50 protein-coding genes (1 of these 50 only partly in view) are annotated in these 57,671 nt (G+C 33.9%); 39 read left to right on the forward strand and 11 right to left on the reverse strand.

What is annotated here, in order from left to right; translation table 11 throughout:
- Window positions 1-103: 103 nt before the first annotated feature.
- The 5 genes from clpB (at window position 104) to DM397_RS07170 (ending at window position 6,516) form a co-directional block, all read left to right on the forward strand.
- Window positions 104-2,701: an ATP-dependent chaperone ClpB gene (gene clpB / locus DM397_RS07145; RefSeq protein ID WP_111376873.1), complete on the forward strand. Its 2,598-nt coding sequence runs from the start codon at window positions 104-106 to the stop codon at window positions 2,699-2,701.
- Window positions 2,702-3,099: 398 nt separating this feature from the next.
- Window positions 3,100-3,984: a DUF808 domain-containing protein gene (locus tag DM397_RS07150; protein WP_111376874.1), complete on the forward strand. Its 885-nt coding sequence runs from the start codon at window positions 3,100-3,102 to the stop codon at window positions 3,982-3,984.
- Between the two features lie 342 nt (window positions 3,985-4,326).
- Entirely contained in the window at window positions 4,327-4,746 is a 420-nt protein-coding gene (locus tag DM397_RS07160; RefSeq protein ID WP_111376876.1) for a hypothetical protein, read from the forward strand.
- Window positions 4,747-5,069: 323 nt separating this feature from the next.
- Window positions 5,070-5,543 carry a DUF6169 family protein gene (locus DM397_RS07165; protein ID WP_111376877.1) on the forward strand — a complete coding sequence of 158 codons (474 nt, stop codon included), beginning with the start codon at window positions 5,070-5,072 and terminating at the stop codon, window positions 5,541-5,543.
- An 82-nt stretch (window positions 5,544-5,625) separates the two neighbouring features.
- Window positions 5,626-6,516 carry a carbon-nitrogen hydrolase gene (locus tag DM397_RS07170; RefSeq protein WP_111376878.1) on the forward strand — a complete coding sequence of 297 codons (891 nt, stop codon included), beginning with the start codon at window positions 5,626-5,628 and terminating at the stop codon, window positions 6,514-6,516.
- A gap of 338 nt (window positions 6,517-6,854) precedes the next feature.
- On the opposite strand, the gene DM397_RS07175 is transcribed toward DM397_RS07170, so the two are convergent.
- Both DM397_RS07175 and DM397_RS07180 read right to left on the reverse strand, forming a co-directional pair.
- Entirely contained in the window at window positions 6,855-8,114 is a 1,260-nt protein-coding gene (locus tag DM397_RS07175) for an OmpA family protein (protein WP_111376879.1), read from the reverse strand.
- 201 nt (window positions 8,115-8,315) lie between these two features.
- A complete protein-coding gene (locus DM397_RS07180) occupies window positions 8,316-9,836 on the reverse strand; it encodes a choice-of-anchor I family protein (RefSeq protein WP_111376880.1) in 1,521 nt (506 codons plus the stop codon).
- A gap of 183 nt (window positions 9,837-10,019) precedes the next feature.
- Here DM397_RS07180 and DM397_RS07185 point away from each other — a divergent pair, with 183 nt between their 5' ends.
- Window positions 10,020-11,060 (forward strand): agmatine deiminase family protein, encoded by a 1,041-nt coding sequence (locus DM397_RS07185; RefSeq protein WP_111369672.1) that lies wholly within the window; start codon window positions 10,020-10,022, stop codon window positions 11,058-11,060.
- Window positions 11,061-11,274: 214 nt separating this feature from the next.
- A complete protein-coding gene (locus DM397_RS07190; protein ID WP_111376881.1) occupies window positions 11,275-12,456 on the forward strand; it encodes an endonuclease/exonuclease/phosphatase family protein in 1,182 nt (393 codons plus the stop codon).
- Window positions 12,457-12,559: 103 nt separating this feature from the next.
- On the opposite strand, the gene fahA is transcribed toward DM397_RS07190, so the two are convergent.
- A complete protein-coding gene (fahA, locus tag DM397_RS07195; RefSeq protein WP_111376882.1) occupies window positions 12,560-13,843 on the reverse strand; it encodes a fumarylacetoacetase in 1,284 nt (427 codons plus the stop codon).
- Window positions 13,844-13,952: 109 nt separating this feature from the next.
- On the opposite strand from fahA, the gene glyA reads away from it, so the two are divergent.
- The 4 genes from glyA to DM397_RS07215 all read left to right on the forward strand — a co-directional run bounded on the left by glyA (window position 13,953) and on the right by DM397_RS07215 (window position 17,734).
- Window positions 13,953-15,227, forward strand: a complete 1,275-nt coding sequence (gene glyA / locus DM397_RS07200; protein WP_111376883.1) for a serine hydroxymethyltransferase — start codon at window positions 13,953-13,955, stop codon at window positions 15,225-15,227.
- A gap of 135 nt (window positions 15,228-15,362) precedes the next feature.
- Window positions 15,363-15,956, forward strand: a complete 594-nt coding sequence (gene miaE / locus DM397_RS07205; protein ID WP_111376884.1) for a tRNA-(ms[2]io[6]A)-hydroxylase — start codon at window positions 15,363-15,365, stop codon at window positions 15,954-15,956.
- Between the two features lie 219 nt (window positions 15,957-16,175).
- Window positions 16,176-17,216: a GMP reductase gene (locus tag DM397_RS07210; protein ID WP_111376885.1), complete on the forward strand. Its 1,041-nt coding sequence runs from the start codon at window positions 16,176-16,178 to the stop codon at window positions 17,214-17,216.
- 20 nt (window positions 17,217-17,236) lie between these two features.
- Window positions 17,237-17,734 (forward strand): GNAT family N-acetyltransferase, encoded by a 498-nt coding sequence (locus DM397_RS07215; RefSeq protein WP_111376886.1) that lies wholly within the window; start codon window positions 17,237-17,239, stop codon window positions 17,732-17,734.
- Between the two features lie 131 nt (window positions 17,735-17,865).
- On the opposite strand, the gene DM397_RS07220 is transcribed toward DM397_RS07215, so the two are convergent.
- Window positions 17,866-18,444: a pentapeptide repeat-containing protein gene (locus DM397_RS07220; RefSeq protein ID WP_111376887.1), complete on the reverse strand. Its 579-nt coding sequence runs from the start codon at window positions 18,442-18,444 to the stop codon at window positions 17,866-17,868.
- A 157-nt stretch (window positions 18,445-18,601) separates the two neighbouring features.
- On the opposite strand from DM397_RS07220, the gene aspA reads away from it, so the two are divergent.
- The 7 genes from aspA to DM397_RS07255 all read left to right on the forward strand — a co-directional run bounded on the left by aspA (window position 18,602) and on the right by DM397_RS07255 (window position 26,275).
- Window positions 18,602-20,011, forward strand: coding sequence for an aspartate ammonia-lyase (aspA, locus tag DM397_RS07225; RefSeq protein ID WP_111376888.1), 1,410 nt, complete (start codon window positions 18,602-18,604; stop codon window positions 20,009-20,011).
- 155 nt (window positions 20,012-20,166) lie between these two features.
- Window positions 20,167-21,453, forward strand: coding sequence for a BamA/TamA family outer membrane protein (locus DM397_RS07230; protein ID WP_111376889.1), 1,287 nt, complete (start codon window positions 20,167-20,169; stop codon window positions 21,451-21,453).
- A gap of 127 nt (window positions 21,454-21,580) precedes the next feature.
- Entirely contained in the window at window positions 21,581-22,198 is a 618-nt protein-coding gene (locus tag DM397_RS07235; RefSeq protein ID WP_111376890.1) for an outer membrane beta-barrel protein, read from the forward strand.
- Window positions 22,199-22,346: 148 nt separating this feature from the next.
- Window positions 22,347-23,021: a response regulator transcription factor gene (locus tag DM397_RS07240; protein WP_111369662.1), complete on the forward strand. Its 675-nt coding sequence runs from the start codon at window positions 22,347-22,349 to the stop codon at window positions 23,019-23,021.
- Window position 23,022: 1 nt separating this feature from the next.
- Window positions 23,023-24,405 carry a HAMP domain-containing sensor histidine kinase gene (locus tag DM397_RS07245; protein WP_111376891.1) on the forward strand — a complete coding sequence of 461 codons (1,383 nt, stop codon included), beginning with the start codon at window positions 23,023-23,025 and terminating at the stop codon, window positions 24,403-24,405.
- 83 nt (window positions 24,406-24,488) lie between these two features.
- Window positions 24,489-25,211 (forward strand): adenine nucleotide alpha hydrolase family protein, encoded by a 723-nt coding sequence (locus tag DM397_RS07250; RefSeq protein WP_111376892.1) that lies wholly within the window; start codon window positions 24,489-24,491, stop codon window positions 25,209-25,211.
- 116 nt (window positions 25,212-25,327) lie between these two features.
- Window positions 25,328-26,275: a bestrophin family protein gene (locus DM397_RS07255; protein ID WP_111376893.1), complete on the forward strand. Its 948-nt coding sequence runs from the start codon at window positions 25,328-25,330 to the stop codon at window positions 26,273-26,275.
- Between the two features lie 206 nt (window positions 26,276-26,481).
- Here DM397_RS07255 and DM397_RS07260 read toward each other — a convergent pair whose 3' ends face one another.
- The gene (locus DM397_RS07260; RefSeq protein WP_111376952.1) at window positions 26,482-27,903 is read right to left on the reverse strand and encodes an aminotransferase-like domain-containing protein; all 1,422 of its coding nucleotides are present in this window, start codon (window positions 27,901-27,903) and stop codon (window positions 26,482-26,484) included.
- 111 nt (window positions 27,904-28,014) lie between these two features.
- Between DM397_RS07260 and DM397_RS07265 the strand changes: the two genes are divergently transcribed.
- From DM397_RS07265 to DM397_RS07280, 4 genes are all read left to right on the forward strand, one after another.
- Window positions 28,015-28,929, forward strand: coding sequence for an EamA family transporter (locus DM397_RS07265; protein ID WP_111376953.1), 915 nt, complete (start codon window positions 28,015-28,017; stop codon window positions 28,927-28,929).
- A gap of 217 nt (window positions 28,930-29,146) precedes the next feature.
- On the forward strand, window positions 29,147-29,722 hold the full coding sequence (locus DM397_RS07270; RefSeq protein WP_111376894.1) for a Crp/Fnr family transcriptional regulator: 576 nt from the start codon (window positions 29,147-29,149) through the stop codon (window positions 29,720-29,722).
- Window positions 29,723-29,783: 61 nt separating this feature from the next.
- Entirely contained in the window at window positions 29,784-30,572 is a 789-nt protein-coding gene (locus DM397_RS07275; protein WP_111376895.1) for an SDR family NAD(P)-dependent oxidoreductase, read from the forward strand.
- Window positions 30,573-30,667: 95 nt separating this feature from the next.
- On the forward strand, window positions 30,668-32,926 hold the full coding sequence (locus DM397_RS07280) for an acyl-CoA dehydrogenase family protein (RefSeq protein WP_111376896.1): 2,259 nt from the start codon (window positions 30,668-30,670) through the stop codon (window positions 32,924-32,926).
- Window positions 32,927-33,047: 121 nt separating this feature from the next.
- Here DM397_RS07280 and DM397_RS07285 read toward each other — a convergent pair whose 3' ends face one another.
- Complete coding sequence (locus DM397_RS07285) at window positions 33,048-33,392, reverse strand: 5-carboxymethyl-2-hydroxymuconate Delta-isomerase (RefSeq protein ID WP_111376897.1); 345 nt, start codon at window positions 33,390-33,392, stop codon at window positions 33,048-33,050.
- Between the two features lie 111 nt (window positions 33,393-33,503).
- On the opposite strand from DM397_RS07285, the gene DM397_RS07290 reads away from it, so the two are divergent.
- The 4 genes from DM397_RS07290 to DM397_RS07305 all read left to right on the forward strand — a co-directional run bounded on the left by DM397_RS07290 (window position 33,504) and on the right by DM397_RS07305 (window position 39,578).
- Entirely contained in the window at window positions 33,504-35,147 is a 1,644-nt protein-coding gene (locus tag DM397_RS07290) for a DUF6377 domain-containing protein (protein WP_111376898.1), read from the forward strand.
- A gap of 203 nt (window positions 35,148-35,350) precedes the next feature.
- Window positions 35,351-37,567 (forward strand): glycoside hydrolase family 3 C-terminal domain-containing protein, encoded by a 2,217-nt coding sequence (locus tag DM397_RS07295; protein ID WP_111376899.1) that lies wholly within the window; start codon window positions 35,351-35,353, stop codon window positions 37,565-37,567.
- Between the two features lie 152 nt (window positions 37,568-37,719).
- Window positions 37,720-38,367 (forward strand): DUF1349 domain-containing protein, encoded by a 648-nt coding sequence (locus tag DM397_RS07300; RefSeq protein ID WP_111376954.1) that lies wholly within the window; start codon window positions 37,720-37,722, stop codon window positions 38,365-38,367.
- A 77-nt stretch (window positions 38,368-38,444) separates the two neighbouring features.
- Window positions 38,445-39,578: an acyltransferase family protein gene (locus DM397_RS07305; RefSeq protein WP_111376900.1), complete on the forward strand. Its 1,134-nt coding sequence runs from the start codon at window positions 38,445-38,447 to the stop codon at window positions 39,576-39,578.
- Between the two features lie 1,074 nt (window positions 39,579-40,652).
- On the opposite strand, the gene DM397_RS07310 is transcribed toward DM397_RS07305, so the two are convergent.
- Together DM397_RS07310 and DM397_RS07315 are read right to left on the reverse strand one after the other, a co-directional pair.
- Window positions 40,653-41,759, reverse strand: coding sequence for an NADH:flavin oxidoreductase (locus DM397_RS07310; protein WP_111376901.1), 1,107 nt, complete (start codon window positions 41,757-41,759; stop codon window positions 40,653-40,655).
- Window positions 41,760-41,766: 7 nt separating this feature from the next.
- Window positions 41,767-42,069, reverse strand: a complete 303-nt coding sequence (locus tag DM397_RS07315; protein WP_091496855.1) for an ArsR/SmtB family transcription factor — start codon at window positions 42,067-42,069, stop codon at window positions 41,767-41,769.
- 383 nt (window positions 42,070-42,452) lie between these two features.
- Between DM397_RS07315 and DM397_RS07320 the strand changes: the two genes are divergently transcribed.
- A complete protein-coding gene (locus tag DM397_RS07320; protein WP_111376902.1) occupies window positions 42,453-42,947 on the forward strand; it encodes a TlpA family protein disulfide reductase in 495 nt (164 codons plus the stop codon).
- Window positions 42,948-43,210: 263 nt separating this feature from the next.
- Here DM397_RS07320 and DM397_RS07325 read toward each other — a convergent pair whose 3' ends face one another.
- Window positions 43,211-43,591 (reverse strand): hypothetical protein, encoded by a 381-nt coding sequence (locus DM397_RS07325; RefSeq protein ID WP_111376903.1) that lies wholly within the window; start codon window positions 43,589-43,591, stop codon window positions 43,211-43,213.
- A 214-nt stretch (window positions 43,592-43,805) separates the two neighbouring features.
- Between DM397_RS07325 and galA the strand changes: the two genes are divergently transcribed.
- The 5 genes from galA to DM397_RS07355 all read left to right on the forward strand — a co-directional run bounded on the left by galA (window position 43,806) and on the right by DM397_RS07355 (window position 50,818).
- A complete protein-coding gene (gene galA / locus DM397_RS07330) occupies window positions 43,806-46,625 on the forward strand; it encodes a beta-galactosidase GalA (RefSeq protein WP_111376955.1) in 2,820 nt (939 codons plus the stop codon).
- A gap of 221 nt (window positions 46,626-46,846) precedes the next feature.
- The gene (locus tag DM397_RS07340; RefSeq protein ID WP_111376905.1) at window positions 46,847-47,716 is read left to right on the forward strand and encodes a helix-turn-helix domain-containing protein; all 870 of its coding nucleotides are present in this window, start codon (window positions 46,847-46,849) and stop codon (window positions 47,714-47,716) included.
- A 310-nt stretch (window positions 47,717-48,026) separates the two neighbouring features.
- Window positions 48,027-48,425 (forward strand): cupin domain-containing protein, encoded by a 399-nt coding sequence (locus DM397_RS07345; RefSeq protein ID WP_111376906.1) that lies wholly within the window; start codon window positions 48,027-48,029, stop codon window positions 48,423-48,425.
- A gap of 235 nt (window positions 48,426-48,660) precedes the next feature.
- Entirely contained in the window at window positions 48,661-49,713 is a 1,053-nt protein-coding gene (locus DM397_RS07350; protein WP_111376907.1) for an NAD(P)-dependent alcohol dehydrogenase, read from the forward strand.
- A gap of 121 nt (window positions 49,714-49,834) precedes the next feature.
- Window positions 49,835-50,818, forward strand: a complete 984-nt coding sequence (locus DM397_RS07355; RefSeq protein ID WP_111376908.1) for an aldo/keto reductase — start codon at window positions 49,835-49,837, stop codon at window positions 50,816-50,818.
- Window positions 50,819-51,045: 227 nt separating this feature from the next.
- On the opposite strand, the gene DM397_RS07360 is transcribed toward DM397_RS07355, so the two are convergent.
- Entirely contained in the window at window positions 51,046-51,633 is a 588-nt protein-coding gene (locus DM397_RS07360) for a DUF4142 domain-containing protein (protein WP_111376909.1), read from the reverse strand.
- A gap of 154 nt (window positions 51,634-51,787) precedes the next feature.
- Here DM397_RS07360 and DM397_RS07365 point away from each other — a divergent pair, with 154 nt between their 5' ends.
- The 3 genes from DM397_RS07365 to DM397_RS07380 all read left to right on the forward strand — a co-directional run bounded on the left by DM397_RS07365 (window position 51,788) and on the right by DM397_RS07380 (window position 53,161).
- The gene (locus DM397_RS07365) at window positions 51,788-52,228 is read left to right on the forward strand and encodes a hypothetical protein (RefSeq protein ID WP_111376910.1); all 441 of its coding nucleotides are present in this window, start codon (window positions 51,788-51,790) and stop codon (window positions 52,226-52,228) included.
- A gap of 274 nt (window positions 52,229-52,502) precedes the next feature.
- Window positions 52,503-52,742, forward strand: coding sequence for a DUF7218 family protein (locus DM397_RS07370; protein WP_111376911.1), 240 nt, complete (start codon window positions 52,503-52,505; stop codon window positions 52,740-52,742).
- A gap of 257 nt (window positions 52,743-52,999) precedes the next feature.
- Window positions 53,000-53,161 carry a DUF1328 domain-containing protein gene (locus DM397_RS07380; protein ID WP_111376912.1) on the forward strand — a complete coding sequence of 54 codons (162 nt, stop codon included), beginning with the start codon at window positions 53,000-53,002 and terminating at the stop codon, window positions 53,159-53,161.
- A 182-nt stretch (window positions 53,162-53,343) separates the two neighbouring features.
- Here DM397_RS07380 and DM397_RS07385 read toward each other — a convergent pair whose 3' ends face one another.
- Complete coding sequence (locus tag DM397_RS07385; protein WP_111376913.1) at window positions 53,344-53,841, reverse strand: hypothetical protein; 498 nt, start codon at window positions 53,839-53,841, stop codon at window positions 53,344-53,346.
- Between the two features lie 427 nt (window positions 53,842-54,268).
- Here DM397_RS07385 and DM397_RS07395 point away from each other — a divergent pair, with 427 nt between their 5' ends.
- The 4 genes from DM397_RS07395 to DM397_RS07410 form a co-directional block, all read left to right on the forward strand.
- Window positions 54,269-54,700 carry a response regulator gene (locus DM397_RS07395; RefSeq protein ID WP_111376914.1) on the forward strand — a complete coding sequence of 144 codons (432 nt, stop codon included), beginning with the start codon at window positions 54,269-54,271 and terminating at the stop codon, window positions 54,698-54,700.
- Window positions 54,701-54,996: 296 nt separating this feature from the next.
- Window positions 54,997-55,338, forward strand: coding sequence for a hypothetical protein (locus tag DM397_RS07400; RefSeq protein ID WP_111376915.1), 342 nt, complete (start codon window positions 54,997-54,999; stop codon window positions 55,336-55,338).
- A gap of 355 nt (window positions 55,339-55,693) precedes the next feature.
- Window positions 55,694-56,518: a hypothetical protein gene (locus DM397_RS07405; RefSeq protein ID WP_111376916.1), complete on the forward strand. Its 825-nt coding sequence runs from the start codon at window positions 55,694-55,696 to the stop codon at window positions 56,516-56,518.
- Window positions 56,519-56,916: 398 nt separating this feature from the next.
- A protein-coding gene (locus tag DM397_RS07410) for a hybrid sensor histidine kinase/response regulator (RefSeq protein ID WP_111376917.1) crosses the window boundary here: on the forward strand, window positions 56,917-57,671 show its 5' portion. Its footprint extends 460 nt past the window's final position; 755 of the gene's 1,215 nt are visible here — the first part of the coding sequence; it begins with the start codon at window positions 56,917-56,919; its stop codon lies beyond the right edge, outside the window.

The raw sequence follows: 57,671 nt of genomic DNA on the forward strand, positions 1-57,671 counted from the left end.
GAATGCAAAGTTAAATTATTTGAGTTAAAAAAGTACCTCAATAAATCGTAACTTTAATCTTATAAATTGTCAAACAAATAAAATCAATCAAAATCGTAAAAATATGAATATAAATAAGTTTACTATTAAATCGCAAGAAGCCATTCAGTTGTCGCAACAATTAGCGCAGCGAAATGGCCAGCAGCAAATTGAAAATGAACACATTTTCAAAGCCATTTTTGAAGTTGACGAAAACGTAGCGCCATTTATTTTGAAAAAATTGAATGTAAATGTGCCTTTGTTTTTACAAATTTTAGACAGTACAATTCAGAGTTTTCCAAAAGTTTCTGGAGGAGATGTTATGCTTTCCAGAGATGCTAATAAAGCTTTGAATGAAGCTGAAATCATTGCACAAAAAATGAACGACGAATACGTTTCGATCGAGCATTTAATTTTAGCCATTTTTGACTCAAAAAGTAAAGTTTCTCAGATTTTAAAAGATCAAGGAGTTACGGGAAAAGGTCTGAAAGCTGCCATTGAAGAATTAAGAAAAGGTGAACGAGTAACTTCGGCTTCAGCGGAAGAAACCTATAATTCGCTTAATAAATTCGCTAAAAACTTAAACGAACTAGCACGTACAGGAAAACTAGATCCAGTAATTGGTCGTGATGAAGAAATTCGTCGTGTATTGCAGATTCTGACTCGTAGAACAAAAAACAACCCAATGCTTATTGGTGAACCTGGAGTTGGTAAAACGGCAATTGCAGAAGGTTTAGCGCACAGAATTGTGGACGGAGACGTTCCAGAAAACTTAAAAGATAAAATCGTTTTCTCATTAGATATGGGAGCTTTGATTGCCGGAGCGAAATATAAAGGAGAATTTGAAGAACGTTTGAAATCGGTTGTAAAAGAAGTTACAGCTGCAGAAGGTGATATCGTTTTGTTTATTGATGAGATTCATACGCTTGTAGGAGCGGGTGGAGGTGAAGGCGCAATGGATGCGGCTAATATCTTGAAACCAGCTTTGGCTCGTGGTGAGTTAAGAGCAATTGGAGCTACAACTTTAGATGAATATCAAAAATATTTTGAGAAAGATAAAGCGCTTGAAAGACGTTTCCAAAAAGTATTAATCGACGAACCAGATACAGAAAGCGCGATTTCGATTCTTCGTGGAATTAAAGAGAAATACGAAACGCACCATAAAGTTCAGATTAAAGACGAAGCGATTATCGCGGCTGTAGAACTTTCACAGCGTTACATTACCAATCGTTTCTTACCAGATAAAGCGATCGACTTAATGGACGAAGCAGCTTCTAAACTGCGTATGGAAATCAATTCAAAACCTGAAGAGTTAGATGTTTTGGATCGTAAAATCATGCAGTTGGAAATCGAAATCGAAGCCATCAAACGTGAAAAAGAAGAAAGCAAGCTGAAAATTTTAGGAATGGAATTGGCCAACCTGAAAGAAGAGCGAAACGAAATCTACGCAAAATGGAAACAGGAAAAAGATATTGTTGACGGAATTCAGGCTGTAAAACATGAAATAGAAGACTTTAAATACGAAGCGGAACGTGCAGAACGTGAAGGCGATTACGGAAAAGTAGCAGAAATCCGTTACGGAAAAATAAAAGAAGCGCAGGAACGTCAGGAAACTTTGCAAAAACAATTGCTAGAATTCCAATCTGGAAATTCTTTGATCAAAGAAGAAGTTACTAGAGAAGATATCGCAGAAGTTGTAGCAAAATGGACTGGAATTCCAGTTACCAAAATGCTTCAGACAGAAAGAGAAAAACTATTGCATTTGGAAGACGAATTACACAAACGAGTAGTAGGTCAGGAAGAAGCGATAGAAGCGGTGAGTGACGCCGTTCGTAGAAGCCGTGCAGGTTTACAGGATATGAAAAAACCTGTTGGGTCATTCTTATTCTTAGGAACAACCGGAGTTGGTAAAACAGAGCTGGCAAAAGCTTTGGCTGAATATCTTTTTGATGATGAAAATGCTATGACTCGTATCGATATGAGTGAATACCAAGAGCGTCACAGTGTGAGCCGTTTAGTTGGTGCGCCTCCAGGATATGTAGGTTATGATGAAGGAGGTCAGTTAACAGAAGCTGTTCGAAGAAAACCTTATTCTGTTGTATTGTTAGACGAGATCGAAAAAGCGCATCCAGATACTTTCAATATTTTATTGCAAGTTCTAGATGAAGGACGTTTAACAGACAACAAAGGTCGTTTGGCCGATTTTAGAAATACGATTATTATTATGACCTCAAATATGGGTAGTAATATTATTCAGGAGAAATTTGAAAACCTAAAAGGAAGTGTTGAAGCTGCAACAGAAGCTGCTAAAAACGAAGTTTTAGGGTTATTAAAACAAACTGTTCGTCCTGAGTTTATCAACCGTATCGATGAGATTGTAATGTTTACACCGCTTACGGTAGAGAACATCTCGAGAATCGTAAACTTACAGTTGAAGAGTGTTACCAAAATGCTGGCTCTGCAAGGCATTACTATGGATGCAACTCCAGAAGCTATTGCGTATTTGGCTGACAAAGGTTACGATCCACATTTTGGCGCAAGACCTGTAAAACGTGTGGTTCAGAGAGAAGTTTTAAATCAATTGTCAAAAGAAATTTTGGCAGGAAATATTACAACAGACAGCATCATTTTGTTAGATGCTTTCGATGGCAAACTGGTTTTTAGAAACCAGACAGTTAAATAATTATTTTTTTAGTTAATCTTGAAAAAGCATCAGTGTTAAAAGCTGATGCTTTTTTTTTGCTCAAAATTCTGAAACTTTTCGCCTAATTCGTATAACAAGATATTTTCAAAAAAGAATCAATTTTAAATAAATAAAAATCAGCAAATTATTAATTTAAAAATCTCAAAATCATGAACAATATTTTCAGAGGATTATTAGCAGGATATGGAGCTAAGAAGTTAGGTGGAGGCTGTTTCGGAACTATTATAGTTTTTATTATTCTGTGGGTTCTTTTAGGACAATGCAGTTAGATTTCATCTACAGAAAAATACGAATAAAAAGAAAAATTTTGATGCTCTAATATTGGGCAGATTAAGTCAAAATGTCTAGATTCGCATCACTAAAAATAAATTTTAAAAATGGCTTCAGGTTTTTTTGTTCTATTAGATGATATCGCAGCAATTATGGATGATGTTGCAGTAATGAGTAAAGTTGCTGCAAAGAAAACTGCTGGAATTCTTGGTGACGATTTAGCTGTAAATGCAGAAAAAGCTTCTGGGTTTGCATCCTCACGAGAATTGCCTGTTTTATGGGCAATTAGTAAAGGTTCTTTACTCAATAAAATTATTATTCTACCAATTGCATTTTTGCTAAGTGCTTTTTTACCAATTGCAATCATAATAATTTTAGTGCTTGGGGGATTATTTTTAGCTTATGAAGGAGCTGAAAAAATTTATGAATTTGTTTTTCCACATAAACACGATGAGTCAGAAGGGATTACAGACGAAGCTCTTACCGAAGAGCAAATTCTAGAGCTTGAAAAAGGAAAAATAAAATCAGCAATCGTAACCGACTTTATATTATCTGTAGAAATCGTAATTATTGCGTTAGGAACAGTTATAGAAGAACCGTTAATACAACAAATTGTTGTAACGTCTATAATTGCATTGGTTGCAACAATAGGAGTTTACGGAATTGTAGCTCTGATTGTCAGAATGGATGAAGCGGGGTATAAGCTTATAAAATTTAGTAAAAGCGAAAAAAGTCCATCAAGATTTATTGGAAATTTATTAGTTAAAGCACTTCCATTGGTTATAAAAGGCTTGACGGTAGTTGGAACAATTGCATTGCTTTTAGTTGCAGGCGGAATATTTGTACATTATATTCCATTTTTTCACCATTTGTCAGAAGAAATTAAAATCCCTTCAATTATCAAAGAATTTACAGTTGGATTAGCTTTAGGACTAGTAGTTTTACTGTTTGTGAATCTTTTCAAAAAGATTTTTAAAAAGAAAACGGCTTAAATACAACTTCAATCAATATACTTTAAAAACATCAGTTTAAGACTGGTGTTTTTTTGTTTTAGAAGCATATCAATTCGTTTCCAAAAGCACATTTAGTCCCGCTCTCCGTTAAATCTTTTTCCTGCTAAAGGAGCAGGAAAAAGGATATCACTTCGATCGGGGCTAGCGAGAAATTTTTTATTTTCATAAGAAATAAAAGTAATTTTTAAATATTTTTTTATAAAATAAATTGTTGATTTATAGTTGTTTAATAAATAGTTGAAACTTTTTAACATTTTTTATAAGCAACCTTTATAACCAAGGCACATCTTCATAGTAATTAACAATTAATTATTATTTTATATGAAAAGTTTTAGATTAAAAACAGTTTTAGTAGTATTATTTTTATCAATTGGATTTGTTTCATGCAGTAACGACGATGATAAAGATCAAACACCAGCTCCAACTCCAACTACAAAGGCAGCTCTAGTTACAGAAATTAAAGGACCAGCGACAGGAAAAGTAAATGATGAACTAAGCTACGATGTGACTTATACAGTTGATAATGCTTGTGCAGAATTTGATAAAATTTCAGAAGTAACAATTGGATCTGTAAAAGGTTTGCAAGTAATTGCAAAATATCCGTCAGAAGTTTGTACGTTGCAAGTGCCTGAACCAAAGAAAACAGTTTATAAATTTAAAGCAACTGCAAAAGGAACTTTCGAAATTAAATTCAAAAAATCAGAAACTGAATTCTTAACTCAGAAAGTTGTAATCGAATAACAACTATTTTTAGTTGATATTTTTTTAGGTTGAAAAACCATTTTGCAAAGGTTTAATTTTAAGCTAATGTAAAGTGGTTTTTTAAATTTTGATTAAATTGTAAGAATTTTTAATTCTGAAAAACAATGCTAATTAAATTGATTTGAAATAGATGTGGTTTTTTTTCTTACATTTGTATTTGAAATCAAAAACAATCATGGAAAAAACAATAATCATAAAGCCAGATGCTAAGACAATTTCTGTTCTTAAAAAAATGGTTGATTTAAAAGAAGAACATCGAAAAGAAGTTATAGCAAGATTAAAGAAAAAATAGTATTTCTTTTATGTATCAATATATTCAAGAAGAGGGTTTATACCCTCTTTTTTATTTTACAACAAAACATGGATTAGAATATTTTGTCAGTTTTCATAAAATGGATTTTGATAGTATTTTTTTTGAAAAATTATATTCAGTGGATTTTTATGAAGCTAATAATCAAAAGTTCTTTAATGATCCTTTAATAGAAATTACGATAACTAATATCATCAATAATTATTTTAAAGATAACCCAGATATAATATTGAATTATGTTTGTGACAGTGTTGACTTTAAGCAAGATTTCAGACAAAAATTATTTGATAAATGGTATAAAAACACTTCGAATAATGAATTTTCTAAAGTTAATTTTCAGTATAAGCTTGAACATGAAAAGATGATTTATCATTTGAGTTTTATTTTTAAAACAGAATTTTATAATCTACAAGAGATTGTTGAAGAAGTTAACTCACTATTAAAAGAGTTTTCGAATTTTAAATAAATGTTGTTGATTTGAAGAAGGTTTTTCTTCGTTTTGCCATTCCTTTAAAAAGTATTATTTTTGCACTCTTAAATTTTATGTCATGGCGAAAAGAAAGTATAAAATATCGGTTATTCAGTTAAATCTGAATGATGTTGCCGAAAATAATCTTAAAAAATGTATCAGCTGGGTAAGAGATGCTGCAAGTCAAGGAGCAGAAGTTATCTTATTGCCTGAATTATATAGCAGTCATTATTTTTGTCAAAGTGAAGATGTAGAGAATTTTGCATTAGCAGAACCACTTTACAGTACTTCATTTATTGCATTCAGCGAATTGGCAAAAGAATTAGGAGTTGTAATTATTGTTCCTTTCTTTGAGAAAAGAATGGCAGGGATTTATCATAACAGTGCTTATATCATTGACACTGATGGAACTGAAGCAGGTTTATACCGTAAAATGCATATTCCAGACGATCCTCATTTCTATGAAAAATTCTATTTCACACCAGGTGATTTAGGTTTCCAGGCAATCGAAACAAAAAAAGGAACTGTTGGAACATTAATCTGCTGGGATCAATGGTATCCAGAAGCGGCTCGTATTACAGCGCTTAAAGGAGCAGAGGTTTTATTTTATCCAACAGCAATTGGATGGCATCCTAAAGAAAAAGAGCAATATGGAGAAAATCAATACGGAGCTTGGATGAACGTAATGAAAGGCCATGCGGTTGCAAATGGAGTTTTCGTTGCAGCAGCGAACAGAATCGGTTTAGAAAAATACCTTGAAGGAACAGAAGGAATTCAATTCTGGGGAGCTTCTTTCATCGCTGGACCACAAGGAGAAATTTTAGCTCAGGCTTCACACGATAAAGAAGAAATCTTAATTGCTGAGGTTGATTTAGATTTACAAGAAAATGTTCGCCAAAACTGGCCATTCTTCAGAGATAGAAGAATTGATGCTTTTGGAGATATTACAAAAAGAGCGATTGATAAATAATTTGATTAAAATTATATTAGAAAGAGCTATCTGAAAAGATAGCTCTTTTTTTTATAAGCTTCGGAGAAGCGAAATATCTATAGAAAAGAACAGACGTATACAAAATAAAGCTCCGGAGGAGCGACATATTCAGTCGGAAAAATATGTCGCTCCTCCGGAGCTTCTTTTATTTGTCTTATAGAAAATTCTATAAATATTTCGCTTCTCCGAAGCTTTATTCAAATTGTAAATTAATTTGAAATCATTTCATTTAAAAATTTGTCAATAATTCTATTTTATAACAAAAAAGAGCTGTTCATTGAACAGCTCTTTTTCTCATTTTTAGCTTTATATATAGATTACTTCACTTGGAAAGTAACTCGTCTCACGATCTGGCGTGCCTCTTTAGAACTTTTGTTAACAGAAGTATCTTCTCCATTAGCAATAACATTCAATCTTGAAGCATCTATTCCAGCATTAACTGCTACTTTTTTCACAGCTTCAGCTCGTTTTCTTGATAATTCAGTGTTGTAGTTTGAATTTCCAATTTCATCAGCATAACCAATAATATCGGCCGATTTTCCTGGGTTGTTTTTTAAGTATTTCACTAAGAAATCTACACCAGATAAAGAAGCGTTTGTTGGTTTAGACGAATTGAAATCGAAGTAAACATTTACATAACCGCCATTGATTAATTCTTCAACAGTATTGTTTGTAGCAGTTCCGGCACCTTTCTTTTCGTAAGTTTTGTCTAGATAGCTTTCTAACTCATCTGGAACACCATTTTGATTCGTATCAATAGATTGCCCTTTTGTGTTAACGGCAACTCCTGCGATAGAATTTGGTTCTAAATCGTATAAATCAGCAACCCCATCTTTGTCTGAATCGATAAGACCGGTTTCGATTAAGTCCACTCTTTTTTCCAATTCACCAATTCTATCTTCTTCACCAACCCAGTCAGCATGTTTCTGATTTTTACCAAGATAGAAAGTTAAACCTACTGAAGCATTTAATAAAATACCATCAAAAGAACCTGTGGTTGTATTGCCCATTCCGTCAAAATTCCAGTTTTGTCTTCCGTTAACAATTCCGGTAAGGTCACCTGTCAACGCTACTCTGTCGCTTAATCTAATCTGTCCAGTTAAACCAGCAATTCCATGCGCCATGTAATCCTGACCTCCAAATCCGGTTTCGGTGCTAATTTGAGAAACCCCGAAACCCCCATGAGCTAAAAGTCCAATTGTGTTTGTCCAAGTTTCAAAATTTAAGGCACGTCCAACATTGATAACCCCTTGTAAACTTGCTCTAACATAACGGCTTTCAAAATCTGGAGTGTCTTTTTTCTCTTTAAATTGATCGTACCCAACATCTAATTTTACCCCAAACTTTGGACTAAACATATATCTTACTCCCAGATCTCCGTGAAAAAAGTTTAATGATTCTGTAGTATAACCTGGAGTCATAGTTCTGGTTGGTTTGTTAACCCCGCCATTCAGTTCAATCGACCATTTGTTGAATTCTTGATCTACGCTAGGTTTGGTAGAAGTGGTAGCCATATTTTGAGCGCCTGCAGCAAATGATAGTAATAATAAGGATACTGATACTAATTTCTTTTTCATGATATCAAAAATTAAGTTGTTTTTATTTTAAACTCTTGAACAAAATTAGAGGTCGAATCTTAGAATGTGTTGTATATACTCTTACATAATTCCCATCTTTTGGCTTTTAATTATGTAAATCCGTTAAAATTAGTCTAATAGAAAGCAAAAAAAAGGACAAAATTCACATTTTGTCCTTTTTGCTATCCTAAAAAAGAGTTATTATTTTAAATCAGGCTGATAAATTTTAACAGATCCATCTCCTTCGCTACTTACTACCAATAAGCTTCTTTTTGTTGGGCTTTTTGAAGCCGGAATAAAAAGAATGCCTTCTGGAGCATCTCCTGTTTTTACAGTTTGCAAATATTGCGGTGAAGTCGGGTTTGTAGCATCGTAAACCATAAAAGCATCTGATCTTTCTAAACCAACAAACAAAATATTTTGGCTTCCCATTTTAGCTGCAACTACAGCTTCTGGCTCAGAACCTTTATCGTCACTTCTTTTATCGTCGTATGTGCCTAACTCGTTTGTTTTTTTATCAACATCATTTTTGCTGTCAAAAACGATTTTTCCTGTATTTCCGTTCCAGATAGAAAAAGATCTTCCTCCAAAACTTACCATTTGGTCTAAATCTCCATCTCCGTCAGTGTCTCCCAAGTCTGCAACAAGATTCAATCTTCCTAAGTTCGTGTCTAATTTTAAAGTAGCTGCATCTGGAAAAGCTGTTGCATCAAGCGTCATGTTTTTCATACGCTTCACATCAGTATAAGCAGTGTATTCTCTTGCGTCACCTTCATTAGCAGTAACAAAATAAGGTGTATTATTTAGGGTAAAATGGCTAATTGCATCTGGCATGTAAAGACCTTTTACTTTCCAAGGGTTAAAAGCGATTTTGCTGTCGCTATCGCTTACATCAATTGCGTTTTCAGTAGTGTTGTAATCTTTTAGTCCTAAAGGATAAATAGCAGTGATAGTTTTTGAAGTTAAGTCAACTTTTGCAACACCATTATTTTCTTGTAATGTAACCCAAGCTGTTTTAGAATCGTCAGAAATTGTAATGTATTCAGGTTCGATATCTTGAGCAAAACTAGTTTTAGCAAATTTTGAAATTCTGAAACCATCTTTTACTAATGCCGCAGCCTGACCAGCAAATGAAGTAAAATCTAAAGTTGTTACATTATAAGAGCTTGTTTCAATAATAGAAATAGTTCCGTTTGGATCTTGTGTATAATCTGCATTTGGCTCGCCTTCATTAGCAGTCATAATAAATTTCCCGTCTGGAGAAAAAGTAATCATATCTGGTAACGCACCAACAGTTACTTGTTTGATTAAGCTGTAATCTGAAGTATTAAAAATAACAACTTTTCCGTTTCCTTGTTTGTTTACAGTAGATTCTAAAGCAACAGCCAATTTTCCGTCAAAAACAGAAACGCTATTTGCGGCACCTTCGTAAGAAACTAAATCAATTTTTCCGATTTTTAGCGGTTTTGTCGGGTCACTAATATCAATAACATCAATCTGATTAACGCCACTATTGTTTACAGTAAAAAGTCTTTTTGTTTTTTCGCAGTAAGCAGAAATCTCAGCAGCAGCTTCTCCACCAATTGTAATAGAACCTATTTCTTTAAAAGTTCCTGGATTTTCATTTACAACAACTTCTGGTTCAGTGTTTGAATTTTCATCATTGTTACAGCTCGCCAATATAGATAGAGCAGCTAATAATGAGAGAGATAAATTTTTCATGTGTTAGTTTTTAGTTTTGGCAAAAGTAATTCTGAGCTCTTTGTTAAATATTAAGGCTGTATTATTTAATCTTTAACTTAAATTTTGCAGGATAATTTTTGTGAAATTATCAGGAATTTTAATCAAATGTTTTATAATCCTAACGAATGCTTATCTTTGCACTTTCTAAATTAGAACCTATTTATGTCAACAAATAATAGAAGATTTCCAGCAGAATGGGAAAAACAGCAAGGAATTGTATTGTGTTTTCCGCACAATGGTAACGACTGGCCAGGAAAATACGAAGCTGTTCAATGGGCTTTTGTAGAGTTTATAAAAAAAGTAGCCACTTTTGAAACTGTTTTTTTAGTTGTCGCCGACGAAAAACTGAAAGAAAAAGTTGCTGATATGCTTGAAAGAGCTCGTGTTAATCTTAAAAACGTTTCTTACATCATTCATAAAACCAATAGAAGCTGGATGCGTGACTCTGGACCAATTATTGTGAAAAATGGTTCGAAAAGAGAAGCTTTGAATTTCAATTTCAACGGTTGGGCAAAATATAAAAACTATCAATTAGACAAATTCGTTCCAGGTAAAGTAGCTGATTTTATTGATGTTCCGTTAACTCAGGTAATGTACAAAGGAAAACCAGTAATTGTTGAAGGTGGAGCAATTGATGTAAACGGAAAAGGTACTTTATTGACTTCTGAAGAATGCTTGATGCACCCAACAATTCAGGTTCGTAACGCTGGTTTTACAAAAGAAGATTACGAAGCAGTTTTTAAAGAATATCTCGGAGTTACAAACGTAATCTGGCTTGGAGACGGAATTGAAGGAGACGACACTCACGGACATATTGATGATTTATGCCGATTTGTAAATGAAGATACGATTGTAACGATTGTAGAAACAGATAAAAACGATTCAAACTACAAACCTTTACAGGATAATTTGAAACGTCTTCAAAACGCAAAATTAGAAAACGGAAAATCTCCTGTGATTGTAGCATTGCCAATGCCAAAACGCGTAGATTTCGAAGACTTAAGATTGCCGGCAAGTTATGCTAATTTCTTGATTTTGAATAATTGCGTTTTAGTGCCGACTTTTAATGATAGTAATGATCGTGTTGCTTTAAATATCTTGGCAGAATGTTTTCCAGACAGAGAAGTAATTGGTATTAGCTGTATCGATTTTATCTGGGGATTCGGAACTTTGCATTGTTTAAGTCAGCAGATTCCTGCATAAAAATAGTAGTTACAGATTATAAAATAATCGTTTTGATTTTTTAAATCTGTGATAAAATGATCAGATATACAGAGACTTTCTTATATTATTTGAGCTGTCACCAAAAGTGGCAGCTTTTTTTTGTTGTATATTTAACAGATAGATTTGCCGTGTGTCCCAACATCCTTCTTATATTCGTATGTTCAATAATGCAGAAATGCAGATTTAATTTTATATGAAGAAAATATTTTTTATCCTTTCCGTGCTTTCTTCCGGAGCTCTTTTTTCGCAGTCTAATTCACAAAAAAATGAACTTACATTTGCGACCTACAATGTAAGTATGGAATCTGATAACTATTCGCCAAAAGGGGCAATGGGAAAATCGGAGCAAATATTGATTTATCAGCTTAATTCAGGGCATAATACTCAAATTAGAAATATTGCGCAGATTATTCAGACCGTTAGGCCAGACGTTATTCTTTTGAACGAATTTGATTATATTAAAGACCCTGAACTTGGTATAAAGGCGTTTATAAAAAATTATTTGAATGTGAGCCAAGGCGGAGCTACGGCGATCGATTATCCTTACTTTTATTATTCAACAGTGAATACTGGCCAGCCAAGCCCTTATGATTTGAACAATGATGGAAAGTTGGATAATTTTGGAAATGACGCATGGGCGTTTGGTTTGTATCCTGGACAATATGGGATGATGCTTTTGTCTAAATATCCTATTGATGTTAATGCGGTTCGCACTTTTCAACATTTTAAATGGAAAGATATGCCAGGAGCATTGCTTACGAAAAAAGCAGATGGAACGGATTGGTATAGCAAGAAAGCATGGAAGGAATTTCCATTATCTTCAAAATCTCACTGGGATGTTCCTGTGCAGATTGGTAATGAAACAGTTCATGTTTTAGTCAGCCATCCAACTCCTCCTACTTTTGATGGTGCTGAAGATCGTAACGGTAAGAGAAATCATGATGAAATCCGATTCTGGAAAGACTATATTTCAGACAATTCGGCTTCGTATATTTATGATGATAAAGGCGTTAAAGGTGGTTTGTCTCCAAATTCTCGCTTTGTCATCATGGGTGATCAAAACGCTTCGCCAGTTGAAGGAGATGCTATGAGGGAAGGTATAAAATCCTTAATAGAAAGTCCTAAAATTAATAGCGATTTTACGCCTGCTAGTAAAGGCGGCGCTGAATTTAGTCCTAAAAATCCTTTTGGAATTAATCATACTGCCTTTTGGAGAATGCGCGCTGATTATGTATTGCCGTCTAGACTTGGGTTTAAGTTTGTCAACAGCGGTGTGTTTTGGCCTGCAAAAGGTGAGCCTATGTCAGGATTAGTTGAAAAACGCGAATCAAGTTCTGATCATCGTTTGGTTTGGGTAAAGGTAATTTTGGAATAAATAACTTTTTCTTTCAATTTTTAGAGAAAAATATAGAATATAAAAAAACCTTGGCAATAACCAAGGTTTTTATTTTCTATATCTCTTCAGACTGATCTGCTCTTCATTGTCTAGTAAAAGGAGGTAATAACTGGCTTGAAACTTCTCCAAAACCAATTCTTACTTCGTTATTTTCACAGAAACCGCGAATAATTACAGTGTCATTATCTTCAATAAATTTACGTTCGCTTCCATCATTTAGCTTAAGCGGATTTTTTCCTCCCCAAGTTAATTCTAGCATAGAGCCAAAACTATCAGGAGTTGGACCAGAAATAGTTCCAGAACCCATCATGTCGCCAGAATTTACACGGCATCCGTTTGAGGTATGGTGTGTCAATTGCTGAGCCATTGACCAGTACATATACTTAAAGTTAGATCTTGAAATCACAGTTTCTTCTTGATCTTCAGGTTGTAAAGAAACTTCTAAATGAATATCAAAAGCTTTTTTACCTTTTGTCTGTAAATATGGAAGAGGTGATGGATCTTGTTTAGGGCCTTTAGTTCTAAAAGGTTCCAAAGCATCCATAGTGACAATCCAAGGCGAAATTGAAGTAGCGAAGTTTTTAGCTAAAAATGGCCCAAGAGGTACATATTCCCATTTCTGCATATCGCGCGCACTCCAGTCATTTAGTAAAACCATTCCGAAAATATAGTCTTCAGCTTCATAAGTTGAAATATTTTCGCCCATTACATTCACATCTGTCGTGATAAAAGCAGTTTCTAATTCGAAATCTACTAAACGCGAAGCTCCAAAAACAGGCGTGTCATGACCAGCAGGCAAAGTTTGTCCCATTGGTCGGTGAACCGGAATTCCAGATGGCACAATTGTAGAACTTCTTCCGTGATATCCAACTGGAATATGAAGCCAGTTTGGCAATAAAGCATTTTCTGGATCGCGGAACATTTTTCCTACGTTAGTAGCATGCTCTCTACTTGAATAAAAATCAGTATAATCACCAATTAAAACTGGCAATTGCATTTCTACGTCTTCGATCTTAAATATAACAATATCGCGATGTTTTGTTGAATCTCTTAACTGCGGATTGGTCTCGTCGAAAATCTCAGCGATGCGATTTCGAACCAAACGCCATGTTTTTTTTCCGTCAGAAATAAAATCATTTAGCGTATCCTGCATAAACATATCATCGGTTAATTCTATTCCTTCAAAATAGTTTAATTGCTGCAAAGCCCCTAAATCTATGGCATAATCGCCAATTCTTGTTCCTACAGTAACGACATTTTCTTTGGTAAGAAATACACCGAAAGGAATATTCTGAATAGGGAAGTCGCTATTTTGTGGCACTTCTAACCATGATTTTCTACTGGTATCGTTGGCGGTTATTGGCATGTCTAATGTTAATTGTTTGTTGAAAAATTACATGTCAAATATATCATAATCTAGCTGTTTGGCAAACGTTTTTTTGTATTTTTGCGTGAAATTAACGAAAAACAAAAAAATGCAACGCGACGAACAAATTTTTGATCTTATCCAAGAGGAGAAAGAAAGACAAATTCACGGATTAGAGCTTATTGCTTCAGAGAATTTTGTAAGTGATGAAGTAATGGCAGCAGCAGGGTCTGTTTTAACTAATAAATATGCAGAGGGGTACCCTGGCAAAAGATACTACGGAGGTTGCGAAGTAGTTGATGTTATTGAGCAGATTGCTATTGACAGAGCTAAAGAATTATTTGGAGCTGAATATGCAAACGTACAGCCTCACTCAGGTTCTCAGGCAAATACATCTGTTTACCATGCTTGTTTAAATCCTGGTGATACTATTTTAGGTTTCGATTTATCTCACGGAGGTCACTTAACTCACGGTTCTCCAGTAAACTTCTCAGGACGTTTGTATCGTCCAGTATTCTACGGTGTAGATGCTGAAACTGGTCGTTTAGATTATGATAAAATTCAAGAAATTGCAACTAAAGAACAGCCAAAATTAATCATCGCTGGAGCTTCTGCTTATTCTCGTGACATGGATTTTGCTCGTTTCAGACAAATTGCTGACAGCGTAGGAGCAATCTTATTTGCTGATATTTCTCACCCAGCTGGTCTTATTGCAAAAGGATTAATGAACGATCCAATTCCACATTGCCATATTGTTTCTACAACAACTCATAAAACATTAAGAGGACCACGTGGAGGTCTTATTTTAATGGGGAAAGATTTCCCAAATCCACAAGGATTAACTACTCCAAAAGGAGAAATCAGAATGATGTCTTCATTATTAGACTTAGCTGTTTTCCCAGGAAACCAAGGAGGGCCTTTAATGCACATTATCGCTGCTAAAGCGGTTGCTTTTGGAGAAGCATTAAAAGATGATTTCTTTACTTATGCAATGCAATTAAAGAAAAATGCAAATGCAATGGCTGATGCTTTCGTAAAAAGAGGTTACAACATTATCTCTGGCGGAACTGATAACCACATGATGCTTATTGATTTAAGAAATAAAGGTATTTCTGGTAAAGAAGCTGAAAATGCATTAGTAAAAGCTGAAATTACAGTAAACAAAAACATGGTTCCTTTTGACGATAAATCTCCATTTATCACTTCTGGAATCCGTGTTGGAACAGCTGCAATCACAACTCGTGGTTTAGTTGAAAAAGATATGGAAACTATTGTAGCGCTTATCGATAAAGTTTTATCTAACCATACAGATGAAGCTGTTATAGAAGAAGTTGCTGAACAAGTAAACGATATGATGAGCGAAAGACCGATTTTTGCGTATTAATTAGTTTAAAGTTTAAGGTTTCAAGTTTAAAGTTTTGTAATGCGTGAATAAGCGCATTATGAAACTTTAAACTTTTTTCGTTTAGAAATAAACTTGAAACCTGAAACAAAATAAACCTGAAACAAATTAAAAGACATGGGCGTATTAAGATTACAATTGCCAACCGACCCAAGATGGGTAAATATTGTTGAGAAAAACATCGAAGAAATCTTAACAGATCACGCTTGGTGCGAGCAGAAAGCAGCAACAAATGCGATTACAATTATTACAAACAATCCAGAACATCAGGATTTAGTTCAAGATTTATTGGCTTTAGTAAAAGAAGAAGTAGATCATTTTGAGCAAGTGCATAATATCATCATCAAAAGAGGACTAAAATTAGGACGCGAGCGCAAAGATGAATATGTAAACGAACTATATCAATACATGAAAAGAAGCGGAGATGGAAGCCGTGTTTCTGGTCTTGTAGAAAGACTTCTTTTCTCGGCAATGATTGAAGCTAGAAGCTGCGAACGTTTTAAAGTGCTTTCAGAAAATATTCAAGACGAAGAATTGGCGGTTTTTTATAGAGAATTAATGGAAAGCGAAGCAGGACATTACACCACTTTCATTACTTATGCTCGTAAATACGGAGTTGGAATTGATGTTGAAAAACGTTGGAGAGAATGGTTAGAATTTGAAGAATCTATCATTACCAATTACGGAAAAAACGAAACTATTCACGGGTAGCTTTTTTAGTGTTCAGTTGCGACCGCAGTTTTTGATTTTTTTCTTTGTAAAACTTTGTGAATCTTTGTGAAATTCTAAAAAAAATCCGTTTTAATCAGCGTTTTCGCGATAGCGAATCAGTTTAATCCGCGTTACAATTTATGCGTTTAGATTTAATCTAAAATCTACAATCTAAATTCTAAAATTCCTTACATTTGAGAGTAACCAAAATCTCGAACTATGAGAATAGAAATGGACCTAAAATTAGGCTTTAAAGACGTAATGTTTAGACCTAAAAGATCAACGCTCAAAAGCAGATCTGAAGTTTCCTTAGAACAAAATTTCAAGTTTTTACACAGTACTGCAAATTGGACAGGAATCCCGATTATGGCCGCTAATATGGATACTGTGGGAACTTTTGAAACAGCAAAGGTTTTGGCAAAAGAAAAGCTTTTTACAGCTATTCATAAACATTACACTTTAGAAGAGTGGAATAATTTCTTAAAAAATGTAGCTCCAGATTTCTATGATTATATTGCCGTAAGTACAGGAACTGGAAAGGAAGATTTTGACAAAATTGAAAAAGTAATAACTGCAAACCCGTCATTGAAATTTATCTGTATTGATGTTGCCAACGGTTACTCTGAGCATTTTGTGCAGTTTTTAAAGAAAACCCGAAAACAATATCCTGATAAAATCATTATTGCAGGAAACGTGGTTACAGGAGAAATGACTGAAGAACTTTTGTTAGCAGGAGCTGATATTGTAAAAGTCGGAATTGGACCTGGTTCTGTATGTACAACTCGAGTAAAAACTGGCGTAGGTTATCCGCAATTATCGGCTATTATCGAATGTGCGGATGCAGCTCACGGTTTAGGCGGGCATATTATAAGCGATGGCGGTTGTACAACTCCAGGTGATGTAGCAAAAGCTTTTGGCGCTGGAGCCGATTTTGTAATGTTGGGAGGAATGCTCGCAGGACATACAGAAAGCGGCGGTGAATTAATCGAAGTAAAAGGCGAAAAATTCAAACAATTTTACGGGATGAGTTCAAAAACTGCAATGGACAAACATTCTGGAGGCGTTGCAGAATACAGAGCAAGTGAAGGAAAAACAGTTCAAGTCCCGTTTAAAGGAGATGTGATTCACACTGTTTTAGATATTTTAGGCGGAATTAGAAGCACTTGCACTTATGTTGGCGCTTCAAGATTAAAAGAATTGACTAAACGAACAACTTTCATCCGCGTAAGCGAGCAGGAAAATCAAATTTTTACAAAATAAAATACACTTCAAAATACATCATGATTAGCATTTCAGAAGCAGGGTTAGGTGATATCACTACAATTCAGAAAATTACAAACATCACTTGGCCGATTACCTACGGTGAAATTTTATCTCAATCGCAGTTAGACTATATGTTAGGCTTGTTTTATTCTAATGAGGCTCTGGCAAAGCAAATTGAGAATAAAGAGCAATTATTCTATCTTATTCTAGATTCAGAATCTACAATCGGCTTTATCGGAATTGAGCATCATTATAAAAATGAAGCCATTACGAAAATTCATAAAATCTACTTGTTGCCAGAAACACAAGGAAAGGGATATGGAAAAAAAGTGTTTGATTTTATAGAAAGACTGGCTTTAGAAAACAATTCAAAACAATTATCATTGAACGTAAATCGATTTAATTCAGCATTAGATTTTTATAAAAAAATAGGTTTTGAAATTAAAGAAACCGTTGATATAGAAATTGGAAATGGGTATTTGATGGAGGATTATGTGATGGGGAAGGAAATCTAAAACAGCATTTTTGTCATCCTGAGGAACGAAGGATCACACTCGGGATTCGACAAAGATTGGCGATATACTTTACGAAATATTAGTGTGATCCTTCGTTCCTCAGGATGACAAACTGTGAGTTTTTTGTTTGATTAACTCACAACAATATCATGCATAAACAATAAGCCTTTCACTTCCTTCAAAGAAAAAACAGCTTTCTTCAGTTTAGTTTTAGAAGGATCGATTGTATAATTATAACTCGTTTTAAAATCGGCTTTATTAGCAATAGCTTTATTGAATTCTGAACGATATAAGTCGCAATTATCGAAAATTACGCTTGTTAAATCTGCGGCCATAAAATCTACTGCAATCAAACTGCAATTGGTAAACGGAGTTCCTTTTAGTTTTAAAGTATAAAACTTAGAAAAATCAAGGATGCAATCATTAAAATGAACTTCAAAAATTAGTTTATCGCACATAGCAAAATTTACTTCTTTAATTTCGCATCGATTAAAAGTAACGGTTCTCAATGCCACATAATTGATTTTTGCTTCGCTGAAAATACAGTCATTAAAAACACAATCAATAAAAGTAACGGCTAGAAAAGTGCAGGCAGAAAAATTACAATTGTTAAAAACGCAAGATTCAAAGTCCTTAAAATTCAGATCATCTTTAGCGTAAACAATTGTATTGTACTCTTTATCAAGAAAATATTCGCTTTCTTTTTTCAACCTTTTTTTATAATTATTTGAAGGTGAAAAGGTAATAATTTACGATAAAATAATGGGAACAAATTATAAATGATTTTGATTTCATTCACATTTTTAATGCATAAAATGCTGTAGCTTTACACTTATTTTTTAAGTCAAAACATATTAATTTTATTATATGGAACCAACAAGAAAAGAACATGATTTTCTGGGAGAATTAGAAATTCCTAATCATTTATACTACGGAATCCAGACTTTTAGAGCGGTAGAAAACTTTAATATCACAGGAATTCCGATTTCAAAAGAACCTTTATTTATCAAAGCTTTAGGATATGTAAAAAAGGCGGCGGCTTTAGCTAATAAAGACTGCGGCGCAATTGATTCTAAAATCGCCGAAGCAATCTGTTACGGAAGTGATCAGGTTATTGCTGGTAAATTTGATCAGGAGTTTGTGAGCGATTTAATTCAAGGTGGAGCGGGAACTTCTGTAAACATGAATGCAAACGAAGTTATTGCTAATATTGGTTTGGAATATTTAGGTCATAAAAAAGGCGAATACAATTTTCTTCATCCAAACAATCACGTAAACTGTTCTCAGTCAACAAACGATGCTTATCCATCGGCTTTTAGAATTGCTTTGTATTTGAAAATGGAAAGCTTTATTAAAACTTTTGCTGGTTTAGAAGTCGCTTTTGCTAAAAAAGGAGAGGAGTTCAAAGAAGTCCTGAAAATGGGAAGAACGCAATTGCAAGACGCGGTTCCAATGACTTTGGGACAGGAATTTAAAGCTTATGCCACAACAATTGGAGAAGATATTCAACGTTTAAAAAATGCTCAGGAATTGCTGTTAGAAATCAATATGGGAGCAACAGCCATTGGAACAAAAGTAAATGCTCCAGAAGGATATCCGGAAATTTGTGTAAAATATCTAGCAGATGAGGTTGGAATTCCGCTAACGCTTTCACCAGATTTAATCGAGGCAACGGTTGATACAGGAGCTTATGTCCAGATTATGGGAACTTTAAAACGTTCTGCGGTTAAGATTTCTAAAATCTGTAATGATTTACGTTTATTAAGTTCTGGACCAAGAACAGGTTTTAATGAAATCAATCTTCCGGCGCGTCAGCCTGGTTCATCTATTATGCCAGGGAAAGTAAATCCGGTAATTCCGGAAGTGGTAAATCAGACCTGCTTTTATGTGATTGGTCAGGATTTAACGGTTACAATGGCTGCAGAAGCTGGACAATTGCAATTGAATGTAATGGAACCTGTTATTGCTTTTGCTATGTTTACTTCATTGGATTATCTTTCAAATGCTATTCAGACTTTAATCGATAAATGTATTAACGGAATCACGGCAAATGTGGATCACTGTTATAATATGGTCATGAACAGCATCGGAATTGTAACGCAATTGAATCCAATTTTAGGATATGAAGAAAGTGCGAGTATAGCAGGCGAGGCTTTAAAAACAGGTAAAAGCGTCCATCAGATTGCAGTTTTAGAAAGAAAATTAATTACTCAGGAAAAGTGGGACGAAATTTATTCTTTAGAAAACTTAATTCACCCAAAGTTTATAACGAAGTAACATTTGGATAATATATCAAAGCCGTCAAATATTTTTTGACGGCTTTTTTTGTTAAAATATTTTAAACTTATTCGGTTTTAATGTTTAACATGTTGAAAATAAGACTTATATTTACAATGAGATTGTAATCTTATTTCTAAAACCAAACGTTGTAAATGGTGATTTTTTTTGAAAATAAAGCCGTTCAGTACAAGTATAAAATCTTAGGATTATTACTCTTTATTTCCTTTAATTTATTTGCTCAAGAAGAGAATCAAAATCCCGAAAATCAAAATCCAAAAATTTGCCCTCCTAAAACAATATTAGAAATCTTCAAAAAAAAGGATTCTGTTTATGTTGTTAAACCCATAAAAAATAGCTTTTTCTTGATTATTCCCGCGATAGGTTCCCAGCCAGCAACAGGTTTCTTTTATGGTGCTGTGGCGCAATATACTTTTAAAGGAAAAGAAGCAGCCGATAAATATTCAATAGCAAATGTTGGAATAACGTATACCACAAAAAAACAATGGCTGGTAAATGTCAAGAATAATATTTTGCTCAAAAACAACAAGATATTCTTGAGTGGAGATTACCGCTTGTATATTTTTTCGCAACCCAATTATGGTTTAGGAACAAATATTATTCCGCCTCGTCGTGAACAAGATGCAGGTTTCAGCATTGATTCTATTGCTGAACCAATGGATTACAATTACTTTAAATTTCATCAGTCGGTTTCCTTTCAAGTTCGCCCAAATTTTTATGTTGGAGGAGGTCTAAATATCGATTGGTATTCGAGTATTGTCGATAAAGAACTTGATGTTGCAAATGGAAAACTTACTTATCATTATAATTATAATCAAAAATATGGATTCGATGAATCAGAATATTTTTTAAACGGTGTGAGTCTTAATTTGGTTTATGATTCTAGAGATAATCAAGTAAATGCAACACATGGATGGTTTGCAAATATAAATTACCGTTTTAACCCAGAAATATTTGACAATCAGGAAGTAAGTAATGTTTTGTATGCCGAATACCGAAATTTTATTCCAGTTTCGCAAAAAGATAAACGATACATTTTAGCACTTTGGACTTACGGACAGTTTGTGACCAAAGGAAAAGTTCCGTATTTGAATTTACCTGCAATTGGCTGGGATCAGCGCAGTCGAAGCGGAGAAGGATATACGCAGGGATTATTTAGAGGTACAAATTTGGTTTATTTGGCAAGCGAATTTAGATTTCCAATAACCTGCAATCAGATGCTGAGTGGTACCGTTTTTACAAATTTTGTAACCACAAGCAATCCAGATACTAATACCAAGCTTTTTGAATATGTACAGCCAGCCTTTGGTTTCGGCCTTCGTGTTTTAATCGATAAAGCAACAAGAACCAATCTTATTGCAGATTATGCTTGGGGTAATAATTCTAAAGGATTTTATTTGAATGCTGGAGAGACTTTTTAATTTGTAAGTTTTTGTTTTTTAAATAGTTGGTTTTCTGTTTTTAAGTTTTTTCTTTCTAAAGTAGTCCGTTTATAAAAAGGAAAAGAGTAAATTTGATAATCCATTTAACAATCAAAAACCAAAGTTTATGAAAAAGTACAGTTTATTATTAGTAGTATTTCTGTCGGTGATAGGAATGCGGGCTCAGGACGCGAGGTCATTTTCGCTAAATTTATATGGAGGTTATAATTTTTCTGATAATCTTGATTATGATGGCTACACTGCAACAGTTGAAGATAGCTTTCAGTGCGGAGCAGGATTCGAGTATTTCTTCACAACAAACAACTCGGTAGAACTAAAGTATTTAAGAGCAGATACGAAAATGCCATTTTATGGTCCGCTTGGAAATCAACTTAATGCTGGTGATGACAAGGGAGCATTAAATTACATTCTTTTAGGTTACACTTATTATTTTGATACAGGATCTAATCTTTTGCCTTATTTAGGTGCCGGAGCTGGGGTAGGAATTATTGAGACGCCACAGAGTGGTAATGGAACTTATTTTGCATGGGACATAAAGGGAGGTGTAAAAATCAAAACAGCTTCTACGGTTTCGGTAAATATTAACGCTTATCTTGAGTCAATGTCTGCTGCTGTTGGGAATAGTTATTATTGGACATATTGGGGTCCTGTAGGAGTTGAAGACTACGTTTCTACATTTCAGTTTGGTCTAGGTGCAACATTGAGTTTTAATTTCAAAAATTAAAAAATAAAAGTTTAACTCTAAAATAATATTAAAAGCAGACGATACGGTCTGCTTTTTTTATGTTCACAATAAAATCATAATTTGTAAAGTTGTTTAAAATTATTTTAAATAGTATTCTTATTTTTGTTGTATATACAAACTTCTTAATATGAAATTACTGATAGTCGAAGACGAGCCAAATCTATTATCGATATTACGAAAAGGTTTTGCAGAAAATAATAATGAAGTAAGCGTAGCTATGGATGGTAAGACGGCCATGGAAATGATTCATAATTATACCTTCGATGTGGTAATTTTAGACGTAATGCTTCCTGATGTCAACGGAATTGAAATCTGCAGAAGACTTCGTGCGGCAAAAAACTTCGTGCCAATTTTACTTTTAACGGCTCTTGGAACTTCAGAAAACATTGTAACCGGACTTAATTCTGGTGCCGATGATTATTTGGTTAAACCTTTTAAATTTGGCGAATTAGATGCCAGAGTAAATGCTTTATACAGAAGATCACAGCAGGAAACAGAGAAAATAGACACTATCACAATTGCTGATTTAGAAATAAACGGACGTGCCAAAACCGTTAAAAGAGATGGAGAAAACATTGTTTTAACTGCCAAAGAATTTAAGCTTTTATATTATTTGGCTAAAAATACGGGACGTATCGTTTCGCGCGATCAGATTTTAGACAATGTTTGGGATATCAATTTTGATATGAATACCAATGTGGTCGATGTATATATTACCTATTTAAGAAGAAAGATAGACAAGCCTTTTTCAACCAAACTGATTCACACCATGAAAGGTTTGGGTTATGTAATAAAACCATAATATGGATATTAGGAAAAAAATCACTTTCAATTATGTTGCTCTTTCTACCTTTAGTACATTGCTATTGTGTATCATCGTGTTTTTCTTGTTCAGAGAAAACAATCGTTACCACTTTTTAAAGCGTTTAGATGACAGGGCAAAAATTGTAGCTTCAATACATTTTCAAAAAGATCCAGAGAAAATTAAATATTATAAAAATCTTCAAAAAAATGGTCTTGAAGAATTGATTGAAGAAGAAGAGTATGTGCTCAAAATAAATAGTCACAATAGTTTTGATTACAATACGAACCTAAACCTGCCGAATACTTTTTATACTAATATTTTAAGTACAGGAAAAGACTCTTACGAAAAAGATAATAAGTATTATTTAGGACAGATTTTTCAAGAAAACAATCAAAAATATATTGTAATTGTTGGTGCAAGAGACCGCAAAGGAAAAGACACAACGGTTTATATTGTCAAAATCATGCTTTTTGGCGGAATCGGATTTGTGATTCTAGCTTTTCTTTTAGGTCGATATTTAGCAAAACGTGTTATTAATCCCGTAGCAAGAATTACAAAAGAAGTAAAAAGAATCAGTGCTTCTAATTTGCACAATCGCCTTCCCGAAGTTAAAAACTCTGATGAAATATCAGATTTAACCAATACGTTCAATAATATGTTGGATCGATTGGAAACTTCTTTTGAGATTCAGGCAAACTTTATTAACAATGCTTCTCACGAGCTAAAAACGCCAATTACAACCATTATTGCCGAATCTGAGATTATGTTATTAAAAGAAAGAGAAAAGCATGAGTATGTAGAATCTCTGCAAAATATATACAGTCAAGCTTCAAGATTAGGAAACTTGACAGAAAGTCTTCTTAAATTGACGCAGACAGGATATGACGGACAAAAACAAGTCTCGGATATTGCACGCATGGACGAATTGTTATTGGATGTAAAATCAGATTTAGATAAAATTTATCCTGATAACCGCGTAAGCATTAAACTGAATTTTGCTCCAGAAGATTCTAATCTATTATTGTTGCCATGTAACAAACCGCTTTTAGAATTGGCAATCAATAATATTATAACAAACGGAGTAAAGTATTCGGATAACAACGAAGTCTTTGTAAATCTTACGGCCAATAAAGAAATGATCAAAATTGCGATCAATGATATTGGAATCGGAATTCCGCCAGAAGATATCCCGCATTTATACGAACCTTTCTTTAGAGGTAAAATCGCTGCTAAATACATTGGATATGGTTTAGGATTGCCTTTGGCTTCTAAAATCATTAGAATGCATGATGGGGAACTTCAAGTGCAATCGGAACAAAACAAAGGAACAATCGTTACGATCATCTTCAAAAAAGGCAACATTAAAAAATCTAATGTTTAATTTTAGAAAATTCTAATTTTAGATTAATAACGGTCTAATTTGCCGAGAGTTATTTTGTAGGTATAAACTAAAAGAATATACTTATGAAAAATTTTCTTATACCTACAACTTTAAAGGATGATACTATTTCGGCTGTTAAATCTGCGGTAAATCAGTCTAAGAATACTGAATCGGAAATTATTTTAGTATTAGTTTCAGAAGCTCCTGATACGTTTTCTTCATCTGGTTTTTTAAGAGAAATGAAGTCTGGACTTACCAAAAGTCAGGAAGAAGTTCTGGAAACTTGCCGTTATATTATAGAACACACTTCAAATATTAAACTAAAAGTCCATAACCAATACGGACTTTCAGCACCAATTTTCAAACGTCTTATAGAAGCGTTTTCTGTAAAGCTTATTATTCTCACACATTCTTATAAGCAGGAAACCAAAAGAATTCATCAATATTTGGTGCAATTGGCAGGAAATCAAAAATGTCCAATTCTGCATTTAAGTACAGAGATTAATAAAGAGGTTTTCCATAAAGCATTGTATGTCGAAAATTCTAGTATGAACATTCATGTAAAAGATGTTCAAGATTTCTTGAGCGCCAATTTCTCTTTTGAGATTGTAAGTCAGACTGCCAGTTTTGATGATAACTACGAAAAAGTTGCTCCATTCTTATCAGAAGCCATTTCAAAACATAATATTGATATGCTGGTAGAAACTAGAAAAGGCGAAAAAATCAAATTTAAAAAAGCTAAAAAAGAAAATGTCAACGAAAAGCTAGGACTTCCAGTTCTTTCATTGTACGAAGAGATGGTTTGAGACTAAGGTTCTGAGATTCTGAGGTTCTAAGGTACTAAGTTTTTTAATTTTTAGCCTTAGGATCTCAGAACCTTAGCCCCTTAGCCCCTTAAAAATATTAATTTAAAACCGAAAATATGTTATTAAAGAAAAGAATACCAATGAAGTACGTTCTCGGGAAAATTAAAGTAGAAATTGTATTGGTATTAGCTTATACCATACTATTTGAAATTTTTCATCATTATTTCATCAATCTTCCTGTAGATATTCCAATTGCGATTCCAACTATGATTGGAACGATTATTTCCTTACTATTAGCTTTTAAGTCTAATCAGGCTTACGATAGATGGTGGGAAGCCAGAATAGTTTGGGGAGCTGTTGTAAACGATTCGAGAACCTTGATTCGTCAAGTTTTAACCTTTTACAATGATCCTGATTATTCGGTTGAAGCCAGTGAATTCAAAGAGAATTTTGCTAAAAGACAGATTGCTTGGTGTTATAGTTTAGGAGAATCGCTTAGAAAAAGAGATGCCATAAAACCGCTTGAAGGTTTAATTAGCGAAGAAGAAATCAAATACATCAAAAATCATCAAAACGTTCCGAATGCCATTTTGATGCTTCATGCTAGAGATTTGAGAGCTGCTAAAAACGAAAAGAAAATCAATATGTATCAGCAGGTCGAAATAGATAATACTTTGTCAAGATTATGTGATGAAATGGGAAAATGTGAAAGAATTAAAAACACGATTTTTCCAACAACATACAGTATGTACATCAGATTAACGTTGTGTTTGTTCATTTTTGTATTGCCTTTCGGATTAACAAGCGTTTTGAGCTGGTTTGCAATTCCGTTGATTACGGCAATTGGTGCTGCTTTCTTTTTAATCGAAAGAATGGCGATTCATTTGCAAGATCCGTTTGAAAACCGGCCAACAGATACTCCGGTTACGGCAATTGCAAATACAATTGAAAAAAATATCAAGCAAATGCTGAACGAATATCAAAGTGAATTTGATATCCTGAAAGAATTTGAATTAAATGACGAACCTAAGAAAGTCGAGAAAGACGCTTATTTTGTCTTATAACTATTTAATTTTGGTCTTCTTTTAATTGTTGGCTGGACAGTGTGTAGTTGCGCTGTCCAGTTTTTTGTTTTAAATGAGAATTGCTCGAAAAGATATTAAATATAGCCAGCGGTTTCAACCGCTGGAACGCAAAGAATATCAAATCTTGCTGTGTGTCCCCGTGGTTGAAACCACGGGCTATGTTAATTTGATGAAGGGTAGAATATTTATAATTGCTTCGCCAGCCTTCCCAACGTCTGAATAGCAGTCCTCAATTCATTAGACCAAGGCAATCCAAAACTCAATCGCATGCAATTTGAAAATTGGTTTTGAAACGAGAAAATTCTTCCAGGAGCAATACTAATATTATGTTTTAGCGCTAAATGATAAAAGGCAGCCGTATCAATTTTTTTATCCAATTCTACCCAAAGAAAAAATCCGCCTTGGGGTTGACTCACTTTGGTTCCCGCTGGGAAAGATTCTAAAACGGTATTGATGTAATTGGTGCAGTTTCGGTTCAGAATCTGACGAATTTTTCTCAGATGGTTTTCATAACGGCCGTTTTTTAGAAAATCTCCAACGACTTCGTGTGTAATAGTTGAATTAGAGATCGTATGGTACAATTTGGTTCTCAGAACTTCTTTTTTAAACTTCCCAGGAGAAACCCAACCCACGCGATAGCCTGGCGCTAGACTTTTAGAAACCGAACTGCAGCATAAAACAATACCGCTTTCATCATACGTTTTGCAGTTTGTTGGACGGCTTGCGCCAAAATACAAATCGCCGTGAATATCATCTTCAATTAAAGGAACATTATAGAAATCCATTAAACGGACGATTTCCTTTTTATGTTCGTTTGGTAGCATACTTCCTGACGGATTACTGAAATTACTCATCAAAACACAAGCTTTTACTTTATTCGTAGAAAGTGTTTTTTTGACCGCTTCCAATTCGATTCCTGTCGTCATATTGGTAGGAAGTTCCATTACGTACAAACCCAATGATCTCGCCAATTGCAGAATTCCAAAGTAAACAGGACTTTCTGTAATAATGGTGTCTCCCGGCTTAGTCAGCGTTAATAAACAATCTGAAATGGCCGAAATACAGCCAGGAGTGGTGATAATATCATCTTCAGTAAGAGAACCGCCCCAAGTAAACGACCAGCGCGCAATTTCTTTTCTTAAATTACTATTTCCTTCAATTTCCTCGTAACTCGTTCCGCTGTTTGGTAATTGGCGCATGGCTTGAACCATTCCTTTATTCAGTTTCGCAATCGGAAGCAATTCATTGGACGGAAAACCGAGCGAAAGCATCGTAATGTCTTTTTTGCGCATATCGCCATAAACCAAATCCACTAAATCTTCTCGTTCAATATTTTCAAGAGTTAAAAGCGGTGTGCTTGCCGATGGTTCCGGAATTGTTCTGGCCGAAATATTACTTACATAATAGCCTGATTGTGGTCTAGATTCGATCAAAGAACGGCTTTCGACTTCATAATATGCTTTACTGACCGTACTCATGCTGTAACCCGTTTCAGCACAAACTTCTCGTATAGAGGGTAGTTTGTCGCCTACATTTAAAAGCCCAGATTTGATCTGTTTTTCGATGAGGTCAGCAAATTGAAGATATAAATAATTCGAATTTTTCATTGTAAAAATAAAAACTGTTATGCTGCAATTTACAAAAACTGTATCTGTATTGCTGTTTAATTTTTTAGAAATTTGCTTCATCAAAAGAAAATAAATCCAAAAGCGAATTTTGTGAAAACAACAAAGTATTACGTAGCAGCAATTTCAGCCTTTATTACATGGGGGCTTTTTAGCTTAGTTTTAAAACCGATACATGATTATCCGTCATTAGATATTCTGTTTTTTCGTGTTTTTAGCTGTGGTATTTTAATGCTTTTGATTGCTTTTTTATTTAAAAGAAAACAAATAAGAGAAACCATTGATATTTTTAAAGCTTTGCCAAAATCAGAAAAAAGAAAATCAATTCTTTTGAATATTGGCGGAAGCGCATTTTTGATGGCCAATTGGTTTACATTCATTTATGTAGTAAATCATATCAGCGTAAAAGCCGCTTCTTTGGCTTATCTTGTTTGCCCAATCCTGACTACATTATTAGCTTATTTTATACTAAACGAAAAACTGCTAAAAACGCAATGGCTTTCTGTAGGATTAAGCATTTCGGGATGTTTATTGCTTTCATATAGCGATATCATGGATATGTTTTTCAGTATTATTATAGGTCTGACTTATGCTGCTTATTTAGTAAGCCAGCGCGCCAATAGAGGTTTTGACAAGTTTATTGTTTTGACTTTTCATATCACATTGGCAGCATTGTTTTTATTACCGTTTTATCCGGTTTTTGGGGGACCGGTACCAACGGAATTTAAGTTTTATTTCTGCATTGAAACCATTGCAATTGTATTTACTATAATTCCGTTATTTCTCAATTTATATGCACTTTCAGGAATCAACTCTTCAACAGTTGGAATGTTATTAAACATTAATCCGATGATTGCATTTGGTTTGGCAGCCTTCTTTTTCAAAGAAAATATCACGCCTTTGCAGATTACAGCATACGGTATCATTTTTACCGCAGTGTTAGTTTTTAATTCGCATCATATTTTTGCCATAAAGCAAAAAATGACCTCAATATCCAAGGGTTCTTAATTCTTAGTTTTCATATTTTTTATTGGTTTAAAATCGAAAATTGTCAGAATCTTAACAGGATGTTTAAACAGGAATGAGTATATTTCATTCCTGTTTTTTTATGCGATAAAGCGTAAAAAGGATAGCCACGAATTCACGAATTATTTAATCTAATTTTTTTAAAATAATTCGTGAATTCGTGGCTATAAAAAACTAATACAAACCAAACCTTTTTGTAATGAAAAAGAACAGACTTCTAGATTTAGTCCGTGAAATTACCACTATTGATGATTCAGATTTTCAAATCATAGAAAACCTTTTTGAATCTGTTCACTGCGAAAAAGGAGAGCTGTTAGAAGTTGAAAACAAATCGATTAAATATCTCTATTTCATCAATTCTGGTTTTATTAGAATTTTTTATAACGAAGATGGAAATCAGATTACCACTCATATTAATTGCCCGTCTGGTTTTATTACTTCTTTCAATAGCTTTATAAACGGAACAATTTCAACGGATAACATAGAATGTATTACTTCTTGTGAAGTGCTGAGAATTACCAAAAACAATCTGGATGTTTTATGTCAGAAAAGCCAAAAATGGGCTGATTTTGCAAGAATTACTTATGAACAGTCTGTAATTTATAACGAACAGCGAACAAAAGATATTATCAATTTATCTGCTGAGGAACGTTATCTGAAATTACTTAAATATAATCCTGACCTTATTAAAAATGTTCCGCTTCAATATATTGCTTCTTTTATTGGAATAAAACCTGAAAGTTTAAGCCGAATCAGGAAAAAACTTATTTCCTAACATAGGTCAAGTAGATTGGTTTAGTTATTAATGAATTTTGCCTATCATTAATACTAAAGAAATGAAAACAATAAAAAACAAAACAGCACTGGTTACAGGTGCTTCATCTGGAATTGGAGAAGCTTTTGCTTGTGAATTGGCTAAACAAGGCGTAAATCTTATTTTAACTGCAAGATCAAAAGATAAATTAGATCTCTTAGCTGAAAAAATCACTGCAGCATATCAAGTTAAAGTAAACGTTTTTGAGGGCGACCTTATTAAAAAAGAAACGCCTCAAGAATTATATGATAACATAAAACAAGCAGGTTTATCTGTTGATTTACTAGTGAATAATGCTGGTTTTGGAAAATGGACCAATTTTCTTGATGAAACAATGCAAGATTACGAAGATATGGTAGAAATCAACATTAATGCTCTCGTTAAACTATCTTATTTGGTGCTCCCAGATATGTTAAAGAAAAAAGATTGTGGTATTATTAACGTAGCTTCAACAGGAGCATTACAGCCATGTCCATACGTTGCGACATATTGTGCCAGTAAATCTTTTGTTCTTAATTTTTCGGAAGCCTTATATGGAGAATACAATCATAAAGGCGTTACCATTACCGCACTTTGTCCAGGCAATACCACAACAGGTTTTCAGGCAGTTGCAAAGGCCAATACAAAAGGAATGGCAGCCGATACTCCAGAAACAGTTGCGAAACAGGGAATACAGGCTTTACTTAAAAATAAAAGTTTTAAAATCGTTGGAAGAACGAACTATGCACAATCTTTTTTGCCAAGATTCCTCCCTAGAAAAACTATGATAAAAGTAGTGAGCGGTATGATGAATAGTAAAGTAAATGGCTGATTTTTTTAGCTTTGGTTAGATTTATTAAGAGAACCTTAACTTACTTTAAGCCATAAATTTCTTTAATTTAACAAAAGTTAATTTTAAGATTCGTTATGCAAAATACCAAACTTCAAGCCTTTACTCCGTTATTTTATTTAGTGTGGTCAGATGATTTACTGACACAGAAAGAGTTTACAACTTTAAAAGAGTTTATAAATTCCTTAACTGTTTTATCTCAAGAAGAAAAAGAATATTTACTTTCGAAGGTAGATATTTCAAATCCGCCTTCGCGAAATGAACTCACACAATGGAAATTAGATATTGAAAAAAGTATTCAGGATAAATCTTCTATAAAATCGATTTTTGATATTGCTAAAGCGCTTTCAGGCAGTGATTTGGATTTGACGCTAATCGAATCAGATTTCAAAAAACTAGAAAATGATTTGGGAATTTTAGGTGAAGAAGCGCTTCAAAACTTTAAAACCAAATCAGGTTCTTTTACTGCAGATTCTCATACGAATGCTAGTTTTGATATTCAGAAAATTACTCAACTTTTAGACGGAAAAGAAGCCGCGATAATCAAAAGAGTAAAATCGGTTATCTCTAGACCCGAATTTGCTTATGAAACTTCTACCGATATTAATGTTTTTAGACAAACCGTTTACAAATGGTGCAAAATTTTAGCCGATGAAAATTTAGGAAGCATGGCTTATCCCAAAGAATACGGGGGAGGAGGGAATGTAGAAGACTATTTTGCGATTATGGAAACGCTGAGTTACCACGATTTAAGTTTGGTAATTAAATTTGGAGTACAATTTGGATTGTGGGGAATGAGCGTTCAATCTTTAGGAACTGAAAAACATTATGCTAAATATTTAAAAGATATTGGTTCGATGAAACTTCCTGGCTGTTTTGCCATGACCGAAACACATCACGGATCGAACGTAAAAGGTCTAGAAACAACAGCAACTTACAATCATAACGATCAGACTTTTACTATTCATACGCCAAATAAAAATGCTCAAAAAGAATATATTGGCAACGCAGCTGTTCATGGACAAATGGCGACGGTTTTTGCTAAATTAATTATTGACGATCATGATTATGGCGTAAATGCTTTTGTGGTTCCGTTACGCGATCCAAACGGAAATGTATTAAACGGAGTAACAATTGGCGATTGCGGTCATAAAATGGGATTAAATGGCGTAGATAACGGAACAATAAGTTTTGATAATGTGGTGATTCCGAAAGACAATATGCTGGATCGCTTTGCTTCAGTAAATGATAAAGGCGAATTTGAAAGCCCGATTCCGAGTGATAATAGACGATTTTTTACGATGTTAGGAACTTTGGTTGGAGGAAGAATCGGAATTCCGCGTTCGGCTTTAGCGGCGGCAAAATCTGGATTGACAATTGCCATTCGCTATAGCGATCAAAGAAGACAATTTGGGCCAGAAGGTGGATCTGAAGTTCCGATCTTAAATTACAGAATGCATCAGCGTAGATTGTTACCGCATTTAGCAAAAACTTATGCTGTCCATTTTGCACTTCAATATTTGACGAATAGATTTTTGAACAGAACCGAAGCTGAAATGCAAGAAATTGAGGCGTTAGCGGCAGGAATGAAATCATATTCTACTTGGAGCACCAGAGATATTTTGCAGGAATGCCGTGAAGCGTGTGGAGGTAAAGGATATTTGTCTGAAAACCGAATCGATGCGCTTAAAAATGATACTGAAATCTATACTACTTTTGAGGGCGATAATACGGTTTTGATGCAATTGGTAGCTAAAAACCGTTTAGCAGAATTCAGAAAATCGTTTGGAGAAATGGGTTCGTTGGGAATCATTAATTATGTATATGAAAATGCTAAAACGGCCATTGCAGAAAAAAATCCAATCGCAACTAGAAGAACTGATGATGAGCATTTATTGGATGGAGAATTTCATCTTCAGGCATTTGTTCACAGAGAAAAAACAATTTTGGCTTCAGCAGCGAGACGCATCAAGAAATTAATTGACGGCGGACTAGAGCCTTATGATGCATTTAATGTCGTTCAGCACCAAATGATTGATGTTGCACAGGCATATTTAGAAAGAATAGTTCTAGAACAATTTCAGCTTGCAATAAAAGCAGTTGAAGATGAACCATCAAAAGCAATTTTGACAAAACTGAATCAGTTGTACGCACTTTCAACGATTGAAAAAAATAAAGCTTGGTATTTGGAAGACGGTTATATGGAAGCGGTTAAAACCAAAGCAGTCCGTAAAATTGTAAATCAGCTTTGCTGGGATATTCGTCCCGATGCTGTGGCTTTAGTAAATGCTTTTGATATTCCAGAAAGCTGTTTAGCAGCGCCAATTGCTGTTTGATTTTAAACCATTTAAGTAATATAAGTTTAAAAAAAAGCTTTGTCAAAGTTTAAAATTTTGACAAAGCTTTTTTTATGCCATCAATACTTAAGGTATAAAATTGATGATAACATAAAAGCTTTTATATCATTGTTTTATTAAAATAGTTTGACTTTTCAAATTCCTGAATATTAATAGAAATCACAGAAACTTCTGGAAGCAGAGCATTCAATTTTGTAACAATTACTTTTGATAGATTGCTCTTTTGGTCGTCATTTCTACCTTCCATAATGTAGCCGAAAACATGAATAAAATCATTTAGGGTATTTCCGTTGTTATAATACGTAAAAGGATTAATGCGCACTTTGATTTCAGAACCTGGAAAAAGATTAGTAGATAAAGCGGCATCAAAAACTCCTTGCATAATTTCGTCTGCAGCTAGTCGGCGGAGTACATTTTCTGAGCAATCAATTATAAAGTGTGGCATAATTTTTAAGTTTTATCGGGTTTGTTGTAACAAAAATATAAAAAAGCTTACTTGTAATATTTTAGAATACACACTTTATTATATTTGTATATCTTATTTTATTTTGTCAGTTTGAAAAATCTATTCCTTTCCGTTTTTATAGTTCTTATCAGCTTTCCTCTTTTTGCATCGGAGAGCACAGATGTTATTTTAAAAGAACTAAACGAAGCAATCAAAAACAAACAGCATTACGTAAAGATTAAAGAAGAACGAATTGCGAATTTCAAGAAAATTAAATCTGATAATCTTACCAAAGAGCAGGAGTATAATTACAATAAAACACTGTATTTAGAATATCAGAAACTAAATTCCGATTCGGCAATTCAATACGTAAAAAAGAATATCAAAATTGCAGAAGAACTTCAGAATAAAGAACTTTTTAATTTAGCCCAACTGCAACTCGTAACGCTTTATTCCTCTTCGGGAAAATACCGTGAATCGGAAGCGATTTTGAAAAGCATTAATAAAAAAAATCTAGCGGCTTCGCTACTTCCAAATTATTATTTTTCCTATCGTGAGTTTTTTGAACATTACGCCGCAAATAGTTACAGTCCAGAATATAGAAGTCAGATAGGCAAATATCGAGATTCGTTATTGGGGGTTCTAAATCCGAATACTTTAGATTACCAGATTAACAGGATTCAGCAAGACATTTTCAATAAAAAGTTTGATGGACCAAGAAAACAGTTGTTGACTTTACTGGGAAAGACAAAAGAAGATAATCCTCAATATGCAATGATTACTTATCTGCTGGGGAAAATTGCAGAAGCAACACACGATTTAGAATCAAGAAAGAAATACTACGCGCTTTCGGCGACTTCGGACATTAAAAATGCCAATAAAGACAATGCTTCATTACAGGAACTGGCTCTGGTTTTTTACGAAATAGGAGATGTCGATATGGCTTATAAACTCACACAGTCAGCTATTGAAGACGCTTTGTATTGCAATGTCCAGTTTCGTACGCTTTTGATGTCAGAAGTATATTCGATTATCAATACCGTGTATTTAGAGCGTGAAGCGCAAAGAAAAAGCGAATTACAGATTTATTTGCTTTGCATCAGTCTACTTTCTCTGTTTTTGATCGTCGCGGTTATTTATGTGTATATACAGATGAAAAAGGTTTCGAGAATTCGATCAGAACTTTATGAAACCAGTCAGAAATTAGCGGAATTAAACAAAGATATTACCGAAACGAACAGCCAACTGCAGGAAAGTAACCTGCAATTGTCTGAATCTAATTTGGTTAAAGAAGAATATATTGCGCATTTCTTCAATCTTTGTTCGACTTATATCAATAAGCTAGAGAATTATCGTATTATTTTAAACAAGAAAGCAACAGCAAAACAATTTGATGAAATTTATAAAATTCTAAAGTCAACTACTTTGGTTGATAATGAGTTAGAAGAATTATACAAGAACTTCGATATTATCTTTTTGAACTTATATCCAACATTTGTCAAAGATTTCAATGCCTTATTAATTCCAGAAGAACAGATTGTTCTCAAGCAAAATGAATTGCTTAATACTGAGCTTCGAATTTTTGCTTTAATCAGACTCGGAATTACAGACAGTGTTAAAATAGCGGCATTTTTACGTTATTCTTTAAGCACAATTTACAACTATCGCACAAGAGCTCGAAATAAGGCTGCAGTTTCGCGAAATGATTTCGAAGAAATGGTCATGAAAATCGGTTCGAAGGCTTTGAAAGTATAAATATTCGTTTTAAATCTACTACTTTTTTTAGTGTTTTTTAAAATTTAAAAACCTGTAAACCAATATTTTAATTTTTTAATTCACTACTTTTTTCTATCTAAAAATGTAACTTGTACGATAACGTTTTAGTTTTACAATATGATAAAAAAGTTTTCTCAAAAAGACTTTCCATATTATAAACTAATGCTTTAATAATTACTGTTATGTTAAAAAACGTTAAAACAATTGTTGTTTTACTTTTACTAAGTTCTGTAGGAATGAATGCCCAGAACAAAGTTCCAGTTTATCTAGACGATAAAAAACCGATTGAAGAGCGTGTGGAAGATGCGCTTAAACGAATGACTACCGAAGAGAAAATTGCCATGATTCATGCGCAGTCTAAATTTAGTTCTCCAGGTGTTAAACGTCTTGGAATTCCAGAAAACTGGATGACCGATGGACCACACGGAATTCGTGCAGAGGTAAAATGGGACGAATGGGATCAGGCTGGATGGACAAATGATTCTTGTATTGCTTTCCCAGCGCTTACTGCACTTTCATCGACATGGAACAAAGAATTGGCTTCTTTATATGGTAAATCTATTGGAGAAGAAGCACGTTACCGTAATAAAAACGTATTATTAGGGCCAGGTGTAAACATTTACAGAAGTCCATTAAACGGTCGTAACTTTGAATATATGGGAGAAGATCCGTTTTTAGCTTCAAAAATGGTTGTTCCTTATATTAAAGGAGTTCAGTCAAATGGAGTTGCTGCCTGCGTTAAGCACTTTGCTTTAAACAATCAGGAAACTAAACGTAATTCTGTTGACGTAATTGTTGACGATCGTGCATTGTACGAAATTTATCTTCCTGCTTTTAAAGCGGCAGTTCAAGAAGGTGATGTTTGGTCAATTATGGGAGCATACAATAAATACAAAGGTCAGCAATGCTGCCATAACGAATACTTGTTAAACGATATTCTTCGCGGAGAATGGGGCTTCAAAGGAGTTGTAGTTTCTGATTGGGGTGGTGTAAACGATACTAAACAAGCTATACATAATGGATTGGATATGGAATTTGGTTCTTGGACAAATGGTTTGTCTTGGGGAACAAGCAATGCTTATGACAACTATTATTTAGCAAAACCATACTCTGAAATGATCAGAAAAGGAGAAGTTGGAACTAAAGAATTAGACGAAAAAGTACGTCGTATTCTACGTTTATCTTTCTTGACAACAATGGATAGAAATCGTCCTTTTGGATCTTTTGGAACAGAAGAACATGCTATTGCAGGACGCAAAATTGCTGAAGAAGGAATTGTTTTATTGCAAAACAACAACAATATTCTGCCAATCAATCTTTCTAAAACTAAAAAGATTGCTGTAATTGGAGAAAATGCTATCAAAATGATGACTGTTGGTGGAGGAAGTTCTTCACTTAAAGCTAGATATGAAATCACTCCATTAGAAGGTTTGAAGAAAAGAATCGGAAATCAAGCTGAAATTGTATACGCAAGAGGTTATGTTGGAGATCCGACAAGTAACTATAATGGAGTTATAGCCAAAGTAAGCTTAGAAGATAAACGCTCTCCAGCTGAGTTAACTGCAGAAGCTTTAAAAGTGGCTAAAGATGCAGATATTGTTCTGTTCATTGGTGGATTGAACAAAAGCCCAAATCAAGATGATGAAGGACATGATCGTAATGAATTGAATTTATCTTATGGTCAGGATAAATTAATCAGTGATTTAGCGAAAGTAAACAAAAACATTGTTTTCGTAAATATTTCTGGAAATGCAATTGCAATGCCTTGGATTAAAGAAGTTCCTGGAATTGTTCAGGGATGGTTTTTAGGAACTGAAGCAGGAAATGCTTTAGCAAATGTGTTGGTTGGAGATGTGAATCCGTCAGGAAAATTATCTTTCACTTTCCCAGTAAAATTATCTGATAACGGAGCTCATGCTTTAGGCGAATTCCCAGGTGGTGATTCAGTAAAATACAATGAGGGAATTTTTGTAGGTTACCGTTGGGCTGATAAAAACAAAATCAAACCTTTGTTCTCTTTCGGACACGGTTTAAGCTACACGACTTTTGCTTACGGAAAAGTAACAGCAGATAAAAAACAAATAAACGCTGGAGATAAAATCACATTCTCAGTAAACGTAAAAAACACAGGAAACAGAGAAGGTTCTGAAGTAGTGCAATTGTACATTGCAGATTTAAAATCTTCATTGCCACGTCCAGTAAAAGAATTAAAAGGTTTTGAGAAAGTAGTTCTTAAAGCTGGAGAAGAAAAAACAGTTACGTTTACAGTTGATAAATCGGCTTTAAGTTTCTTCGATGATAAAAAACACGACTGGGTTGCTGAACCTGGCGATTTTGAAGCGATAATTGGTGCTTCTTCAACCGATATAAAATCTAAAGTGAATTTTTCACTTAAATAAGTTTTTTATTTCTAAAAATTGGTTGGTTTGTAAAGCTGCAAGTGTAAAAATTTGCAGCTTTGCTTTTGGTTAAAAATTCACCATTAAGACATTAAGAAACATAAAGAGAAACTTAATTTTCTTAATATCTTAATGGTTTAAAAAAAATGGATATGAAAAAAATGACACTTGCAATATTGACTTTATTTTTTGCGAAGAATATTTCAGCACAAAGTCTAAATAAAATGCAATGGTTTAATGAACCTGAAAAATGGGAAATTAAAAACAATGCTTTAATTATGAATGTTACTGCCAATAGTGATTATTGGAGAATTTCGCATTATGGTTTTACAGTCGATGATGCGCCTTTTTACTACGCAACTTACGGTGGCGAATTTGAAGCAAAAGTAAAATTGACTGGAAATTATATCGCTCGTTTTGACCAGATGGGATTAATGATTCGTATCGACGAAAAGAATTATATTAAAACAGGAGTAGAATTCGTTGACGGAAAGTTTAATATCAGTACTGTCGTAACACACGATAAAAGTGATTGGAGTGTGACAACTCTAGAAAAAGTGCCTCCTTTTATCTGGATAAAAGCCATACGACGATTAGATGCTGTTGAAATATTTTATTCTTTTGATGATAAAAATTATATCATGACCAGAAATGCGCCTTTGCAAGATAACACGCCAGTTATGGTTGGTTTAATGGCTGCTTCTCCAGACGGAAAAGGTTTTGAAGCTAAATTTGAAAACTTCACCGTAAAACACTTGCCAGATCAAAGAAGATTAGAATGGCTTAAAAATCACCAATAGATTAAATTTCAATTTTTAAATTCCAAATTCCAAAAACTTAAACTTTAAATCATAACTTAACCTTAAACCAAACACAAATGAGTTCAATTTCATCTGATATTAAACCAAAAAAACATTACGAAATACTTGATGGTCTGCGCGGCGTTGCCGCCATTTTAGTAGTTGCGTTTCATATTTTTGAAGCTTTTGCTGGTGGAAATCGTTTTAAACAAATTATAAATCACGGATATCTTGCCGTAGATTTCTTTTTCCTTTTGTCTGGATTTGTTGTGGCTTACGCGTACGACGATCGTTGGGGAAAAATGGGACAATGGGAGTTTTACAAACGCCGATTAATCCGTTTACAGCCTATGGTAATCATGGGGATGATTATTGGTGCTATCTTTTACTATTTCCAAGCCTCAGATATATTGTTTCCAATGATTGGGGGTATGGAAGTTTGGAAAGTTATTCTAACAATGGTCATCGGATTTACATTGTTGCCAATTCCTCCTTCATTAGAAATTAGAGGTTGGGGAGAAATGCATCCTTTAAACGGCCCGGCATGGTCGCTTTTTTTCGAATATATTGCAAACATCTTGTACGCCGTTATCTTCCGTAAATTTTCGAATAAAGTAATGTCAGTTTTTGTGCTGCTATTTGCCGGACTGTTATTTCATTATACTGTTTTTGGGCCAAAAGGTGACGTTATCGGCGGATGGTCATTCAATGTAGAGCAGATGTATGTTGGTTTTACCCGTTTATTATACCCATTTTTTGCTGGAGTTTTATTATGCCGTTTAGGAAAATTAATCCATGTAAAAAATGCTTTCTGGATTTGCAGTATTTTAATCACTATTGTTTTGGCATTGCCGAGATTTGGAGATGAAAACAGTCTTTGGATCAATGGTCTGTACGAATCAATCTGTATTATTTTTATTTTCCCAATAATTGTGGCAATTGGAGCAGGAGGAGAGATTAAAAATGAATTTTCATTAAAAATCTGTAAGCTATTAGGAGATATCTCTTATCCAATTTATATCACACATTATCCTCTAATTTATTGGTTTACAGCGTGGGTTGTAGACAACAAAGTGACAATGGCAAACGGCTATCTGGAAGGAATCGGAGTTTTAATCGTAAGTATAGTTCTAGCTTTTGTATGTTTAAAATTATACGATGAGCCAGTTAGAAAATGGCTGATGAAGAAATTTCAAAAAAGGTCTAAATAAGGAGCAAAGTAACAAAGTGACAAAGGTGCAAAGTTTTTATGCTTTGTCCCTTTATGCCTCTGCAACTCTGAACCTAAAAAAATGAATTTCTAAATTTTGTTAGTTATAGATATTCAAAAAGGGATAAACTTGATAGTTTATCCCTTTCCTTTTTTTAGATTGTTTTCACTGAAAACTTAATTTCAAACTGCTATCATTCCGTAGGAATGTTTCATCGGTAGAAAAAGAATAATGATTAAAAATTTTACGTTCCGTAGGAACGTTTGAATTAGACATTGTTTTTAACGGTTTGAAATATCAAACGTTCCTATGGAACGTAAAAACGGCATAAAAATATTATTTTTCTACCGATGAAATGTTCCTACGGAACAAGCAATTTATGTCGAAAGAATAATTTTTCATTAGGTAATCATTCCGTAGGAATGTTTGGTCGGTAGAACAATGCCCATATATGATTACGTTCCGTAGGAACGTTTGAATTAGACATTGTATTTGACGGTATGAAATGTCAAACGTTCCTACGGAGCGTAAAAACGGCATAAAAATATTATTTTTCTACCGATGAAATGTTCCTACGGAACAAGCAATTTATGTCGAAAAAATAATTTTTCATTAGGTAATCATTCCGTAGGAATGTTTGGTCGGTGGAACAATGCCCGTATATGATTACGTTCCGTAGGAACGTTTGAATTAGGCATTGTATTTGACGGTATGAAATGTCAAACGTTCCTACGGAACGTAAAAAATGGGATGGAATTATTATTTTCCACCGACGAAATGTTCCTACGGAACAAAAATATAAAGAAAATGCGGCTGTCTCGAAATCGAAACAGCCACTTTTTTTCGGATAGAAATAAAGACAATCAAAGGAAAAACTCTGTCCCTTTGTAGCTCTGGAACTCTGAACCTAAAAAAAAAAAATGAATTTCTAAATTTTGTTAGTTATAGATATTCAAAAAGGGATGAAGTTTTAAACTTCATCCCTTTCGTATTTAAGTACAGTTCGATTTTCAGTAAGAAGCAGTGAAAAAAACTCAGCATCTTAGAATCTCAGAACCTTAGCATCTTTAAAACTTATTCTAAAACCAATTGTCCTAAAGCTTCTTTACTGAAACCTTTCAACTCATCCGTTTTTCCAGCTTTGATTTTAGCCACCCAATTCGGATCTGATAAAAGAGGTCTTCCAACTGCAACCAAATCAAAATCGCCTCTGTCGAAACGTCTGTTTAATTCTTCCAAAGAAGTTGGTTGAGAGCTTTCACCTGCAAATGCGCCAAAGAAATCACCAGAAAGTCCAACAGAACCTACGGTAATAGTAGGAGCGCCAGTTACTTTTTTAGCCCATCCAGCAAAGTTCAAATCAGAACCTTCAAATTCTGGTTCCCAGAAACGACGTTGCGAAGCGTGAATAATATCAACACCAGCATCAACAAGAGGAGTAAGCCAAGCTTCTAATTCCTGTGGATTTTTTGCCAATTTATAGTTGTAATCAGAAGGTTTGAATTGAGAAAAACGCATAATTACAGTAAAGTCATTTCCAACTTGCTTTCTCACTTCTTTTATCACTTCAATAGCAAAACGATTACGTTCAGGAAGTGTTTTTCCTCCATAGATATCTTCACGTAAATTTGTTTCAGCTCTAAAGAATTGGTCAATTAAATAACCGTGTGCACCGTGAATTTCAACAGTGTCAAATCCTAATCTTTTAGCATCTGCGGCAGCTTTTCCAAAAGCAAGAATAGTATCTTCAATATCTTTTTCAGTCATGGCAACGCCATTTCTAAAATCAGGACGGTTTAATCCAGATGGACCTTCAAACGGAACAGGAGGAACCCATCCAGAATGATGATTGTCCATAATTCCCATATGCCAGATTTGCGGCCCCATTTTTCCGCCAGCAACATGAACTTCATCAATCACTTTTTTCCATCCATTTAGAGCTAAATCGCCATAAAAATGAGGAACATTAGCATCATTAGAAGATGATTTTCTGTCAATAACAGTTCCTTCAGACAGAATTAATCCAACTTCGCCTTCAGCTCTTTTTTGGTAGTAAGCTGCGACTTCATCAGTCGGGACTCCGTTAGGAGAAAAAGAGCGCGTCATTGGCGCCATTACGATTCGGTTTTTCAGATTTAACGATTTTAGGTTAAATTCAGAAAATAGGTTGTTTGTACTCATAGTAATTTTACAAATTAGATTGAATTAATTTACTAAGTGCTTCAAAGGCACCTTCGTTACGTTTATAATAAGTCCATTGTCCAACACGTTTGGCTTCAATAAAACCAGCGCGCTGCAAAATAGACAGGTATTCAGATACTGTAGATTGTGTCAAACCAGCTTTGGCTTGAATCTGTCCAACGCAGACACCATGCTCAAATCCGGCATGTTCAAGCTGTCCCGGAAAGTTAATTTCGGGTTCTTTTAGCCATTCCAGCATTTGTAATCTGGATTTATTGGATAATGCTTTAAAAATTTCTATCGTTTCCATACTGCAAATATATCGACTTTTCCCGATATATGGATTTAAAGAAAAATATTTAGGATAATTTTGTGATATAGGAGGGAATGAAGAAGCAAAAAATGATAGAAGATTTAAGAAAGAAATTTATATTTGCTAATGTATTAATCTCGCAAAGTCGCGGAGTCGCAAAGTTATTTTTGAAAGACCTTCAGCTTTAACTGGAGGTATTCAGAAGGTTATAAAAAAGGCTTTAGCAAAATCTACAGATTTTTGGCTAAAGCCTTCGTGAACTTATATTTTGTATATCTACAGCTAAAGCTGGAGGTAATTCAATTGCAAAATTAAAAACTTTGCGACTCCGCGGCTTCGCGAGATTAAAACAGCCCTGTATTTATCAAATAAACTTAACTATGAAAAAAACTGTACTCATTCTAGCATTTTTATGCTGTGTAATCACCAATTCTAAAGCTCAAGTTGTAGGCGTAGATGTTGGAGATATTGCTCCCGAAATTGATCTTCCGGATACTAAAGGAGAGAAAGTTGCACTTTCTTCTTTAAGAGGAACTTTAGTTTTGGTAGACTTTTGGGCTTCTTGGTGTGGGCCTTGTATTAAAGAACAACCGTTGCTAGTCAAAATGCACAATGCTTATCCAGACAAATTATCGATTTACGGAGTTTCTATGGATACTAAAAAGCCATTATGGACAGGAGCAATCGCAAAAGCAAAATTGCCTTGGACAAATGTTAGTGACTTAAAATACTGGCAGTCTCCAGTTATTGGAGATTATATGCTGCAATCTATTCCGTTGAACTTTTTAATTGACAAAAACGGAATTATTTTAGCAAAAAACATTCACGGGCAAGCTTTAGAAGCTAAAATTAAAGAGCTTTTAGAGGTGCAATAGATTTTCCTTAACCGCAAAGAGCGCAAAGGTTTACGCAATCCCGATGACTATCGGGAGCAAAGTTTTTTACTTGAAAAATAAAACTCTCGCAAAGTCGCAGAGTCGCAAAGTTTATTATTCTTAGCGACTCTGCGACTTTGCGAGATTCTTTAAAAATGTAGCATGCTTAGCGTAAACCTTTGCGCTCTTTGCGGTTAAAAAAACAAAAGTCCAGCCAATAAGGCCAGACTTTTAATTTTTAATTCCAGATTTTAATTCTTTTCTTAAGACTCTTTGATCACTTTCTTTACACCCCCAAAACTAGTTTTCAGCATTTCTCTGATCTGAAACTGTGTTTTGTTCTGCGATGCGCTTTTCCAATCTTTGAGATCAAAAATATGAATTTGATCTGCGTAAGGATTAGTTAAGAATGAAATTCGTGAAATGGTATATTTATAATATTTCAGTTCGTGAGAAACATGTCGATTTGGAACAACAATTAGTATATTTTCCCAATTCAAAAAGTCTTTCGGAACATCTTTTCTTTCTAACAATCCTAAAGATTCAAAAAAAGCGACAATCTTTTGATCATTAAGTTTACTAATCTTATGATCGAGGTTCTTAAAAGTTGTCTGGAGTCTATTTTCGTTAATAATAGTACTCATGATGGTAATTGCTTTTTTGTGATTTTAATATAAAATTACATCAAAAGAAAATCATTTTCGAATCTGAAGCCATTAGATTCATTCTAAATTTTGAAAGTCCATTTTTGAAGCATTTGTTATGAATGAGTTATCAGATTTTGATAAAATACTATTAATGTTTCTTCTCTAAATGCTTTATTTTTATCGCTATTTGATTTTACTAACTACCAAACCTATGAAAACCAATTTCCTCCTACGAACAATTTTTTGTCTTTTATTTCTATGTTCAATTCCTGCTTTTGCACAAAACAAATCAGGAAGAGAACTTATTTTAATTGATAAAGACTGGCGATTTTCATTTGGACATTTATACGATACCAAAAAAGATTTTGGCCATGCAGAAGGTTATTTCTCCTATCTGACTAAAACGGGATTTGCTGATGGGCCAGCGGCTTCTGGATTTGATGATCGTGCTTGGAGAAAATTAGATTTACCGCATGATTGGGCAGTTGAACAGCCTTTTAGCGAAAGCGCAAGTTTCAGCCACGGGTTTAAAGCAGCAGGAAAAAACTATCCTGAAAAGAGCATTGGTTGGTATAGAAAGAGAATAACCCTTCCGAATGAAGATTTAGGGAAAATTATTTCTTTAAAATTTGATGGAGTTTTTAGAAATTCAAAAGTCTTTTTTAACGGATTTTACCTAGGAACAGAAGAAAGCGGTTATAATGGTTTTGAATATGATGTAACGGCTTACGTTAATTATGGAGGCGAAAATACAATCGTAGTCCGCGTTGATGCTTCGATGGAAGAAGGCTGGTTTTATGAAGGAGCAGGAATTTATAGACATGTCTATTTGCAGAAAACCAATCCGCTTCATGTGGCACAGAACGGAACTTATGTAACTTCTGAAATTGCTAATGATAATGCTGTAATTACAGCAGAAGTAAAATTGGAAAGCAAAGGGCATTATAAAGGAAATGTTGAAATAAACCAGACTATTTTGGATGCTTCAGGAAAACAGATTACAACTGTTTATGAAAATGTTACAGCTCCAGATTTCTATAAAACAAATAGTTATACTTCAGAATTAAATGTCAAAAATCCGCTTTTGTGGGATATTGAAAATCCTAATTTGTATCAGTTAATTACTGAAATCAAAAGCGAAGGAAAAGTTATTGATCAGTATAAAACTTCATTTGGAATTAGAACCATAAAATTTGATCCAGAAAATGGTTTTTTCCTTAACGGAAAACATGTAAAACTAAAAGGAACAAACAATCATCAGGATCATGCAGGAATTGGGACGGCGCTTCCAGATGAAATCCAGTATTATAGAATCGCAAAACTGAAAGCAATGGGCTCAAATGCCTATCGTTGTTCGCATCATCCGCCAACTCCCGAATTATTGGATGCTTGCGACAAATTAGGAATGTTGGTTATTGATGAAACTCGTTTAATGGGAATCAACGATTATCATTTGAATGATTTACAGCGAATGATGGAACGTGACCGAAATCATCCTAGTATTTTTTGTTGGTCGGTTGGAAATGAAGAATGGCAGATTGAGGGCGGAATTACTGGCGAAAGAATTACCAATATCATGCAGGATTTCAGTAAAAGCATCGATCCGACGAGACCTGTTACAGTAGGAATCAGCAGCGGATTTAAAAGCGGAATTTCTTCGGTTGTAGAAGTTATGGGTTATAATTATCTCGGAAATGGAGATATCGATGCGCATAGAAATCAGTTTAAAAATCAGCCCGGAATGGGAACTGAAGAAGGTTCAACTTTTGCCACACGCGGTATTTATTTTACCGATGATGCCAAACATTACCAAAGCGCTTACGATAAAAAACCTCGTCCGACTTTTTATAGTATTGAAGAAGGTTGGAAATTCTACGCGGAAAGACCTTATTTAGCAGGAATGTTTATCTGGACAGGTTTTGATTATCGAGGTGAACCAACGCCTTATGGCTGGCCGTCTGTAACGTCTTATTTCGGGATGATGGATGTCTGCGGTTTCCCAAAAGACAATGTTTTCTACTTAAAATCATGGTGGGGAAAAGAACCTGTTTTGCACCTGTTGCCACATTGGAATTGGCGCGGAATGGAAGGCAAAGAAATCGATGTTTGGGCGTATTCTAATTGTGATGAAGTGGAACTTTTTCTCAACAAAAAGAGTTTAGGAAAAAAGAAAATGGAGCAAGACGGTCATTTAGAATGGAAAGTAAATTATGCTGCTGGAACTCTAGAAGCTGTTGGGTATAAAAACGGAAAAAAAGTACTTTCAGATATTCAAAAAACAACTGGAAAGCCTGAAAGCATTAAATTGTCATTGGATAAAGAGAATGTTTTAAAAGGTAATGTTTCGGTTGTAACGGTTGAAGTTACAGATAAAAATAGTTTGCATGTTCCTACAGCAAATGAAGAAATTACCTTTTCAATACAAGGAGGAAAAATTTTAGGAGTAGGAAATGGCGATCCAACTTCATTAGAAAGCGATCAGTTTATTGATGGTATTGCTTTAGTTGCTATAAGTAATTTTATGGAACAGAAAGCAGAAACTGAGACTCTGCCTCAGAATTTGCCAAATTATTCAGAAAACGAATGGACAGCAGCTTTTAAAGATCGTAATTATAAAAAACAAGCTCCATCTTATATTTATAAAGGAGAATTTGATTTAAAGAACAACTTAGCTTCAAATGTGGTGAGTTTCTTTTATAAAAAAATAGGAGTAGAAACAGTAGTTTTTGTCAACGGAAATAAAGTAGAATCAAGCAAAGAAGATTTGCAAAAATATATTTTGAATGCAGCTATTTTGAAAGAAGGAAAAAATACGATTCACATTGTGGCTACACCTTTGCAAAAAATAAAAGATTGGGATGTTATGAATACCGATCCAGGAATCATTCAAGTTATCACGCCTGCAGAGCCTTGGAAAAGAAAGCTTTTTAATGGTTATGCACAAATCATTATTCAGAAAGATGAAAATGCAGGAGAAGTGGTTTTATCTGCTTCTGCGAAAGGATTACGTGCTGCCATTTTAAAAAATTAAATTAACCGCAAAGTTCGCAAAGATTTACGCAAAGCACGCAAAGAGAAATAAAACTTTGCGTTTCTGCGTCTTTGCGAGATTCTTTCATAAAGCTAAAAAAAACATAGCTCCCGATAGCTATCGGGATTGCGTAGATCTTTGCGTTCATTGCGGTTAAACCTAAAACCTGAAACTTTAAACCTGAAACAAAAAATATTGTTTGATTTTCATAACTTTGCAAAATGAATAATCAGACAGAAACTCAGAATTGCGATTTTACTTCAGATTTGAAAATGAAGGGATTTAAAGTGTATCCTATAAATGGAGACTATAGTAAAGTTCCCGTTTATAGCCGAAGAGACTTTTATAAAATCTGCATCAACACCAGTAAAAGCATTATACAATATGCTGACCGCGGAATAGAAACCGACGGAACGATTCTGTTTTTTGGGAATCCGATTATTCCGTATTCTTGGGAAACTATTTCTGAGAAATTTGAAGGCTATGCTTGTGTTTTTACCGAAGAGTTTTTTAAAACAAAAGACCGATCAGAAACCCTTCAGGAATCGCCTTTGTTTAAAATAGGAGGAACGCCAATCTTTACTCTAACGCCTGAACAAAAGGTGTTTATTGATTCGTTATTCCAAAAAATGATTCAAGAGTACGAAACTGATTATGCTTTCAAAGACGATTTGATGCGCAGCTACGTCAACTTGATTATTCATGAATCAATGAAAATGCAGCCTTCAGAGAGTTTCTTTAAACATAAAAATGCTTCTTCGAGAATTACGTCTTTATTTTTAGAATTACTGGAAAGACAATTTCCAATAGAGACCAAAGATCAGCCGTTGGCTCTAAAAACACCTCAAGATTATGCACAAAGCCTTTCTGTGCACGTGAATCACTTAAATCGTTCTGTAAAAGAAGTTACCGGAAAACCAACCACGGCACATATTACAGAAAGAGTGGTTAACGAAGCAAAAGCTTTACTACAGCACACAGATTGGAGTATTTCTGATATTGGTTATTCGCTTGGGTTTGAATACCCGAGTTATTTCAATAATTATTTTAAAAGACTTACTGGAACGGTTCCGAAATCACTTCGGATGTAAATTGTTTCAATTTCTTAATTTTTTGTTTGAATATTGTTATTTCGGCATTGCACTATTGCACTACATTTGCCCTGAAATAAACAACGAATCTTTGTATCAGTTTTTTTAATGACTAAATAATACTTCACAAAAGCATGCTCCGCTTTGCATTTAGTTTTAAATTTTGATAATAGAAAAAATTATAAAATTTTTAAAATATTAATTAAAATCAACAATCTCCTTCTATAAGAGATTCGATGTGCTGATTATTTCATTCAAATAAGCTTATAAGAATTTTTAAAATTAATTATTAACCTAAAAAATCGAAATTATGTCGACACAATTCACTGCCGTAACCGAAGAAGGTAAAATTCCAAATACTTATATGACAGGCGAAGTGTCATATAAGAAACAGACAAGCGAAATTCACCCAGAAAATACTGTTATAAAAGATGTTTCTTTTGAGCCTGGAGCAAGAAGCAATTGGCGTATTAATGCAAGTCTGCAATTGATTATTGTAACGAATGGAGTTGGGTATTACCAAGAAAGAGGCGGACAAATTAATCTTATCGAAAAAGGAAAAGTAATCACGGTTTTACCTGGAATAGAGCATTGGTACGGAGCAACACCAAAAACGAAATATTCTCATATTACCATTTTTACTGAGGTAGATAAAGGTCATGGAACTTGGCTGAATAGCGTTACCGATGAAGAATATCATTCTTTTTAAGCTTCTAAGGTACTAAGTTGCTATCCCGATAGCTATCGGGACTAAGTTTTTTTACGCCGATTTTACTGATTTATAACAGATTATATTTTTTGATTAGCTAAAAATAATCGAAATTTATATAACTGTTTGTAAATCAGTATAAATCAGCTAGACTTCTATTGCAATTTCAGAACGGTTTTAAACCTGTCCCGATAGCTATCGGGATGAAACAAAAACAAAAAACAACAATAAAATTATGGAAACAAAAAGTATTAAAGCCTTTGGTACAGAAGCTGCCGAAGCACCATTAAAAACTTTAGATATTAAAAGAAGAGCTGTACAAGCGCATGATGTAGAAATCGAAATTTTGTATTGCGGAATCTGCCATTCTGATTTGCATTCAGCTAGAAATGAGTGGCATGGAACAATGTATCCAATTGTTCCTGGACACGAAATTGTGGGTAGAGTGGTAAAAGTTGGTGATCACGTAAAAAACTTTAAAGTTGGTCAATTAGCAGGAGTAGGCTGTATGGTTGATTCTTGTAGAGAATGTGATCATTGCAAAAATGATTTAGAGCAATATTGTGATGAAGGAAGTATTCTAACATTCAATTCACCAGACAAACATTTAGGGGGACATACTTTTGGAGGATATTCTCAAAGTATTGTTGTTGATGAAAATTATGTATTGCACATTTCAGATAAATTGGATCTTGCTGGAGTTGCGCCTTTATTATGTGCAGGAATTACAACTTATTCTCCGTTAAAACACTGGAAAGTTGGACCTGGACAAAAAGTAGGTATTGTCGGGATTGGTGGTTTAGGACATATGGGAATCAAATTAGCAAAAGCTATGGGCGCTCATGTGGTTGTTTTTACGACATCTCCTTCAAAATTTGACGCTGCAAAACAACTTGGAGCTGACGAAGTAGTTTTGTCTACAGATCCTGAACAAATGGCAAAACATGCTAAAAGCTTAAACTTTATTTTAGATTGCGTTTCAGCTGAGCACAATATTGATTCCTATCTAAATTTATTGAAAGTAGACGGAACTTTAACGCTAGTTGGCGCGCCAATGGATCCGCTTCCTGTAACTTCTTTCAGCCTTATTTTAGGAAGAAGAAGTTTTGCAGGTTCAGCAATCGGCGGAATTGCAGAAACTCAGGAAATGCTTGATTTCTGTGCAGAACATAACATTACGGCAGATATCGAAATCATTGGTGTAAATGATGTAAACAATGCCTACGAAAGATTATTAAAAGGCGATATCAAATATCGTTTTGTGATTGATATGGCTTCTTTGAAATAAGGTTCAAAGTGGCAAAGGTTCAGAGTAACAAAGGTTTCTAATCTTTGTGTTTAAAAGGGGTAGAGAGGAAAAACCTTTGTACCTCTGTCCCTCCGAACCTTTGCACCTAAAAAAGAAAAAAATGCAAACAAGAAAACTAGGAAATAGCGGCTTAGAAGTCTCAGCATTGGGACTTGGCTGCATGGGAATGAGTTTTGGATATGGTCCAGCTCATGATAAAAATGAAATGATAAGTCTGCTTCGTTCTGCCTATGAAAAAGGAATTACTTTTTTTGATACGGCTGAATGTTACGGACCATTTTTGAACGAAGAGTTATTAGGAGAGGCATTATCGCCTTTTCGTGATAAAGTAGTAATTGCAACGAAATTCGGATTTTTGGAAGGTGATTCTAAAAAAGGATTAGACAGCCGTCCAGAATGGATTAGAAAAAGCATTGAAGGTTCGTTAAAAAGATTAAATACCGATGTAATTGATTTGTACTATCAGCATCGCGTTGATCCGAATGTGCCTATGGAAGATGTTGCAGGAACTATAAAAGATTTAATTCAGGAAGGAAAAGTAAAACATTTTGGACTTTCAGAAGCTGGAGTAGAAAGCATTCGTCGTGCACACGCGGTTCAACCTGTAACGGCACTACAAAGCGAATATTCACTTTGGTGGAGAACTCCAGAAGAAGAAATTCTACCTGTTTTAGAAGAATTAGGAATTGGTTTCGTGCCTTTTAGTCCGTTGGGAAGGGGTTTTTTAACCGCTAAAATTGATGAAAACACACAATTTGACAGCACAGATTTTAGAAACACACTGCCTCGTTTTACGCCAGAAGCCAGAAAAGTGAATCAAGCTTTAGTTGACTTGCTTTCTAAAATTGCGGCAGAAAAAGGAGCAACAAACGCACAAATTGCCCTTGCTTGGATTTTAGCGCAAAAACCATGGATTGCACCAATTCCGGGAACTACAAAATTGCATCGTTTAGAAGAAAATCTTGGCGCAACAGATTTAATACTTTCGGCACAAGATCTAGCAGAAATCGAAAGCGCAGCTTCAAAAATAACAATTGAAGGCTCAAGATATCCAGAGCATCTTCAGAAGATAGCTGGAAAGTAAGGTTCAAAGTTGCAAAGGAACAGAGGTTCAAAGGGACACAGAAAAAACCTTTGTACCTCTGTCTCTCTGAACCCTTGTACCTAAAAAGAAATAACCCTCAAGCAATTCAACTCTTGAGGGTTTTGTAAAATATGCAAAGACTTAAAATGTAAAGACTCTTTCGATTAAAAGAAACCTTTGAACCTTTGCAACTTTGAGCCTTTGCAACTAAAAAAAAAAAAAAAAAATTACTTTTTGTCTAGGTTTTGTTTCAGCAATTTAGCGTGTTCCAAATGCGCTGTTAAACCTGCAATATTGGTAGAAGCCCAAGTTCTTACTTCTTGATCGTTAGCATCTTTTGCGGCTTTATTTAGCTTTTTGATCGCTTTTTCGTGACCTTCAATCATCATGTCTGCGAATTTTTTATCAAAATCAGCACCCGATTTTTCGTTTAATTTATTGTATTCTTCTTGTCCTTCCTCAGTTAAAGAAGTTGGAAGAGTAAAGTTTTTTGCTTTTGCTAAAGCACTGACTTCAGAAGCCGATTTAGTGTGCTCATCAACAAGCATTTTACCAAATTTTTTCACTTCAGGATTTGTGCTTTTTGTTTGTGCCAGTTTACCAATTTCGATTTCAGCTAAGTTAATTTCGGCTTGATCTACCAAAAATTCAGAATCATCTTCTTTACTGTCAATAGAATCGAATTTTGCTTCGTTTGCATCTTCTGCAACTTCTTTTGGATCTTCTTGTTTGGTTTCGTTTTTACAAGATTGAAGGAATATAATGATAAGTCCTGCTCCTAAAATGGCTTTTCCGGCTAATAATAACTTTTTCATGATTTTAATAGTTTAAATGTTATAATGTAAAATTATGGAGTAGTTACAGGAATGTCTTACAGGATTTTTAGAGATTGTTATAGGATTAAGATGTAAAATGTTTTTTTAATTCTATATATTTGTTTCAAGAAAAATATTACAAAAATAAAGATTGATGAACATCCAATCAGAGTTTAGAAATGCATTATTTATAAGAATACTAATAGGGATTCTTCTTTTTATGGCAGCATTATTTTATGCGGTATATAATCTGCTTATAACTTTCAATCCAAATCCATTATTAATTGTTGCATGTTTGGTGGTATTATTTGTAATTTATTGTATTCCTGATATATTTGAAATTTTTGTACTCACTATTAAAGATGGTGGAATTGAAATAAAAAAGATCATTACTGGGAATATAAAGTTTATTCCTTATGAGGATATTACAAATATTAAGAGAGGAAAAGTTAGATTTCGAACTAAAACGGGAGCTATATCAAATGGATATTATTATAGTACGTTGATATTTAAAAATAGTAAGAGTATCATAATTTCTCCGGACCATTTTAAAAATTATCAAACTTTAATGAGTTGCATTTATGAGAAATTTTAAGTTTGTGAAATAAACTATTAAGTTCAAAGAATACTGTCATTCTAAGAAAAGAAATGATAGAATTTAGCTTAATCCCAACTCCAAAAAAGTTGGGATTTTTTTTGCACCTAACATTTTACATTTCACAAAAAAGAAAATTTACATTTCACTTTCACAATTCCCACGCTACAATGATGAAATTTCGAACCAAAATTCTATAACAGATACGCCTTACTTTTTAAAGAACTTTGACTTATGAGAATTTTTAGAATTTAACTCTTTAAAATTTAAAGTCATGCCAGATCCAAGAATTAAGAATGAAGCGCAATATAAAGCATTGGTAAAAAAAGGATACAGCAAAGAAAAATCGGCTCGTATTGCCAACACGCCAGATGCAGGAAAAAAAGGCGGAGAAGCGAAGCCTTATGATGAATGGACAAAAGAAGAACTTCTGAAACAAGCTAGTAGAGTAGGCATAAAAGGAAGATCTTATATGAATAAAAAAGATTTAATTTATTCTTTAAGAAATAACTAAAGATTTAGTCAAAAACATCATGTGATAAAAATTTAAATATCATGACTACGGCTCTATTAAGAAATATTTTGATATAGCTAAGAAAAGTCGAAGCACCCGAAAATATTTTACAAAATCAGAAATAGCATTTTCTGAATTGATTCAGAATTACGAAATCACTTTAGAAACGCCTTATTCATAAAAGAGTTAGAGCATCTCTAAAAGCTTAAAAAGTTTGAAATGTAAGCAAAATCATTATTAACTAAAAAACTATTATTATGTTACGTTGGACAGTCACTTTTATTATTCTAGCCATAGTGGCGGGAATATTTGGTTTCGGTGGAATTGCTGCTGGAGCCGCTAGTATAGCTAAAATTTTATTCTTTATATTTTTAGTCCTTTTCGTTATTTCTTTAATAACCGGAAGATCGAGAGTATAAGAAGAGTAGATATAGAACAAATTAAAACGGCACATTCATTTGGAATGTGTCGTTTCTGGTTTTAATAATTCAAAATAGGGATTTCTGTTAAGAATTATTATGGATTAAATAGTTGAATTTTAAACTCAAAAAAACCGTCTCGTTATTTAACGGAACGGTTTTTTATTTTTTGAATTAAAAAATTAGAATCGGCGAGGATCATTTTCGGGATCTTCATCGTCGTCGTCGTCTTCCTGAACATCATCTTCGATGTAATCGGTATCATCGTCGTCAAAATCTTCTTCTATATACTCATCTTCATCTTCAAGATCTTCCAAAACATCTTCAGTTTCATTGAAATCAAATTCATCTTCTTTTAAATCTGACGGATTGTCGAATTCGTCATTTTCATCTTCCAATTCGACTTCATAAATATCGTCGTTATTATCTTCTAAATCTCTGTCCTTATGAAAGTCGTCATTTAAATCGTCCAAATCATCATCAGCAAAATCTTCTTGATCTGGATTAGGTCGGTTCGGATTATAGCCATTTCTTACTGTATACCCACGTTCAGCAATTTCACGATTATCGATATCCGCTTTTTTGATATCATTTTTTAGATCTTCTGCTAGATTTCGGTCATCTGAGAAATGTTCTCTAAAATCCTTATTTGTGCTGTTGTTTTTATCTATAGTATTCATGATAGCTGTTTTTTATAGTTATTTATACAAAGCTAGCGCGAAGTTGATAGAATATATTATAATATTTTAATGTGTAATTTTATAATTAACAGGTGTTTAGATTGGAGTTTTCTGTATTCGTTATATGTACAGAACATACACGTTTTAATTAGTGCAGACAGATCTTTTATTTTGTCTACTGCAATTTATCTGTAAAGTCTTTATGATCGCCCATAACGTTATATTTTAAGTTCGTTTATGTTTTAATTATTTGATAAACAAATAGTAAAAGTAAGGCTGGTGCTTTTTACCCTTTTATAGATTATATAATTAAACTTATAAATTGTGATATTTCAATTTAGTTTGTAAGAAATTGATTCTGACTTTCTATTTGTTACATAAAATTGCATTATATTTGGGAATATTAAAATTCTAAGCCAAAAATACAATGACAGATTTCACCATATTCTATACCGATGACGACGAAGACGATTTATGTATTTTTGCTGATGCCGTAGAATCTATACCACACAATATCAAACTTCAAACGTATTCTGGGAGTCAGAATTTTTTAAATGCCATTTCTGATTCATCTGTTATTCCATCCGTGATTTTTTTGGATTTGAATATGCCGGGAAAAAATGGATTTGATGTTTTAGAAGAACTTAAAAATTCTGATGATAAAAAAGATATTCCAGTAGTCATTTATTCCACCTCGAGCGAACCAGGCAATATCGAGAAATGTCTTAAACTGGGAGCTAATTGCTTTATTACCAAACCTGTTTTGATGAGTGATATTATAAAAGCAATAGAACATGCAATGAAGATTGATTGGGATAAATTTATTCCGACCCAATCCAATTTTGTGTTTAAATATTGATTTCTGATAAACCCTCAATCTTTTCCTTTGTATTTGCGTTCGGTGTTTAGACGCTGAAAATTTTCAAATATTTATTTGTACACAAACTCCGTGGCCATAATTCTATTGGCTCAATGGCTGTTTTGCTCTAATCTTTAGCACGGTTAAGTTGTTCCCATTTCTTCTCCATTTGCCAGAAAAGAATAGTTTTTACTCACTTAAAAACCGATTTTTGAATGAGGCAACATTAAAATCTATTGAGTTAATTTTATCTCGTTTCTATGCAGAAATTTGATAAACAGATAAACTGAAAAGATATGAAACGAGAAGATTCAAAACATGAAACCGATAATATTAAAAGGTATCAAGAAGAGGGATATACTGCAAACTATATATTCGAAAATGATCGTCTAGTAGATTCAGAAACCAAAGAAATCTATAATCCTGAAGATATATTTATTGTAGCACATCATCGATACGAAGGAATGAGTGATCCTGATGATATGTCGATTTTGTATGTTATCGAAACAAAAGATAAAAGAAAAGGAACACATTTATTAGGATATGGTCCAATGGCCGATTTGGAAGAAGCCGAATTTTTTAAAGATATTCCGAAAGCCAATTATTCTAAAAATGCAGACATAAACGAATTGACTTAAAAGAATAAAAATAGATTAGTATTTTTATTTTGCTGATGAGCAGTTGTTTCAAATTTATTTGAGGCAGCTGCTTTTTTTTGAGGGACAAAGGTGCAGAGGGACAAAGGTTCAGAGGTTTTTCTTTGAAGTTTGTTTTTGTCTAAAAGGTTCAGAGACAAAGCTTATAAACCTTTGAACCTTTGTCCCTCTGCACCTTTGTCCCTCGAAATATAAATTATGAAATATCTCCGTAAAATTCTATAAAGATTTGACTTACAATATAAACGAAATTTGGATTATAGAAATGATGTAAAAACCAAGGTTAGTTTTTTTAAGTAAAATAATTACTAGCCACTTTATTAAAACCAAACCGTATATGAAAAAACTTTACTTAAATACTGGAAGCTTTGATGCTGTTTTTAATAATCTAAAAGAGAATTTTGGCGGGCACTTATTGAGCAACGCTAACGAATATAGATTAACAATTAAGTCAAAATGGGCAACGGGAAGCATTTCTGGAGTACGTTTTGAAAAAGAAATGTCATATCTCAATTTCGATTTGACTTTCAATCAGGATGTTAATTTAAGTGTCGAATCTAATCCATTAGCGCCTGTTTTTTTTGCTTACTGCGAAAAAGGAAACCTATTGCACGGTTTTGGCGCAAATGGTGCTGTTAAAAGCTTAAAAGAGCATCAATCGGGTATTATGAGTAATTCATCTGCAATTAATAGCGTTTTGTATTTTGAAAGCCATAAACAGATTCAGTTTTCATTGATCGGAATACCAACAAATCTGAACGCTGTAGAAAATGCTGATTTTGCTTTTCAGGTTAAAAAAAGATTTACCAACGAATCTAGAAATTATTTATACATCGGAACCGAGAATCTAAAAATAGGAGAGAAGTTTCAAGAACTTAAAGCATTGCCAAAACAAGGAACAGTTCGTTATTTGATGATGAAAAACATTTTGCGAGAAATTTTAGAGATGGAGATAGCGCAACATAGTTATAATTATCTAACTACGTTTGAGCCTATTCTGAATTTTGCTGCTAAGCAAATGACTGAAGTTAAAAAGCTGTCAGAGATTGGTTTCGGACATATTGTAGCGCCAGTGCTGTCTTTTAAAAGAAACTTGCAATCGAGAGTTCTAAAGGGAAAATATTTAGAATTAGAACCTTACAACCAAAAATTAGCTAGCTAGTAAGCATTATTATATCCTTCACTTTTCAAAAAAAACAGCTTCGATCGAGCTGTTTTTTTTCTTTTTTCAAAATGCCGCAAACTGCCCACACGACAATTTCAAAAGTAAGATGATAAATCTGTATGAAAACACTTGTATTTTGTAAATGTGTCAAAATAATAAGAAATTTCTAATAAGTTAGCAATCATGCCTTACGTACAAAACGACTGTAAAAGATGGGAATTTTGTAACTATTTCCGATTTAAATAAAAAGCCTTACCGTTAAATTTTTTATACATTTGAGATTTTCCGCATCATTTTTTAACAGCTCATTTGCTATTTATTTAAAAAATAAGAAAATTTTTATATTTCATTTTAAAAATAAGTGTTTTGATTTACAACCGATTTAGCTTTCCGACATGGTATTAATTGTAGACGATATAAGAGCGAATATTATCGCGCTGCAAAAAACATTAGAGTTGCATAATATCGATGTTGATAGTGCCGAATCTGGTGAAGAAGCTCTCAAAAAAATCCTAAAAACAGATTACTGCCTGATTATTATGGATGTTCAGATGCCTGGACTTGACGGCTTTGAAGTGGTTAAAATCCTTTCAGGAAATCAACGCACAAAAGATATTCCAGTTATTTTTCTTTCAGCTATCAATACAGAAAAAAAATACATCTTTAAAGGATATGAAACTGGAGCTGTTGAATACATTACAAAACCCGTAGATAGTGATTTGCTGATTCTAAAAGTAAAAACCTTTATTAAAATTTACGAACAGCAAAACGAGCTTAAAGCGATAAAAGATCTGCTTTCTAAAGAAATCAAAATTAGAAAAGAAGCGCAGGATAATCTGGAAATCAAAATTGCAGAACGGACAAAAGAACTGGTTCAGAAAAATGAAGAATTGGAACTTCGAAATCATGAATTGCAGCAGTTTTCTTGGGTGGTTTCGCACGATTTGAATGAGCCAATTAGAAAAATTCAAATCTTTATCAAAATTATAAAAGACCTTTACTTAAAAGCAGATGACAAGGCTTTAGATTATGTTGATCGAACCATAAAATCGGCAGAAAGAATGCAGACTTTAATCACCGATCTTTTGGCTTATTCTAGGCTTTCGGCACAGGTTAAACCTGAAAAAACAGATTTAAATGTGGTTTTGCA

The sequence above is a fragment of the Flavobacterium nitrogenifigens genome (genome assembly GCF_003254565.1).
GTDB classification, from domain to species: domain Bacteria; phylum Bacteroidota; class Bacteroidia; order Flavobacteriales; family Flavobacteriaceae; genus Flavobacterium; species Flavobacterium nitrogenifigens.

What these genes read in the sequence shown, in the direction of transcription:
- clpB (WP_111376873.1), top strand. Translation starts at nt 104, where the DNA reads ATGAATATAAATAAGTTTACTATTAAATCGCAAGAAGCCATTCAGTTG.
- DM397_RS07150 (WP_111376874.1), top strand. Translation starts at nt 3,100, where the DNA reads ATGGCTTCAGGTTTTTTTGTTCTATTAGATGATATCGCAGCAATTATG.
- DM397_RS07160 (WP_111376876.1), top strand. Translation starts at nt 4,327, where the DNA reads ATGAAAAGTTTTAGATTAAAAACAGTTTTAGTAGTATTATTTTTATCA.
- DM397_RS07165 (WP_111376877.1), top strand. Translation starts at nt 5,070, where the DNA reads ATGTATCAATATATTCAAGAAGAGGGTTTATACCCTCTTTTTTATTTT.
- DM397_RS07170 (WP_111376878.1), top strand. Translation starts at nt 5,626, where the DNA reads ATGGCGAAAAGAAAGTATAAAATATCGGTTATTCAGTTAAATCTGAAT.
- DM397_RS07175 (WP_111376879.1), bottom strand. Translation starts at nt 8,114, where the DNA reads ATGAAAAAGAAATTAGTATCAGTATCCTTATTATTACTATCATTTGCT.
- DM397_RS07180 (WP_111376880.1), bottom strand. Translation starts at nt 9,836, where the DNA reads ATGAAAAATTTATCTCTCTCATTATTAGCTGCTCTATCTATATTGGCG.
- DM397_RS07185 (WP_111369672.1), top strand. Translation starts at nt 10,020, where the DNA reads ATGTCAACAAATAATAGAAGATTTCCAGCAGAATGGGAAAAACAGCAA.
- DM397_RS07190 (WP_111376881.1), top strand. Translation starts at nt 11,275, where the DNA reads ATGAAGAAAATATTTTTTATCCTTTCCGTGCTTTCTTCCGGAGCTCTT.
- fahA (WP_111376882.1), bottom strand. Translation starts at nt 13,843, where the DNA reads ATGCCAATAACCGCCAACGATACCAGTAGAAAATCATGGTTAGAAGTG.
- glyA (WP_111376883.1), top strand. Translation starts at nt 13,953, where the DNA reads ATGCAACGCGACGAACAAATTTTTGATCTTATCCAAGAGGAGAAAGAA.
- miaE (WP_111376884.1), top strand. Translation starts at nt 15,363, where the DNA reads ATGGGCGTATTAAGATTACAATTGCCAACCGACCCAAGATGGGTAAAT.
- DM397_RS07210 (WP_111376885.1), top strand. Translation starts at nt 16,176, where the DNA reads ATGAGAATAGAAATGGACCTAAAATTAGGCTTTAAAGACGTAATGTTT.
- DM397_RS07215 (WP_111376886.1), top strand. Translation starts at nt 17,237, where the DNA reads ATGATTAGCATTTCAGAAGCAGGGTTAGGTGATATCACTACAATTCAG.
- aspA (WP_111376888.1), top strand. Translation starts at nt 18,602, where the DNA reads ATGGAACCAACAAGAAAAGAACATGATTTTCTGGGAGAATTAGAAATT.
- DM397_RS07230 (WP_111376889.1), top strand. Translation starts at nt 20,167, where the DNA reads ATGGTGATTTTTTTTGAAAATAAAGCCGTTCAGTACAAGTATAAAATC.
- DM397_RS07235 (WP_111376890.1), top strand. Translation starts at nt 21,581, where the DNA reads ATGAAAAAGTACAGTTTATTATTAGTAGTATTTCTGTCGGTGATAGGA.
- DM397_RS07240 (WP_111369662.1), top strand. Translation starts at nt 22,347, where the DNA reads ATGAAATTACTGATAGTCGAAGACGAGCCAAATCTATTATCGATATTA.
- DM397_RS07245 (WP_111376891.1), top strand. Translation starts at nt 23,023, where the DNA reads ATGGATATTAGGAAAAAAATCACTTTCAATTATGTTGCTCTTTCTACC.
- DM397_RS07250 (WP_111376892.1), top strand. Translation starts at nt 24,489, where the DNA reads ATGAAAAATTTTCTTATACCTACAACTTTAAAGGATGATACTATTTCG.
- DM397_RS07255 (WP_111376893.1), top strand. Translation starts at nt 25,328, where the DNA reads ATGTTATTAAAGAAAAGAATACCAATGAAGTACGTTCTCGGGAAAATT.
- DM397_RS07260 (WP_111376952.1), bottom strand. Translation starts at nt 27,903, where the DNA reads ATGAAAAATTCGAATTATTTATATCTTCAATTTGCTGACCTCATCGAA.
- DM397_RS07270 (WP_111376894.1), top strand. Translation starts at nt 29,147, where the DNA reads ATGAAAAAGAACAGACTTCTAGATTTAGTCCGTGAAATTACCACTATT.
- DM397_RS07275 (WP_111376895.1), top strand. Translation starts at nt 29,784, where the DNA reads ATGAAAACAATAAAAAACAAAACAGCACTGGTTACAGGTGCTTCATCT.
- DM397_RS07280 (WP_111376896.1), top strand. Translation starts at nt 30,668, where the DNA reads ATGCAAAATACCAAACTTCAAGCCTTTACTCCGTTATTTTATTTAGTG.
- DM397_RS07285 (WP_111376897.1), bottom strand. Translation starts at nt 33,392, where the DNA reads ATGCCACACTTTATAATTGATTGCTCAGAAAATGTACTCCGCCGACTA.
- DM397_RS07295 (WP_111376899.1), top strand. Translation starts at nt 35,351, where the DNA reads ATGTTAAAAAACGTTAAAACAATTGTTGTTTTACTTTTACTAAGTTCT.
- DM397_RS07300 (WP_111376954.1), top strand. Translation starts at nt 37,720, where the DNA reads ATGAAAAAAATGACACTTGCAATATTGACTTTATTTTTTGCGAAGAAT.
- DM397_RS07305 (WP_111376900.1), top strand. Translation starts at nt 38,445, where the DNA reads ATGAGTTCAATTTCATCTGATATTAAACCAAAAAAACATTACGAAATA.
- DM397_RS07310 (WP_111376901.1), bottom strand. Translation starts at nt 41,759, where the DNA reads ATGAGTACAAACAACCTATTTTCTGAATTTAACCTAAAATCGTTAAAT.
- DM397_RS07315 (WP_091496855.1), bottom strand. Translation starts at nt 42,069, where the DNA reads ATGGAAACGATAGAAATTTTTAAAGCATTATCCAATAAATCCAGATTA.
- DM397_RS07320 (WP_111376902.1), top strand. Translation starts at nt 42,453, where the DNA reads ATGAAAAAAACTGTACTCATTCTAGCATTTTTATGCTGTGTAATCACC.
- DM397_RS07325 (WP_111376903.1), bottom strand. Translation starts at nt 43,591, where the DNA reads ATGAGTACTATTATTAACGAAAATAGACTCCAGACAACTTTTAAGAAC.
- galA (WP_111376955.1), top strand. Translation starts at nt 43,806, where the DNA reads ATGAAAACCAATTTCCTCCTACGAACAATTTTTTGTCTTTTATTTCTA.
- DM397_RS07340 (WP_111376905.1), top strand. Translation starts at nt 46,847, where the DNA reads ATGAATAATCAGACAGAAACTCAGAATTGCGATTTTACTTCAGATTTG.
- DM397_RS07345 (WP_111376906.1), top strand. Translation starts at nt 48,027, where the DNA reads ATGTCGACACAATTCACTGCCGTAACCGAAGAAGGTAAAATTCCAAAT.
- DM397_RS07350 (WP_111376907.1), top strand. Translation starts at nt 48,661, where the DNA reads ATGGAAACAAAAAGTATTAAAGCCTTTGGTACAGAAGCTGCCGAAGCA.
- DM397_RS07355 (WP_111376908.1), top strand. Translation starts at nt 49,835, where the DNA reads ATGCAAACAAGAAAACTAGGAAATAGCGGCTTAGAAGTCTCAGCATTG.
- DM397_RS07360 (WP_111376909.1), bottom strand. Translation starts at nt 51,633, where the DNA reads ATGAAAAAGTTATTATTAGCCGGAAAAGCCATTTTAGGAGCAGGACTT.
- DM397_RS07365 (WP_111376910.1), top strand. Translation starts at nt 51,788, where the DNA reads ATGAACATCCAATCAGAGTTTAGAAATGCATTATTTATAAGAATACTA.
- DM397_RS07370 (WP_111376911.1), top strand. Translation starts at nt 52,503, where the DNA reads ATGCCAGATCCAAGAATTAAGAATGAAGCGCAATATAAAGCATTGGTA.
- DM397_RS07380 (WP_111376912.1), top strand. Translation starts at nt 53,000, where the DNA reads ATGTTACGTTGGACAGTCACTTTTATTATTCTAGCCATAGTGGCGGGA.
- DM397_RS07385 (WP_111376913.1), bottom strand. Translation starts at nt 53,841, where the DNA reads ATGAATACTATAGATAAAAACAACAGCACAAATAAGGATTTTAGAGAA.
- DM397_RS07395 (WP_111376914.1), top strand. Translation starts at nt 54,269, where the DNA reads ATGACAGATTTCACCATATTCTATACCGATGACGACGAAGACGATTTA.
- DM397_RS07400 (WP_111376915.1), top strand. Translation starts at nt 54,997, where the DNA reads ATGAAACGAGAAGATTCAAAACATGAAACCGATAATATTAAAAGGTAT.
- DM397_RS07405 (WP_111376916.1), top strand. Translation starts at nt 55,694, where the DNA reads ATGAAAAAACTTTACTTAAATACTGGAAGCTTTGATGCTGTTTTTAAT.